This is a genomic window from Pseudomonas sp. NS1(2017) (assembly GCF_002269425.1).
Taxonomy (GTDB): Bacteria; Pseudomonadota; Gammaproteobacteria; order Pseudomonadales; family Pseudomonadaceae; genus Aquipseudomonas; species Aquipseudomonas reactans.
In genome coordinates, this window is record NZ_CP022960.1 from 3,467,221 (window position 1) to 3,521,775 (window position 54,555).

Genomic DNA, 54,555 nt, shown 5'->3' on the forward strand with positions numbered 1-54,555 from the left:
AACAACATGGCTGACACTGATATTGATTTTCCTGACGTAACAGCAGGCTAGGTTGTACTAATTAACGGTCGTCTGAAATTAACTATCGCTGAAGATGACTTCGATTTTTGTTCTCGATGGGACCTCATTACAGAGGTCCAATTTTGCTAGTTAAGGCGTTTTCGCGCCTCGTCTGTTGGCGCGGTCAAGCAGTTTAAAAGGCCTTTGTTCATCCGGTGAGCGCTTACCACGTAACGGGCATAATGATTTCGTACCTCTTGATCTGTGAGATCAACCTTATTAGATTTGATGGGTTATCGTTCTAATAGTCCCGATGTTATTGTTTGTCTCAAGCATTAATGAATTTATGATGAGATAACTATATGAAAAATGTTGGTTCTATTCGGGTGCGCACTAAAAAAATTCATGTGATCATATGCGGTCGAGAAAATGAACGCCATTACCAAAACTGATAGCCGAACCCACAAAAATACCTTGGTAAAATTAAGCAGTGACCCTGTGTCACGTAAAGCTGTAGTTGAATTGAAAGCTGAAGAAATTCATGACTTTTACAGAGTTGATGATATTGGACATGTTGTTCCAGATTTAAAAAATACCAAACGCAGTAACCTTAACTGGTGATTTATTATTATTTTTCCGAGAGATACCGTTAAGAAATCTAACAAGGATGCGCCTAAGTGAGAATCTTAGGAGTGTGTCTGGGCTTTTCATATGCATCCACTAATTAGGAGCAAGAAAGTGACACTTGATCATCCTATTTTCGCACGCTGGCCGGCGCGGCATCCCGATCGGTTGCAGCTCTTTTCCCTACCGACACCCAATGGGGTGAAGATCGGCATCATGCTTGAGGAAACCGGCCTCACCTACGAAGCACATCGAATCGACATCATGGCAGACGAAAGTCGCGAGCCAGCCTTTCTCGCGCTCAACCCCAACGGCAAGATTCCCGCAATCTACGACCCTGATGGGCCGAGCGGTGCGCCGCTTGCGCTGTTCGAGTCGGGTGCAATCCTCCTCTATCTTGCCGACAAGACAGGACGATTTATCTCGTCCGATCCGAACACCCGCTACGAAACGATCCAGTGGGTGATGTGGCAGATGGGCGGAGTCGGGCCGATGTTCGGCCAAGTCGGCTTCTTTAATAAGTTCGCCGGCAAAGACTATAAGGACAAGCGCCCGCGCGACCGCTACGCAACCGAATCGGTGCGGCTGCTTGGCGTCCTTGACAACCGGCTCGCAGGTCGTGACTGGGTGATGGGAGCTGATTACAGTATTGCCGATATTTCGCTGCTCGGCTGGGTGCGCAACCTGATCGGCTTTTACGAAGCACGCGAGCTCGTCGGCTTCGACCGCTTTCTTCATGTTCAAGCATGGTTCAACCGTGGCCTTGCGCGTCCGGCGGTGCAGCGCGGGCTAGAAGTGACGGCAACTAACCGAGGAGAATAAATGATGAAGATCGTCGTAATTGGCTTCGTAAAATCATCGGGATTGTTCGCATGAACATCCTCCATATTGATTGCAGTTCACGCCCTGAATCGCACAGCCGCCGGCTTTCAGCGGCTATCGTCAAAAAGCTCCTTGAGGTTGCGCCCGGTGCGAGCATCAGCCGGCGAGACTTTGCCTCTGCCCCCCTGCCACACGCTTCGCCTGACTACGAAACTGCACTGTCGTCGCCGGCGACTTTGGCGGCCCCGCCGAGGGGCGCGTTGGAGCTTTCCGAGGTGCTTATTCAGGAAGTCGAAGCGGCAGATGTAATTGTCATCGGAACGCCCATGAATAACTTAACCGTTCCGTCGGTCCTCAAGGCGTGGATCGACCAAATCCTTCGCGCTGGTCGCACGTTCATGTCGACGCCGTCCGGGAAGGTGGGAATGTTCCGGGATCGTCCCGTGTTTATCGGCATCGCTTCCGGTGGCGTCTTTACCGGGGACCGAGCCAACCAGCCCGATTTTCTCACACCGTATCTGTCGGTGGTGCTGGGCAGCATTGGGCTGAAAACCCTGCAATTCCTCTCCGTGCAGGCCACTGCATTTCTCGACCGGGACCAGGCCACATTAGCGAGGGACAAAGCACTTGCGACGACCGACTTCATGGTCATGGGAGAGGGGCATCTCTATGATTGAAATCACTGCTGACATGGAGGCGATTATCAAGCAGGCGATACTGTCGTTCGTCGCGACAGTCAACGAAGACGGAACGCCTAATCTGTCACCGAAGGCGTCTTTGACGGTCACGAATGGCGTTCTCTACTTTGCCGATATTGCATCGCCCCAGACGATACTGAATCTGAAGCGCAATCCTGCTGTAGAAATTAACGTAGTCGACATCTTCCAGAGGCGTGGTTATCGATTTAAGGGCCGTGCGTTGATACTTCCGGCAAATGCTGACGAGTCCTTGGCGATCGCCAACTGGGTTCGAACGGCGAATGGTCCAGAGTACCCTGTCGATCACATTGTCAAAATCGAAACCATCTCGATCTCTCCGTTGCTGTCTCCTGCCCATGTCCTGGCCGACCCCCCTCGAAGTCAGGACGAAATCACCAGCACCTACTATCAAAAGTACGGTGTGAAACCCATCGGGGCATAGGTGCAGGGTCCGCCAAGAGCCGAAGACCAACCAGCCACGTCTGCGCCTCCGTCGCATGCAGCAGCGAAGCGGCCATTCGTATTTCAGGAAGGCTCTATGCAATCAGTCGAGATCCAAACCATTGAAGACAAGGATTTTGATAGTTGGCTTTTGGCTTCCGCTGTGGCAGGTTGTTCTTCTACGTTGTCGTCAAGCAAGCCCGAGTTCGCGAATTGCGTATTCGCGTAGCTGATTTTTTTTGATTTGCCCGGATACGCTCTGGCATTGCACCAAGCTGCCGCGGTGTTCAGATTGCCAGCTGGTCGTTAGAAGTACACAATCGAGTCCATCAACGACACGCTAGGCTATGGAAACCTCGGCCTTTCAATGATTTAGAGGATGAGTCATGATCCCGTCCGCTGCGCCATATTCGGTCACCTGGAACACTGAACGCCAGGTCACCACAAGAAGCCCGCTCATTGAGCGGGCTTTTTTTCGTCTGCGATTTCTTCTTCTAATGCCCTGCCAGTGTGCACTGCCTATTCGTCCTGAACTGTACGGGTGCGTCATGACGTGGGGGAATACCCCCATGCACATTGGTTGATTGCGCCCTCGGTCGCTCAAGCGTTTATCTATAGCCACGCGAAGACTTCCAGGCGGGTTACCGGCAGCAGGATGCTGCGGGGACTCGCTCTCCAACATAAAAATAGTCTGCAAGGGGAATGGCTCTCTATGAAATATCCACTGCGTCCGTTGGTGTTCTGGCCAACGTTCCTGATTCTGCTGGCGGCGGTGATCGCCAGCTACGTCGACCTGAATGCGTTCCTTGCGGTCAGCAAACAGCTCAACAACCTGATCCTGAAGAACTTCTCATGGCTGTTCAGTGCCGGCTCGTTTGCCATGGTAGTGCTGACCGCGATCGTCTACTTTTCCGCGCTGGGCAAGGTGCGTATCGGCGGTGAAGATGCCCAGCCGTTGCTGAGCAAATGGCGCTGGTTCATGGTGGCGCTGTGCACCACCCTGGCGGTGGGCGTGCTGTTCTGGACCACCGCCGAACCGCTTTATCACCTGTACGGCCCGCCCACCAGCCTGCCGATCGAGGCGGGCAGTTCAGCGGCGAAGAGCTTTGCGATGTCGACGATGTTCCTGCACTGGACCATCACGCCCTACGCCATCTACCTGGTGCCCTCGCTGGTGTTTGCGTTGGTGTTCTACAACCGTCGCAGCAACTTTTCCATCGGCGCCATGCTTGAACCGTTGCTGGGCGAAGCGCGGGTCCGGCGCTATGCCGGGCTGATCGACACCCTGGCGATGTTCGCCCTGGTGGCCGGCATGGCCTCGTCCCTCGGTACCGGCGCGTTGACCCTGGCCGGCGGCCTGGCCCAGTACATCGGCGGTGAAACCACGCCGTTCCGCCTGGCCATCATCATTGCGATCATCGTCATCAGCTTTGTCGCCTCGGCCGCCAGCGGCCTGCAGAAAGGCATTGTGATGCTGTCTTCGTTCAACACCTGGATCATGCTGGCCCTGGGGCTGTTCGTGCTGTTGTGCGGGCCGACCCTGTACATGTTCAGTCTCGGCGTCGAGTCGCTGGGCGTGTACCTCGACACCTTCTTCAGCCGCAGCCTGTTCACCGGCGCCGCCAGTGGCGACACCTGGCCGCACAGTTGGACAGTGTTCTACTGGTCGGTGTGGTTTGCCTGGGCGCCGGTCAGCGCGTTGTTCCTCGGCAAGATCGGCCGCGGCTACACGGTGCGTGAATTCATCCATATCAACATGCTCTACCCGGCGTTGTTCACGGCGGTGTGGATCTGCATCTTCTCCGGCACCAGCCTGTACTTCGATGCGCTGGGCGACGGCAGCCTCAACCGGGTGCTGAACGAGCAGGGCGTGGAACATGTGCTGTACCAAATGTTCCAGCAACTGCCGGCCAGCGGCCTGATGATCGCGTTCCTGCTGTTCGTGGCGTTCATCTCCTTTGTCACTGCCGCCGACTCCAGCACCGACGTGATCGCCAACCTGTGCAGCAAAGGCGTGACCGCCGATTCCGATCTGGACGGCAATCCGATGTTGAAGATCGTCTGGGGCGTGATCATCGGCTCGGTGTCGTGGGTGATGGTCGCGTTTGTCGGCATCGACGGCGTGAAGATGCTCTCCAACCTCGGCGGCCTGCCGGGCATGATTCTGGTGTTGCTCGCCAGTACGTCGCTGATCTTCTGGTTGAAAAACCCCGCATTGCTGGATGTGAAGCGCCTTCAGCGGACCCCCGAAACGCAATTGCGCGGCGCCAGCCCGGTGCCGGACTTCGCCCGCTGATCGATTGAATCGCTGTAGGAGTTACTGATGGAAATCGTCACTGAATTTGCTTACACCGTGCGCGAAATCGAGCACTGCCTGATCCCTTTGAAGGACGGCACGCAACTGGCCGCGCGCATCTGGTTGCCGGAAGTCGCCGGTTTGCAGGCCTTCCCGGCAATCCTCGAATACCTGCCGTACCGCAAACGCGATGGCACCGCCGTACGCGATGCGCTGACCCACCCGTGGATGGCAGGGCAGGGCTATGTGTGTGTACGCGTCGATATGCGCGGCAACGGTGAATCCCAGGGCCTGATGGCCGATGAATACCTGCTGCAGGAACAGGAAGACGCCCTCGAAGTGATCGACTGGCTGTGCCGGCAACCCTGGTGCGACGGCAATGTCGGCATGATGGGCATCTCCTGGGGCGGTTTCAACGGCCTGCAAGTCGCGGCGCGCCAGCCCGAGGCATTGAAGGCGATCATTACCCTGTGCTCCACCGATGACCGTTTCGCCGACGACATCCATTACAAGGGCGGCAACCTGCTGATGGAGAACTTTGGCTGGGCCGCCACCATGCTCAACTTCAGCGCGGCGGTGCCGGATCCTGCGCTGGTGGGCGACGACTGGAAAGACCTCTGGCACCAACGCCTGGACGCCATGCCGTTGCTGGCGGAAACTTGGCTGCAACACCAGACCCGCGATGACTATTGGCGCCATGGCTCGGTGTGCGAGGACTATTCAAAGATCAAGGCGGCCGTGTATGCCGTCGGCGGCTGGGGCGATGCCTACCGCAACACCGTTTCGCGCCTGATGCAAAACCTGCCGGGCCCGAAGAAAGCCATGATCGGGCCGTGGATCCACAAGTACCCGCATTTTGCCGTGCCGAACCCAGCCATCGGCTTCCTGCAAGAGGCTAAACGCTGGTGGGATCACTGGCTCAAGGGCATCGATAACGGGGTAATGGATGACGCAGCCTGCACCTTCTACCTACAGGATATTCTGCCGCCGAAAGGCAGTTATGCCGAGCGGTCGGGGATCTGGGTGCAGACCTCCGGTTGGCCGGATCCGCAGGTGCAATGGACTGATTTCAGCCTCGGTGAACAGGGCCTGAGAGCAGGATCAGAGCCTTTGGCGGCGCCGCGCAGTCTCTGCTCGCCGTTGACCACCGGCCTGCATCAGGGCGAATACTGTGCCATCTGGTTTGGTCCCGATGGCCCGACGGATCAACGCCGCGATGATGCCAACTCGCTGTGTTTCGACTCCCCGCCGCTGACCGAGCCGCTGGCGTTGCTCGGCGATGCACGTCTCACGCTGCGCCTGGCCAGTGACACCACATGTGGCCAATTGGTCGCCCGGCTGAATGCGATAGCTCCGGACGGGCAAGTCACCCAGATCAGCTACGGCGTGCTTAATCTCACACTACGTGAGGATTTTTCCCAGGTAACGCCGGTAGTCCCCGGTGAACCCATGGACGTGCAGTTAAACCTCGACCACATCGGCATGCGCCTGCCCGCCGGCTACCGTTTGCGTCTGGCGCTTAGCACGGCGAGTTTCCCGTTACTGTGGCCGAGCCGCGAGCTGACCACCCTGACGTTGGTACCGAGCCTGCAAAGCCTGCAACTGCCGATATTCAACGGCGCGGCGGTAGACTGCCCGTTCGAAGCGCCGCAGTCGGCGACGCCGGTGGCGATGGAGGTCCTGCGCGCCGCCGCGCCGAAACGCACGCTGATCGAAGACGTGGGCAGTGGCGAAGTCTGCGTGAAAATCGAAGACGACCTGGGTTCGGTGCGTTTTACCGACCACGGCCTGTCGGTGGACCAGCGTTGCACCGAGCAATACCGCACTTTGCCCTGGGATCCGTTGTCGACGCGCGCCGACATCGAATGGCGCTACCGTGTCGGCCGCGACCAGTGGGCCGTGGAGGTGGAAAGCCACTTGAGCGTGCACGCCGACGCCGAGTGGTTCTACATCGAAGCGGAGCAGACCGCCTGGGAAAACGGCCAGTTGGAACACCGTCGGCAATGGAGTAAACGCGTGGCCAGGGTCGCGCTCTGAGCAGGCAACTGGCAGGATGCACGCCAACGTGATCTCTGCGGGCCTGGGGTAACCTGGGCCCGTCATTGCCAATGGACTTGCTCATGTCGCGCCGAAACGTCGATCTTCCTCCCCTCAATTGCTTGCAGGCCTTCGAAGCGGCGGCCCGCCATTTGAGCTTTACCCAGGCGGCCCATGAACTGAATTTGACCCAAAGCGCGGTCAGCCGCCAGGTCAAACGCCTCGAAGAAGATCTTGCCCGCCCGCTGTTTTATCGGCTGGCCCAGGGCCTGAGCCTGACCCCCGCCGGGGTACGTTATTTCCGTACCGTCCAACGCCTGTTGCGCGAGCTTGACCGCGAGTCCGCTGAATTACGCAGGCGCGGTGCCGATCGCCAGTTGACCCTGGCCAGCACGCCCACCATCAGCTCGATCTGGCTGGCGGGTCTGTTGCCGCAGTTCCAGCGCGACCACCCGGACTTGGATATCCGCATCCTGTGCAGCGAAAGCCCGAGCCATCTGGACGTCAGCGAATATGACCTTGGCTTGTTCTACCATTTGGATGAATTGGCCGCGCCCCACGGCCTTGAGCTGTCGCCGGTGTTTGACAGCGAACAGGTCATCACCGTGTGCAGCCCGGGCTATCTTGAACGCCATGGACCGATTCGCGACCTGCATCACTTGTTGCACGCTCATACCCTGCTGATCGTCGAGGACCACCATCACGATTGGCTGACCTGGGCCGACTGGTTTGCCGATGCGGGCGCCGATTACTACTCGCCGCGTCATGCCTTACGCACCAACAGCTACCAACTGTTGATGCAATCGGCGGTGATGGGGCACGGCGTCGCCCTGGGCTGGAAGCGCTTGCTGGACAGCGACCTCGATTCCGGGCGCCTGCAAATGGCCTTGCCCCACAGCATGCACAGTCGTGGCCGCCTGCACCTGATGCAGCCGCACCACCGCAACCCGCCGGCGGCGGTGCGCAGTTTTCGTCAATGGTTGCAGGCACGAACGGCGCAGGCAGAACAGGCTGGCTGAGGGTCAGTGCTGGCCGGTTTTTTTCTTTTTGGTCTGGCGTGTCGCCAGGTGTTCGAAGCAAAAAGACGCGGTGCCGAACACGGCGATCAGGGTCAGTACGATCATGCCGAGGGTTGAGCTTTCCACGGTGATTTCCTACGGGTGATGGGGTAGGTGCTCACGGTAGAGGCGGGGTGAAAACGGCTCAATAGACCCGACGCAATCCTTACGCCGTCGGGTCCATTGTTACGCACTCTTTACGGGGCGTTGCGGCTGTGGCGGTAATCGCTGACCGCTTCGTACACCGCCTTGCGCAAGCGGTTGATACCGCCAATAGGGCGATGTTCCGCTACACCAAACCAAGGGTTGAACGACTGGTTGTCGCACGCCAGGTTCTGCTCGGGGGTGTCGAAATCCTGCGCCGGGATGCGTACCTTGGCCACGGTTTCATAGGGCGCATCGCTCTCCTTCCATTCGATGCTGGTGTCTTCGATCGGCATGAATTTCTGCGGGTTCTGCCGCTGGATCTGCAGCACGAAACACGCAGGCTTGCGGTCGGTTGATAACTGCTGGCTCAAGGCGCTGCGCAGGAAGTTCGGCAGGTCCTGGTTTTGCTTGGGCAACACGTACTCCGGGCAGCTCTGCGGGTCGGGCGCGACGCGGAACTTGGCGTTGGCCGCGCCGAACTTGTAGGGCGACACCGAAAAGTAGGTGGTCTGCGTCGGGCTGGCCGGTGCGGGCGCCAGGGTCGCCAGGGCGATAAACAGATGGCGCACCTGCCAGGTCCGTGGGTCGGCCTTGGGGAAGAACGCCAAGACCTTTTTGCCATCTGCTTGCGCGCCGATGTTCTGCGCGTACTCCGCCACATCGCTGACAAAGAAGTTCGGGTGGCTGAACATCACGAAGTCCTGTTCCGTGCGCGCCTGCTGGTCGGCCAGCAGTTGCTTGCCCGGCACGTCCAGCAGCTTGAGCGCCATGCCCCGCGCATCACGGATGCTGTCGAACTGGGGGTAGGCGTTGCCGTTGGACAGTCGCATCATTGCCTGCCAGGTCTTGCCCGGCTCGGCAAACACACCCTGGTGCAGTGCCGGGTCGAGATCGGCCAGCACGCTGACCTCGGCCTTCACACAACCATGGGCCTTGGCATGGGCATCGCGCAGGTAGCGCGTGCCTTCGCGGTGCTGGTCAACGATGCGCACCGCCGTCTGGATAATGCCTTGGGTCACCGCCGCTTCGCCGGGCGGAATCTGCTCATTCGGCGACACCGGGCCACTGTGTTGCCAGGCGTACCAGGCGCTGGCGCCCAGCCAGCCGAGCAGGCCGAGGCCCACCAGCCACAGCAGGGTCTTGCCCAGAAACGCGCCAATGCGCAGCCACAGGCGGGCGAGCAGGGAAGGTCGGTCGTAGGGGGATCGAATCATCATGGCAGTTGTTGCTCCAGCGGGCCGCCCAGCACTTTGAGGTATTCCAGCAGCGCCCAGCGTTCCTGCGGCAGCAAGCCGCGGCCGATTACGCCGTTGCCACGACTGCCAGCACGGAATTCGTGGCCGCTGTTGTGGTTGCCGGTGATTTTGGTATCGAACAGGAAGGCATTCTTGAACGCACCGGTTTCGAAGCCGAGGTGGCGCGGGTCGTAGTTGAAAGTGCCTTTATAGAAGGTGGTGCTGCGCTCGTCCTGGGGTGAGAGCAACTGGTAGATCGTCGGCACCGAACCGTTATGCAGGAACGGCGGCGTCGCCCACACGCCGGCCAATGGCCGCGCTTTATAAGCACGCAGCTCACGCACGCCGATGGGCAGGCCGTAACCGTCCAGGCGCGGACGCTCGGCCGGGGTCACGCCGGCGGCGCGGTAGGCATGTTCTTCGACGAACGCGGTGACGTAGGCGAGGCCCTTGGCCACGGACATCTTTTTCAAGTCCAGCGGCTCGGTCGGCGTGGGGTGCAGTTCGACGTTGAGTTTGGCCAATTCCGCCAGGTCCCATTGCAACGCGCTGAGGTCGTAGCGCTGATCGGCGATGTTGCTGGCGGTACCAGGGTCGGTGCCGATGTAGTCCACCGCCAGCATTTTCAGCTGTTGCACCGGGCGGCCGCCTTCCTGGCTGACGCTGGGCACATGGCAGCCGGCGCAGTTTTCGGCGAAGAGTGCACGGCCTTGGGCGGCGAGCGGCTTGTCGACGGTGCCGAACAGGTCCTCGGGCCAGGTCGGTGGCTTGAGGCGTTGCAGGGTTTCTTCGATCAGGTTGAGGTCGCGTACCCGCACGCTGGACGGGTAGCGCGCATCGCCTTGGAGTGGCTGGCCAGCGTCGTCGAAAAACGCCAGGGTCGCGCCGACCCCCAGGGCTTCGCCGATGTTGCGCGCCATGGGCTGCTGGGCCGAGCCGTTCCACTGCACCCAGTCGAAGGTCCAGATGTCCCACAGTTGCGGGTAGTCCACCGGCGCGTTGGCGACGCGATAGTTATCCGAGGAAATGGCATCGCCAAAGCTGGCGTTGGCGATACGGCCAAAGGCATCCGTACGGCCAGGGCCTTCTTCAGTAGGGTAGAGGCCACGGTGAGTGTCGTTCCAGGCCACTTTGAGAAACTGGTTCAGCGACTGCTTGAAGTCCTGGCGCAGTTGCTTGTGCTCGGCGTCGTAGCGATCCCCCAGCACCTGGCGGGCAAAACGTTCGAACTTCCACGGGTTGTAATAGGTGGACGCCAGGCTCGCGACCAGGGCTTGGCCGAAACTGCCGCCGCGCAAGGTTGGCACGCTGGAGGGCAGCACGTGCTGGGCGGAACCGCCGTCGATACGCAGGGCCTGGTTTTTGTAATGCAATTCGCCGGTGTGGCAGGCGGCGCAGGTGATATCCAGGTATTCAACGTTGCTGCCGGCGTTTTTATGCCGGGCGAAACCCACGGGCAGGTTGCCGGGGTTTTGCGCGGTGGGCACCTGCTTGGGGTCCACCAGGAAGCCGAAGCGTGCCAGATACTCGGGCATGGCAAAACGCCGCTCGGAAAACGGCAGCTCCAGGGCGGTGAACCAGTCGTAATGCAGGCCTTTTACCTGGGTGCCCTGGGGCGTGAAGTAATAGGTCTGGCGGTCGGCGGCACTCCATTGGTCCTGGTAGTGCACCTGCTCCACGGGCACGTAGTCCGGCAGCTTGGGGTTGACGGTGTAATAGAGCACCACGGCCAGGGCGATGCCCAACAGGGTGAAGATCAGGAGTAAAACACGGGAAAAAATGCGCAAGATAACTATCCTTGTCGAGTTGTCGCGATGTTATGCCACTACGCCACAGGTGCGGCAAGTGGCCATGAGCCCGGTAGTGGGCGGTCCCGCGATCCTTCGCGGGCCTCCATCATGAATGAAAATGCTTTTAAACACGTGAACTTATCAGAAGTTTCCTGCTCACATGCCGGTAGCCATTGGTCGTGGCCGCCTGATAAGCTCGCGACTTTATTCGAATGCCCTATTGGCGCATGAACAAGGAAATAGCATGAAACAGCATCGGTTGGCGGCGGCGGTGGCCCTGGTTAGCCTGGTACTTGCGGGTTGTGATTCGCAGACCAGCGTAGAGCTGAAAACCCCGGCGCAGAAAGCTTCCTATGGTATCGGCCTGAACATGGGCAAGAGCCTTGCCCAAGAAGGCATGGATGACCTGGATTCCAAAGCAGTAGCCCAAGGCATTGAAGATGCCGTTGGCAAAAAAGAGCAGAAGCTCAAAGACGACGAACTGGTTGAAGCGTTTGCCGCACTGCAGAAGCGTGCTGAAGAACGCATGACCAAGATGAGCGAAGAGTCGGCAGCCGCCGGCAAGAAATTCCTCGAAGACAACGCCAAGAAAGACGGCGTCGTCACCACCGCTTCCGGTCTGCAGTACAAGATCACCAAGAAAGCCGACGGCGCCCAGCCTAAGCCGACTGACGTGGTGACTGTGCACTACACCGGCAAACTCACCAACGGCACCACCTTTGACAGCTCCGTGGATCGCGGTAGCCCGATCGACCTGCCTGTCAGCGGCGTGATCCCAGGTTGGGTCGAAGGCCTGCAACTGATGCACGTTGGCGAGAAGGTCGAGCTGTACATTCCTTCCGACCTGGCCTACGGCGCACAAAGCCCAAGCCCAGCGATCCCAGCCAACTCCGTGCTGGTGTTCGACCTGGAACTGCTGGCCATCAAGGACCCAGCCAAGGCTGACGCTCCTGCTGCACCGGCTGCCAAGAAGTAACAGGCGCCTGAACATACAACGCCCCGTCTCGACGGGGCGTTGTTGTTTCTGGGCGTTGCAAGATCCGAGCCCGTGAACATCCGATCGAACGCCTGCAACCTGCAACAGTCTGATATAAGACTCGAGTACGGGTAGCCGCACATCAACGCCAAGTCAATGAAATCTTGGGTTTTTTTTCAGTGCGCAAAAAACGCCCGATCTGACTGCAAGCCTTGTAATACGTGGCTTTCAGCGCAGAAAATAGGCTCTGTTCACAAGGTTATCCACAATTTGTGTGGATAACCTTTTATGTCGCCTGGAACTGGAGTGACCGATGAAACCACCCTTCAATTTCACCCGTTTCCTGCCCATGGCCGCACGTCTCCTGGGCCGTGGCCGCTTGCCGACGCTGCTGTTCGCCGTCGCCGCCAAGGGCTCGAGCCAGGGTAATCGCCTGGGCAAACTCAAGGATGATTTCAAGCTGCTTCAGGCGCTGTGCCTGGCCTACTGGCGTGGCGAATACCGGGCGATCAGCCCCAAGGCGCTGATCTCGGTGGTGGCGGGGCTGATGTACTTCCTGAGCCCGATCGATGCGATCCCGGACTTTATCCCCATGTTCGGCATGCTCGACGACATTGCCGTGCTGGCATGGGTCATGAAGACCCTCGACGGCGAACTGAGCGCCTTTCGCGCCTGGCGTGAGGCCCAGCGTCCGGAAAAGCTTGCCGTGGTTGAGCGCCTGCCTGCGACCCCCGCTCTGCTGGCCAAGGAAAACCCGCAAAAAAACGCATGACGTGACTATCCCCCTGCGACCTTTATGGCTGTTAGGATTACACTCCTAAGGAAAGAGCTTACTAAGTAAGTGCAGTTATCCTACGGGGCGGTCATGGATATTCAGATAATTTCACGCGATGGCGAACCCGAGTACGCGGTGTTGCCATGGGACCAGTACCAGGCGCTGCTAAAAGCTGCCGGTCAGCAACAACCAACGCTACCTCCTCTCTCATCGACTGCCCAAGCTGCCCCTGATCAGGACCTGCGCCCGCTCGCAGCCCTGCGCGGCTTGCGCGAAGCCAAAGGCCTGGCTATCGAGACCCTGGCCCGCACCGTGGGCATCAGCCCCTCATATCTTGGATTGATTGAAAGTGGTGAACGCCAGCCGGATGCCGCGATCCGCCGCAGCCTGGCCTGGGAATTGGGCGTTGCAGGTTGGAGGGATGAATCTTGAGCCTACGTATCAGCCGTCAACACTGGGATGGGTTACTCAACGAACTGGACCAGGCGCGCCGCCAGCGCCATTTACTGACTTACCGCGCGCTGCTGGAGCGCCTGCAATTTCCGACGCCCGCCATGCAAACCCTGGCCGCCGCCCTGGAACACCTGGCGGCGCTGGACGCCAAGGCGGAGCAGCCGTTGCGCAGCTCGCTGGTGATCAGCCAGGGCGCCAGCCGTTTGCCGCGTACCGGTTTCTTTGAATGTGTGGAGCGTTTGGGGCGCTTCAGCGGGCCATCCGATGGGGTGGCCGCGGCCTCCTGGCACGCATCGGAAGTGGTGCGGGTGTTCGAATACGAGTACCCGGAGTCCGCCGAGGCCTAAAGCGCCTGGGGCAGCGCGTCCATGCTGTCGATCACATGGATGCTATAGCCGGCCATGTCCTTGGCATGGTGCTTGGCCTGCGAGGCCAGCTCCGCCAACTGGCTGGCATCGAGTTGTCCACAGGCCTGTGGATACAAATGCACCACGCCGATGGACAGTGACAGCAGCGCAAACTCCTGGCGCACGCCCTGGCGGTTGAGCGCCACGAAGCAGCCTGCTTCAAGGTGTTCGGCGCGGTAGAAGCGCCGGCACTGGGTGTGGAAGTCATCCAGCAACTGATTGAGGCGCTTGCGCCAATCCTGCGGGCCCAGTACCAGCAAAAAGTCATCGCCACCGATATGCCCGACAAAATCGCGGCTGGGGTCGACGCGGTCGTTCAGGCACTGCGCCAGGCACAACAACACCTCATCCCCACGCCCGTAGCCGTAGATATCGTTGAACGGCTTGAAGCTGTCGATATCCACGTAGCAGATCACCGATTCGCGCTGTTGTTGCAGCAGGCGCGTCAGGCATTGCTGGATCGGTACATTGCCCGGTAGCAGGGTCAGCGGGTTGGCATAGCGCGCCTGTTGGATCTTCAATTCGGTGATCAGCTTGAGCACATCGATCACCCGGCCCAGGCCCAGATAATCGCCGTTGAGCGTGATGATGAAGTCTTCTTCGATGCGTTGTCGCGCGCGGCTGGTGAGCAAGCGGCTGACCTGTTGCAGGGACTGGCTCAGTTCTACCGCCAGGAAGTCGGTGCTCATCAAGCGACTGATGGGCTTGCGCGCAAACAGGTCGGTGGCGAAGGGTTTCAGCAGCGCATCCGACAGTGAGTGCCGGTGGACGATACCGATCGGGTGCCCGCGCCCGTCCAGCACCGCCAGGGAGTTGAGGTTGGCCTGGCGCCGAAACGCTTCCAGCACCTGGGCGGTGGCGGTGTCCTGGTCCACCGCCGGTTGTTCGTTGAGCAGGGCGCTGAGGTCGCTGCCTTCGTCGTTCAGCGCCACGTTGGCGCTGTCGGGCTTGGGCAGCATCAGGCGGGCTTCCTGCGGTGGCTGCTCCTGCGGACGGCAGAGCAGGTAGCCTTGGACCAGGTCCACGCCCATCTCCGTCAGTACTGCCAACTCTTCAGGCAGCTCGATCCCTTCGGCAATCACTTGGGCACGCGACGCCTTGGCGATTTGCAGGATGGAGCCGACAAATTCCCGTTTGAGCGCGTCCTGATGGATGCCGTCGATGAAGTGTCGGTCGATCTTCACATAATCCGGGCGCAGCTCCGACCATAGACGCAGGCTGGAATAACCGGCGCCCAAGTCATCCAGGGCAATTGAGAACCCCATGTTGCGGTAGTGGTGCAGGGCGGTTTGCAGCAGGTCGATATCGTTGGTGGGGGTTTGCTCGGTGAGTTCGATCACCACCTGGCTGGGTGGAATGCCGAAGTCATGCAGCAGTTGCAGCGTGCGCCCTGGCTGGTGCGCGGTTTCCATCAGAGACTGCGGCGAAACGTTGAGGAACAGCTTGCCCGGCAACTTCTGTTCACTGAAGCGTCGACAGGCGCTTTCTCGGCAAACCATTTCCAATTCGCTCAGTCGCCCGGCCTGGCCGGCCACCGAGAACAGGGCTACGGGGGAGTGCAGCGGGCTGTTGGACGGCCCGCGACTGAGGGCTTCATAACCGAGAATGCGCCGTTCAGACAGGCTGATGATCGGTTGGAACAGGCTGTGCAAACTGCCTTGAGCCAGGATAACGCCCAATGCATTCAGCTGTTCGGTCATGGTCATGGCGATCTCGATCGAAAAAAAAGGACCGCAGGCTGGAAACCTGCGGTCCTTCATTTCACGACAGAATGATGTCTATATGATGACACTCCGGGGAGCGTTCACATTAAATCGCCATCATTTACTGCTTGGCCACCTGTTTGCTGATCTTGAGGTAGTCCAGCAGGATCCGGCCCGTTTCGGCCAGGTAGGCGTCGTCTTCCGGCTTGGTTTTATCCGCTTCGGTCGGCAACGCATCTTCGTCTTCTTTCTTCAGCTCCTTGAGTGGATCTTCACCCTTGGCCTTGCGGCGGATGTTTTCCAGTGCAAGTTGCTTGTTTTCGATGTCGGTGTGCTGCGCGCGGCGGTCCACTTCGTTGAGGCTGACGGTTTTTTCTTCCATCAGCTTCTTGGCCAAGGCCAGCTTGTCGCGGATGAACACGAACTCGGCATCCTTGGCGGAGCGGGTGTCGTGGTCAGCCTTCAACTGCGCCAGGAATGGCTTGAACGGGTCCGAAGCGGGCTTGATCGCCGGGCGGATGGTGTCCCACGGCATGGCTTCCGGCAGGGCGCTTTCGCCGATTTCCTTGGTGTCGATGATCGACGGGAAATCGATGTCCGGCAGTACGCCCTGGTGCTGGGTGCTCTGCCCGGAAACCCGGTAGAACTTGGCCAACGTCAGCTTAAGCTCGCCATGGTTCAGCGGCTGGATGGTCTGCACGGTGCCTTTGCCGAAGGTCTGGCCGCCGATGATCAGGGCGCGGTGATAGTCCTGCATGGCACCGGCAAAAATCTCCGAAGCCGAGGCCGAGAGGCGGTTGACCAGCAACGCCATCGGGCCTTTGTAGAAGGCGCCCGGGTTCTCGTCTTCCAGCACATCGACACGGCCGTCAGCGTTGCGCACCAACACGGTCGGGCCTTTGTCGATAAACAGGCTGGTCAGCTCGGTGGCTTCCTGCAGGGAGCCGCCGCCGTTGTTGCGCAGGTCGATGACCACGCCGTCGACTTTTTCCTTCTGCAACTCGGTCAGGATTTTCTTCACGTCGCGAGTGGTGGACTTGTAGTCCGGATCGCCAGCACGGAACGCCTTGAAGTCCAGGTAGAAGGCCGGGATTTCAATCACGCCCAGCTTGTAGTCCTTGCCATCCTGCTTGAGGTTGAGGACTTTCTTCTGCACAGCCTGGTCTTCGAGCTTCACCGCTTCGCGGGTGATGGACACGATCTTGCTGGTCTGGTCGTTCGGTGCATTGGTGTGCGGAATCACTTCCAGGCGCACCACGCTGCCTTTCGGCCCACGGATCAGCTTGACCACTTCGTCCAGGCGCCAGCCGACCACGTCGACCATTTCTTTGTCGGCCTGGGCCACACCGATGATCTTGTCGGCCGGAGCCACTTGCTTGGTCTTGTCTGCCGGACCTGCCGGCACCAGGCGCACGATCTTGACCTGGTCATTGTCGCTTTGCAGGACGGCACCGATGCCCTCCAGCGACAGACTCATGTTGATATCAAAGTTTTCCGCGTTATCTGGCGACAGATAATTGGTGTGCGGATCGTAGGACATCGCGAAGGTGTTGATGTAGGCCTGGAAGATATCTTCGGCACGGGTCTGGTCCAGACGTGCCAGCTGATTCTTGTAGCGCTTGGTCAACAGCTCCTGGATGGCCTTAGGCTCTTTGCCGGCGATCTTCAGGCGCAGCACCTCGTCCTTGACGCGTTTGCGCCACAGGTCATCGAGGGCAGCGGTGCTGGTCAGCCAAGGCGCGTCCTTACGGTCGACCAGCAGGCTTTCCTTCTGGGTGAAGTCGAGCTTGTCGACGCCTTTGCCCAGCTCACCCAGGGCGAAGTCCAGACGCGCTTTGACGCGGTCAAGGTAGCGCTTGTAGATGGTGAAGCCGGGTTGCAGGTCGCCGCTCTTGAGGAAGTCGTCGAACTGCGTCTTCCACTTGTCGAACTCGGCGATATCACTGGCCAGGAAGTAGCTGCGCGACGGGTCCAGCAGCTTGAGGTAGCTGTCATAGATGATCACCGAGCGCGCGTCGTCCAGCGGCGGCTTGCTGTAGTGATGGCGCTTGAGCAGTTCGACGACGTTAAGGCTGGCAATCACCTCATCGCGATCCGGCTGAAGGTTGTCCCAGCTGTTGGCTGCGAACGTATTGGTCGACATCGACGCGAAGCCGAGACCAATGAAAAGAGCGAGGGCGGTGCTGGGGAACAAATGCTTCATGCTGATTCGACGCGGGGGCAATTGATAACGCATATTAGGCCGTCTTTGAGGGAGCCGGTTCCATATGGTCCGGTCGCATAATGCAAAAAGCCCGGCGATACAGCTACGGGCTCAGTCCAGACTCACTATGGAGGCACTGTGAAAGCATTGCAAGGCGTTGACGGTCATGCGGAGTGGTTGGAAGAACCCAGTCCTACTTGCGATGTAGGCCAAGTTCGCATTCGCGTAGCGGCAGCGGGCCTCAATCGCGCCGATTTATTACAGCGTGCCGGGCTTTATCCGCCGCCGCCGGGCGCGAGCCAGGTGCTTGGCCTGGAGTGTTCCGGGGTGATCAGCGAAGTGGGGTCGGGCTCATCCTGGCAGGTTGGCGACCGTGTCTGCGCGCTGTTGGCCGGCGGTGGCATGGCTGAAGAAGTGGTGGTGGATGCGCGTCATGTGTTGCCGGTGCCAGAAGGTTTGTCGCTGGTCGAAGCGGCGGCATTGCCTGAGGTGTACAGCACCGCGTGGCTCAATCTGTTCCAACTGGCCGGTCTCAGGCCTGGCGAAAAGGTGTTGCTGCATGCCGGCGCCAGTGGTGTGGGCTCGGCGGCGATCCAGCTGTGCAAGGCGTTCGGCAGCCCGTGCTGGGTCAGCGTCGGCTCGGCGGAGCGCCTGGCCTATTGCGAAGGACTCGGCGCCCAGGGCGGCGTGGTGCGCACCGATGGTATTGAAGGGCTGCGGGATTTCGGGCCGTTCGATGTGATTCTCGACCCGGTGGGCGGCAGCTATGCAGCGCTGGACCTGAAGCTGCTGGCCCTGGATGGTCGCTGGGTGTTGATCGGCTTGATGGGTGGCCGTGAGGCGCAATTGGACTTGGCGCAGGTACTGGGCAAGCGTATTCAGCTACTGGGCTCGACCCTGCGCAGCCGCAGTGATCAGTTCAAGGCCGACCTGTTCAGTGACTTGAGCCAGCATGTGTGGCCGTTGTTTGTTGAAGGGCGGCTGAGCCCGCAACTGGCCAAGACCTTTGCGATACAGGATGCCGAGGCGGCGTTTGCCGAGCTGGCGAGTAACCAGATTTCCGGGAAGTTGGTGTTGGTGATCGACGAATCCTTGGCCTGAATTGCAACGCGATCAAAACTGTAGGAGCCGGCTTGCCGGCGATGGCGGTGTATCGATGAAGAATGTTTCATCTGACACACCGCCATCGCCGGCAAGCCGGCTCCTACAGGGAGTGGTGTGTCAGGTCCAATCGTGGATAGGCCAGCCAGCTTTTTCGGCGTGCTCGCGCAATACCGGGTCCGGGTTCACCACCTGCGGATGATCCACCTTCAACAGCAACGGCAAATCATTGCGCGAATCCGAATAGAAATACGCGCCTTCCAGCGTTTCACCTTCCTTTTCCAACCATTCCAGCAACCGAGTGATCTTGCCCTCACGGTAAGTCAGCACACCTACGGTATGCCCGCTGTACACGCCATGGCTGACTTCAAGGTCGATCCCCAACACCTCATCAATGCCGATCCGCGCCGCAATTGGCGTGACCAGGTGCGAGCCCGACGCCGAGATCACCAGAATCCGATCGCCATTCGCGCGATGGCGGGCGATGGTCTTGGTGGCGTCGCTGTAGATCAGCGGCTCGATCACGTCCTCGACCCACGGCTCCACCAAGTGCTCGATTTCTTCCGGCGTACGGCCGATCATCGGCTCCAGGCTGAAGTCCATGAAATCTTCCATCTTCAGTTTGCCCTGGCTGTAGGCGTCCATCAGTTCGTGGTTCTTGCGCATGAACGATTCAGGGTCGACCCAGCCCAGGCGGCCCATCTGCTCGCTCCACAGGGTGGCGCAGTCGCCGTGGATGAGGGTGTCGTCCAGATCAAAAATTACCAATGCCATCGGTCACGCTCTCTCAATCAATCGTTGCATCAGGCTACTTCACACAGGGCGCTGGGGTCGATGGAAAGTGCCAGGCGTTGTCCGTCTGGGTGCAGGTCGTCGGCCGAGCGGTTGAGCACATCCACCACCAGCTCCACGCCGCGTGCTTCGATGCGATAGCGAATCACGTTGCCCAGCAGGCTGTGGCTGCGCACCAAGGCGTCCAGTTCGCCGTCGCGGCTCAGTTCGATGGCCTCCGGGCGAATGGCGATGCGGCTGTTGATCGGGCGTTGCAGCAACTGGGTGGCCTTGTCGGCGTCCAGCAGGTTGTAGTTGCCGATAAAACCGGCGGCGAACACATCGACAGGCGCGGTATAGAGGGTCTCGGCATCGCCGCTCTGCACGATCTTGCCCTGGTTCATCAGGAAGATCCGGTCGGACATGGTCAGGGCTTCTTCCTGGTCATGGGTCACGAAGATGGTGGTCAGCCCCAGTTCACGCTGGATCTGGCGGATCTGTTCGCGCAGGTGCTTGCGAATGCGTGCATCCAGCGCCGACAGCGGCTCATCCAGCAACAACAGACGCGGGCGGGTGACCAGGGAGCGGGCGAGGGCCACGCGCTGGCACTGGCCGCCGGACATCTGGTGCGGGTAACGACCGGCCAGGTCCTTGAGTTCCACCAGTTGCAGCACTTCCTGCACGCGCTTGTAGCTGTCGTCGGCATTGACCTTCTGCATGCGCAGGCCGAAGGCGACGTTCTGCTCCACGGTCATGTTGGGGAACAGTGCATAGCTCTGGAACACCATGCCGATGTGACGTTTCTGCGGGCTCAATGGGACGATGTCCTGCCCATCCAGCAGGATTTTCCCACTGTCCACCGAGGTCAGCCCGGCGATGCAGCGCAGCAGTGTGGATTTGCCGCAACCGGACGGGCCGAGCAGGGTGACGAACTCACCCTTGGCGATCTCGCAGTTGATATCACTGAACACCGGAGTGCCGGCGTAGCCTTTTTGCAGGTGTTGGACGCTGACGAAGCTCATTGGCTTTTGTCCTTGTTCAAGATGTTGGCGGCCCAGGTCAGCACCAGCACAAAGAAGAAATAGGAAATCACGACGGCACTGGTGAAATGGCCGCTGCTGTTGCGCATGTTGTTCAGGTACACCTGCAATGTTTCGTAGCGGGTGCCCACCAGGATATTGGCGAACACGAACTCACCGAACAGGAACGAGAACGACAGCAGCAACGCCACCATCAGGCCTTTGCGCAGGTTCGGCAGCACCACCAGGATCGCCGCCTGCCAGGTGCTGGCGCCGAGCAGTTGTGACGCGTCCATCAGGTCGCGCAGGTTGATCGCCTGCAGGTTGTTGGTGATCGCCCGGTACATGAACGGCAGTGCCACGGTGAAGTAGCAACCGATCAGAATCCACGGCGTGCCCACCATCGCCATCGGCCCGGAGCCATACAGTTGCAGCAGGCCCACCGACGACACCACCGGTGGTACCGCGAAGGGCAGCAGAATCAGGATGTTCATCAGCGCATCGAGCTTGGGGAAGTGGTAATGCACCACAAACAGCAGCGGCAAAATCAGTACCACCGACAGGATCAGCGCGCCGACACACACCAGCAACGATTGCCCGAAGGCCATCAGGAAGCGCGGGTCGCTCCACAGTTGCACGTACCATTTCACCGTGAAGCCAGCGGGCAGGATGGTTGCTGACCAACTGCTGGAAATGGAGTAGACGAAGGTGCCCACCAACGGCAGCACCAGGATGGCAAACAACAGCCACACCACCACCCGATGGTAGAGGGAGGCCGGGCCGGCTTCAGCGCGAGACATGGTAGCTCCTCTTGAGCAGCAGTTGATGGACCACGGTGACCACGGTCATCAGCGCCACCAGCACCACGGCCAGGGCGCTGGCCATGTTCGGGTCGAGGGACACATCACCGGAAACCAGCCCGGCGATACGGATCGGCAGCACGTTGAAGTTACCGGTGGTCAGGGCGTACACCGTGGCATAGGCGCCCAAGGCGTTGGCCAGCAGAATCACGAACGTACCGAGCAGGGCCGGGGTGAGCACGGGCAGGCCGATATGCCGCCAGAACTGCCAGCCATTCGCGCCGAGCAGTGCAGCCGACTCACGCCAGTCTTCGCGCAACGCATCGAAGGCCGGGTACAGCAGCAACACACCCAGGGGAATCTGGAAGTAGGTATAGAGGATGATCAAGCCGGTCTTCGAATACAGGTTGAAGTCCTGAATGATCCCCGCCTGCTTGAGCATGATCGTGATGCTGCCGTTGAAGCCCAGCAAAATGATGAACGCGAAGGCCAAGGGCACACCGGAAAAGTTGCTGGTCATGTTGGCGAAGGCGGTGACGAAATTGCGCAGCGGCGAATCCACCCGGCGCAACGAGTAGCTGCCCAGCGTGGCGATGATGATGCCGAAAATGCTGGAGTAGAAGCTGATTTCCAAACTGAACTGGATGGCTTGCAGGTAGAACTTCGAGCTGAAGATACGTACGAAGTTTTCCACGCCCCAACCGGCCTCTTCGGTTTGCAGGCTGTTGATCAGCACCCATACCAGCGGGGCGATTTCGAACACGGTAAAGAACAGCGCGAAGGGCACCAGGCACAGCAGCGCCAACCATTTGCCACGGATCATTTCAACAGCTCCCGGCAGACAGGTTTGTCGTGGGGCACGCCGAGCAACTCGCAGACGGTGCCGCAGAGGTCGGTCTGTTTCGGTGTAGCGTTGGGGTCCAGGCTGAATGCATCGCCAAGGACAAACAGCGGCACTTCGCGCTCTTCCGGCAGCAGGCCGTTGTGGGAACGGTCGTTGTTCATGCCGTGGTCGGCGGTCACCAGCACTTGGTAACCGGCGTCGAGCCAGGCTTGCAGGTAGTCGGCCAGGATAATGTCGGCCGAGCGTGCGCTGTTGCGGTATTGCGGGGTGTCGAGGCCGTGCTTGTGGCCGGCGTCGTCGATGTTCATAGGGTGCACCACCAGGAAGTCCGGCGCGTGTTTGAGGCGCAGGCTCTCGGCGTCGGCAAACAGGTGGGAATCCGGGTAATGGTCATTCCAGTAGAAATGCCCGTGCTGGATCGCCAGAGACTTGTCGTCGGTATGACGGTCGCGGGCGGCGAGGAAGGGCGTACGGTTGTATAACTCGCTGACCCAATGGTAAGCCGCCGCTGCCGTGGTCAGCCCGGCGTCGGTGGCGTAATGGAAAATGCTGCGCTGGTTGGACAGGCGCGCGACGTTGTTGTGCACGATGCCGCTCTGGATCGGAGGCACGCCGGTGAGGATGCATTCATACAGCGGGCGGGACAGGGCGGGCAGTTCACATTCCAGTTTGTAGAGGGCTGCGCGTCCTGCGCTGACATAGGCCTGCAAGTGCCCCATGGCGTGCCTCGCAACCTCGAAGTTCAGGCCGTCGAGCACGACAAGGATGACAGTGTGCTTCATGGGGGCTCCGCAACAGATGGGTTTGGGTCAGGTTGAAACCGGACCTGTAGGAGCCGGCTTGCCGGCGATAGCGGGCGAACATTCAACATTGATGTTGGTTGATATGCCGCCATCGCCGGCAAGCCGGCTCCTACAGAGGTTTGCTTCGATTACTTCATCTCTACGATGACCTGCTCATTCCACAACTGAGGCAGTTTCTTGGAAGTCGCTTCCCAGGCATCCGCATCCTTGATCGGCTGCGGGTTGGCCTTGGTGTACTGCTCGCCCGGGATCAGGTTCTTGGCGATATCGGCCGGCAGTTTCAGGTCGGTTTCAGCGCGGATCGGACGCGCATTGCCTTTCGCCAGGTTGAGCTGGCCAGCGTCGCTGAAGATGTATTCGCGGGTCAGCTTGGCGGCGTTCGGGTGCTTGGCGTATTTGTTGATGATGGTGGTGTAGCCGGATTTCACCGAGCCGTCCGATGGGATCAGCACCACGTAGTCATCCGGGTTGGCCATCTTGGCCTTGTAGCTCAGGCCGTTGAAGTCCCAGACCACGCCCACTTCGACTTCACCTTTTTCCATGGTGGCGATGGTCGGGTTGGACAGCGAGAGGCGGCCTTGCTGGGCGATCTTGGTGAAAAATTGCAGGCCGGGGGCGATGTTCTTTTCGTCGCCTTTATTGGCGATGGCCGCTGCCAGTACACCGTTGGCCGCTTGCGCTGCAGTGCTCACGTCGCCGATGGAGACCTTGTACTTGCCGTTTTGCAGGTCAGCCCAGCTGGTTGGCACTTCAGAGCCGTGCAGCAGCTTCTTGTTGACGATAAACGCGATGGTGCCGGTGTAGGCCAAGGCCCAGTGACCGTCTTTGTCTTTAGCCCAATCCGGAACCTGGGCCCAGGTGGACGGTTTGTACGGCTGGGTGACTTCCTGCTTCACCGCGATCGGACCGAACGCTGCGCCCACGTCGCCGATGTCGGCGCTGGCGTTGTCTTTTTCAGCCTTGAACTTGGCGATTTCCTGGGCCGAGCTCATGTCGGTGTCGATGTGCTTGAGGCCGTAGGTCTTGGCCAGGTCTTCCCAGGTGCCTTTCCAGTTGGCCCAGTCATCGGGCATGCCGACGCTGTTGACGGCGCCTTCTGCCTTTGCGGCAGCTTCCAGGGTTTTTAGATCGGTATCAGCGGCCATGGCGGCGGTGCACATGGCAATGGTCGAGCCTAACAGTGATGCCAGGAAAAGCTGTTTCATCCGAAGCTCCTTTGGGCGTTTTCAACGCTGCGTTTTTATCGACGTTTGCGGTGGTGTTGGTCTAGGTCAGCAATACCTGAGCCAATCTAGGCTCGATGGATGACAGTTTCATGTCGATGTCGTTTTTAAATCGCGGATGTCGCTTGTCGCAGAGTTAGCGTAGACCATGCCCAAGTGCCCGCATTGATTGGACTTGGCCGATGTATTGCAGGGTGTGCTAAGGGCGATGGATACGGACTGTCATCTGTCGGTCATCTGTAATGCCTAGGCTGGCAAGCTTGAGTGCTGGCCGGTTTACGCAGCGGTTTGTGCACCGGATCGGTGCTGGTCTAGTCCAGATAGGTAACGTTGATGCGTGATGAGGCAATCAAGGCGGTGACATCCATTGGCCTGGCGCTGCAAGAGCAGATCGACCACGGCTTGTTGCCGCCTGCCAGCAAACTGCCCGCTGAGCGCAAGCTCAGCGAGTTGTTTGGTACCACCCGGATTACGGTGCGGGAAGCCTTGTTACAACTGGAAGCCCAAGGCCAGATCTATCGCGAGGAGCGGCGCGGCTGGTTTGTTTCGCCGCCACGGCTGGCGTACAACCTGATGCAGCGCAGCCATTTTCACGCCATGGTCAGCGACCAGGGGCGCGTGGCGTCCACCGAAGTGATTTCGGCGCGCTTGCAGCCGGCGTCGGCGGCGGTGTGCGCGTGGTTGCAGTTGCCCGCGCTGTCCAGTGTGATCCAGATCTGCCGGGGCCGGCGGATCGATGGGCGCTTGGTGCTGTATGTGGAGCACTACCTGAACCCGCAGTATTTTCCGGGGATCCTGGCGTGTGATTTGAATCAGTCGATGACTGAGCTGTATGCGCGCAAGTACGACCTGCACTACGGGCGCGTGCGCTTTGAAATCGTGCCGACCTCACTGCCGGTGGAAGCCGCCGCCGCGTTGCGCGTGTCGGTGGGCAGCCCGGGCTTGCGGATCGCCCGGGTCAATTATGACCAGCACCAGCGGTTGATCGATTGCGACCTGGAGTTCTGGCGGCATGATGCCATCCACGTGGGTGTGGATGTTACGGGGTCAGCGCCTTGATCACCTGATCCACATTGGTTTCCAGCTCTGTCACCGGCTCCGCACCGTCCACATTCAACACCAACAGCGTTGAATCACCGGCAGTGATAGCCGCCTTCACCGCGTCACTCGGCTGCCGATGATGCAGCACCACCGCCACCTCATTGTCCTTCAGCTCGGCACTCAGTTTCTGCAACGCCTCAGGCGTCCACTCCGCGTCGGGTCGCGCATCGGTGCTGAGCACTTCCAGGTTCAAACTGCTGACCAGGTAGGCGAAGTGATCACTCAGGCTGACCACACTCAAGTTGTCCGCCTTGGCCAGCCGCGCTTCGCTGTCGGCGGTGAGCTTGAGCAGGCGTTGTTTGAGGGCGGCGAGGTTGGCGTCGATCTTCGGCTTGGCGGTGGGCGCCAGGCGGCTCAGGTCGGCGGCCAGCACATCGGCCATGCGTCCCATGTTGTTGCTCGACTGCCACGGCTGGCTGTTCAGGCCATCGGTGACGCCCGGCTGCACCGCGATGCCCGGCAGACCACCGTCCACCGGACGTGCAGCGTCGACTTCGACGATGCGGATGTTGCTGCGCCGCGCCACCGGGTACAGCGGGTCATCGGCCCACAGTGAGCGCAGGCCGATGGCGGCGTCGGCATCCAGCGCCAACTTATTCAGGGCGGGGGCGCCACGGCCGGTGAAGTAGGACACTTGTCGCGAACCGGGCAGATTGGCCGGCGCGGCGCGTTCAAGCTGCACGTCGGTGCCTTTGAGCAGCACTTCAGCCAGGCCGTAGGTGATCGGCAACGAGGCCAGCACTTTGACCGGCTTTGCCGCGTGGGCAGCCGGTTTGGCCGCTTCAGCCGCCATCAACGGCGTGGTGAACAAACAAGCGATGGCCAGGGCCAGGGGAGAAAGAACGGAGCGCATTATCCAAGATTCCCTTTAAGGCTGGGCACCGTGCCGCGCGCGATGGCGGCCAGGGCGAAGGCGATACCGGCGACCAGGATGATCGCGGCGCCGGACGGCACGGGCAGGTCGAAGATGATCGGCAGCAGGATCCCGCACAGGGTGCTGATGGTGGCAATCGCGACGGAGATCCAGAAGAAGCCCTTGAGCGACTGGCTCAACAGGCGTGCCGCAGCGGCGGGAATCACCAGCAGCGCCCCCACCAGGATCGCGCCGATGACCTTGACCGCCGCGACGGTGATCAGCGTCACCAGGATCACGAACAGATAATCCAAGGTCTTCACCGCTACACCGCGCACCGCTGCCAATTGTGGATTGAAGCTGGCCAACATGATGCGGTTGTACAGCGGCAGTGCCAGGGCCATCACCAACGAGCCGACTACCGCCAGCACCAGCAGGTCGTTGCCGTTGACAGTCAAGACCGAGCCGAACAGTACGTTCTCGAGAATATGCACGTTGATCTTGCCGGCCAGGATCAGCAACAGGCTCGCACCCAGCGCCAGGGACACCGACAGGAACACGCCGATCAAGGTGTCCGGCGCCAGGCCGGTGCGGTTGCGCAGGTAGTTGAGCAAGATGCCGAACAGCAGGCAGTAGCCGAACAACGCGCCATATGGGCCGGTGTAGGGTTCACCGAGCAGGATGCCCACCGCCACGCCCGTCAGCGCTGCGTGGCCGACCGCTTCGGAGAAAAACGCGAAGCGCTTGACCACCACCAGCGTGCCCAGGCCGCCGAGTACCGGGCCGATCAGCAGGCCGGCGAGCAGGGCGTTGACCACAAAACCGTAGGCCAGCGCTTCCGGCAGATAACCGGCAGAGGCCCAGCCTTGGACCATCAAGCGAAAGGCTTCATAACTCATTGCGCCGGGCTCCGAGGGTGGGTGGAGAACAGGGTCAGCAGGCGATCCGGGGTCAACGCCTCTTTGGGCGTGGCGTCGAACAGCACGCGGCGGTTGAGGCCGGTGACGCGATCGGCCAGGCGGCCCACAGCTTCCAGGTCATGTTCGATCCATAGCACGGTGATTCCCGCCAGGCGCCAGTCATTCAGCAGGCGCTCAAACACCTGGATACCGGCTTCATCCAGCGCCGACATCGGTTCATCCAGCACCAGCAACTGCGGCGCCGGGATCAGTCCCTGGGCCAGCAACACGCGCTGGCGTTCACCGCCGGACAGCGCGCCCATGCGTCGCTTGCGTTTGTCTTGCATGCCGACGCGCTCCAGCGCATCGCCAATCGCGCCGGCGTAATGCTTGGACAGGCCGAGAAACGCCGGACGCCGTTGGCACATTGCCGCCATGAAATCATCCACGGTCATCGGCAAGCCCCGGTCGAACTCCAGGGCCTGGGGCACATAGCCAATGGTGCCGGGTGTGGCTGGCCAGTGCAGGCTCAAGCGTCCCTGGTGAGGAGTTTGCCCGAGCAGCGTCTTGATCAACGAGCTTTTGCCGCCGCCGTTGGGGCCGACCAGTGCATGGATACTGCCCGGCTGTACCTGGAAGCTCACGTCATCCAGGATCACCGTGCGTCCCAGCGTTAGCGCAACCTGATCGAACTCAAGCGTCGGGCCGACGCTGACGGCACTCAGCTGTTCCGCCGCCGTCATGATCCGGACTCCTGAATCGCCCGCACCACCGTATTGAGGTTGCCGGTCATCTCCACTTCGTACTTCTCGGCGCTGTATTCGCCGTAGGAAATATGCGACAGCGGGTACAGTTTTACGCCTGACTCACGCTGGATGGTGTCGACGTAGGTGGACGGGAAATCCATCTCCGAGAAGATCACCTTCACGTCCAGGGCGCGCAGTTCATCGATGGTTTTCTTCAACTGACTCGGGCTTGGCTCGATGCCGTGGGCCGGCTCGACCACGGCGGTGACTTCCAGGCCGAATTCGCGCAGCAGGTAGTCGTAGGCCGCGTGCACGGTGGCCACGCGCAGGTCCGGGTTGGGCGCGCTGGTCAACTTGGCGAGCGCATCGGCGCGCATCTGGCGCAGGCGCTTGCCGTAGGCACGGGCGTTCTGGGTGTAGGTCTTGGCGTTGTCCGGGTCGAGCTTGCCCAGTTCGCGGGCGATGTTGTTGACCTGGGCAATCGACGCACTGATCGACAGGAACGTATGCGGGTTGACCACCTTGCCCGCACCGCGCGCGGCGTTACCGGTGGCGGCCAGCAGCGGCACGTTGGCGTTGGCCTCGATCACCGGGATGTCCGGGCGTTCGCTGGTGGCGATCATGCGGTCGGCGAAATCATCGTGGCCGACGCCGTTGAGCACGATCACGTCCAGGGTGCCGATGCGCTTGATGTCTTCGGCGCGCGGTTCGTAGGCATGCGGGTTGAAACCGGCCGGAATCAGCGGCACCACTTCGGCCTTGTCGCCGACGATATTCGCCACATAGCTGTAATAAGGGTGCAGGGTGATACCGATACGCAGGCGTTTGGCAGCCTCGGCGTTAGCCAATGGAGCGAGCATCAGGCTGAACAGGCCAACCAGCAACAGGCGCAACAGGGGAGATGAAATAGACATGGGCAATCGGTCTTCTCGTTCAGTGACGGTGCTGGCGGGTGACGCCGGCATCGAATTGCGCGACCACTTGCTGCCAGCCGGCCGCGATCAGCGCCTGGTCAGTGAGGTCGGAAGGGGCGGCGAGGTTGGCCTGGCGATTGAGCCAGATATCCGGTTCGGCACCGTGCACACGCATCAGCAGTGAGCCGGCTGTGGCCGGTGCCTGGCTCAAGCCCAGGTAGGCCGAAGGCTCCAGCAATTGCCAGCGGTGATCGCCACGGCTGACCGAACTGGCGTCCTGGGCAAAGGGTGCGAAGCCTTCTTCGGCCAGTTGCGCCGGGCTGGGCAGCGCGCTTTGCTCCTGCTGCAACAGCTGGATTTCATCCAGGGTCACCCGCAGGTCGGCGTAGATACCTTGCTCGGCGGCACTCAGGTCGCGGCGCGCATCCAATTGGTGGCTGGGTACGGCCGCCACTTCCTGGGATTCACCGTGCAGCGCGATCACCGAGCCGGCCACCGCGAGGATGATCAGGCACAACAGCAGCACGTAGAGGGTTTCATGACCGGCGCCGGCGGGGCGTACAACCTGTGTGGTGGTCATTGCGGCTGGATATCCGCTTGGTCGATTTCCACCACGTGGCCGGGGCCTGCATCAAACAGCACGTAGAACTCGGCGGACGGTTTCTTGAAGGTCAGGGTCGAGTCCTCACCCAGCTTGCCAGGCACCAGGATGGTTTCGTCATAGCCGATCACATCGAGGGTCACGCCGGGTGCGCCGCTGCCGTCGGAGAAACCGCCTTTGCACTGGATCTGCTCGCCGGGGATTTCCTTGCACTCACACATCGGGTTGTGGGCCAGGGCGACGGTACTGAAACCGGCGCACATCAGCAGGACGCCACAGGCGCGGGTCATGCGCATCAAAGTCATGGTTTAACTCCTTGCTTGTTCAGCCAGGCAATAGTGGCAGGCGAAGCCTGGCTCAACGGGATGGAACCCTGGTGCATCGTGCCGTCCCAGCCTTCCATGGTGACCCACAGTTCGGCGTCGGCGGGCGTGCGTTCCGGGATCGGCAGGCCGGCGCCCATGCGGTACGGCGTGCCAAAGAAGATCACCCCGGCGGCGCGCAGGCTGCGCGGCTTGCCGATGCGCAGGTAGGTGGCCTTGACCTGTTCGGCACAGGTGTCGCACAGGGCGGCATTGAAGAACTTCATCGGCCCGGCTGGGTCTGGGCGCGGGCCTTCATTGCGGAACTCCGCGAGCGTCAGGCTCCAGGGCCCGACCTGCACCTCACCGGCCACGCGCTCGCCGATGCCGGTGTCGCCACGAAACAGCGCCGCGTCAGCGAAGTACTTGGGCATGAAGCCCAGGGGGATCAGCAACAGCAGCACATTGATGTGGAAGCGCCATTTCAGCCAGAAGGCCCGCAGCGCCGAAGGTTTAGCAGCAGCGACCTTGCTCATGGGGTGACCTCCGAGGTTTCAGCCTGCCTGGCGGGGGCGGCCGCCGGCTTATGTTGGGTCTTGGCTTCACGCTTGAGGGCATTGAGGGTGGCCAGGGCGGTGCGCTTGGTCCAGATCAGCAGGCCGCTCAACACCATCATGCTCATGATCAGGCCAAAGAATGCCCAGATCAGCTTGATCCAGATCCCACCAAAGTCGCCGGTGTGCAGCGGGCGCATGGATTCGGTGACGAACTCCAGCTTCGAACGGTCGGACAGCAAGTGCGCCGCCGCGACTTCGCCGTCATAGGGGTTGATCTGCGCGGTCTGGAACATCAGCGGATACCAGCCGCGCCCGCCGATCTGCAGGTGGCTGTAGGCATTGAGCGGCAGGCTGATGAAGCTCGCCTCCAGGCCAGGAATGCGCTGTGTAGCGATCTTGATCGCCTCGTCCACAGGAATCATGGGAGCCGGCACGCCGGGTGCCGACATCGGCACTTTTTCCCGTGCAATCACCGGGATGACCGGCTCGGTGGAAATCGAGATCTGGTTATCCCCCAGGATCGCCCGGATCAGGAACCAAATGCCGGTGACGGAGATCACCGCGATGAACCAGATCGACCAGATACCGCTCAAGCGGTGGAAGTCACCCCAGAAGATCCGCGCACCGTGGCGGATACGCAGTGTAGGGCGCAGGAAGCCTTTCCAGAAACGCTTGTACACCACCAGCCCGGTGACCAGCGACGCCAGCAACGGAATACCCAGTGCCGAGACCAGGTACCAGCCCCAGCTGTAGCCATTGGTGAACGGCACCAGCCACCAGCCGTGCAGGGCGCGGGTAAAGGCCTGGAAGTTGAACGACGGGCTGATGCCCTGGATCGCGCCGGTGTAGGGGTTGACGTAGACCTCGACGGAGCGCCCGTCGGGGTAGCTGAGGTCGACGCTGAGGGCGAAGTGGGATTCGTCGGGGCGGCTGATCGACTGGACGAACACCTGGGGTTCTTCGCGCTTGATCGCGGCGATCACCTGGTCATAGCTCAGCGGTTCGGCGTCGTCCGTCGGCTTGCTCGCGCGGATATCCGGGTTGGCCAGCCAGACGATCTCCTGGCTGACCACCGCCAGGGTGCCGGTGACGCAGACGATCAGTACAAAGAACCAGATGGGCAAGGCCAACCAGCTATGCACGAGAAACCAGAGTTTGGAGCGTGACTTCTTCGACATGTGAATGAGGGTCTTGATCGGAGGGGGGCAGTGAAGGCCCGGAAAAGGCCAGTCGTAGCTTTTGCTGACGCGACAGGCTGTATCTAAGTTAAGACGGATGAGAATGAGAAATCCCTAACCCGGATATGAAAGAAAATGTTTCAGGTTCACATTCAGGCCGCTTAAACGCCTCGATCGAACACGAAACATGTTCCAAGCCATCACCCAAGCGGCATTGATGGGGCCCGGGCGCTGCGTAGGATGGGCGCATACCGTTGAGTGAGCCTAAGAAATGACTGCCAGAACCCTCTACGACAAACACATCGACTCCCACACGGTGTGCCCCCTGGATGACCAGGGCCATGTCCTGCTCTATATAGACCGCCAGGTGATCAACGAATACACCAGTCCCCAGGCCTTCAGCGGCTTGCGCGAGGCTGGGCGCACGGTGTGGCGTCCGGGCACGGCGTTGGCCGTGGTCGACCATGTGAACCCCACCACGCCCCAGCGTATCGCGGCGATGCCGGATGCAGGCGGCGCGCGCCAAGTGTCGTACCTGGCGGAGAACTGCCGGGACTTCGGTATCGAGCTGCTGGACATCCTCGACAAGCGCCAAGGCATCGAACACGTAATCGCTCCGGAACAGGGTTTTATCCTGCCCGGCATGGTGATTGCCGCCGGAGACAGTCACACCACCACCTACGGCGCCCTCGGGGCCTTTGGTTTTGGCATCGGCACCTCGGAAATCGAACACCTGCTGGCGTCCCAGACGTTGGTCTACAAACGTCTGAAGACTATGCGGGTGACCGTAGACGGTGACCTGGCGCCGGGTTTGACTTCAAAAGACGTGATCATGGCGCTGATCGGCAAGATCGGCGCGTCCGGCGCAACGGGCTATGCCATCGAATTTCGCGGCTCCACCATCGACGCGCTGAGCGTCGAGGCGCGCATGACCATCTGCAACATGGCGGTGGAAGCGGGCGCTCGTGGCGCCTTCATGGCGCCGGACGAGAAAGTGTTCGGCTACCTCAAGGGCAAACCACGCGCACCGCAAGGCGAGCTGTGGGAAAAAGCACTGTTGGAGTGGCGAAAACTCCACACCGATGACGACGCGGTGTTCGACCGGGAGGTGCAACTCGACGCCACCACCCTGGAACCCATGGTCACCTGGGGCACCAGCCCCGACCAGGCTGCACCCATCGGCGCCCGCGTGCCCGACCCGCAGGATGTCAGCGACCTGATCCTGCGCCAGGACATGCGCCGTGCCCTCAACTACATGGGCCTGGAAGCCGGCATGCCGCTGAGCGAGATCGTCATCAGCCACGCCTTCATCGGCTCCTGCACCAATGCGCGCATCGAAGATCTGCGCGACGCCGCCAGCGTGGTGCGCGGTAAACACGTGGCCGACCACGTCCGCGCGATGATTGTGCCCGGCTCCACCGAAGTCCGTGACCAGGCCGAGGCCGAAGGGCTGGCGGCGATTTTTATCGAGGCTGGCTTTGAATGGCGCCAGTCGGGCTGTTCGATGTGCCTGGCCATGAACGACGACGTGCTGGCCCCCGGCGACCGCTGCGCCTCCAGCACCAACCGCAACTTCGAAGGTCGCCAGGGCGCGGGCGCACGCACGCACCTGATGAGCCCGGCGATGGTCGCCGCCGCTGCCATAACCGGTCGCCTTACTGATATCCGCCACTTTGGAGCGCGCCCATGAGCCTGCAACCCTTCACCCTGGTCACCGGCAAGGCCGCGCCGATGCTGGCGGCCAACATCGACACCGACGTGATCATGCCCAAGCAGTTCCTCAAGGGCATCGACCGCAGCGGCCTGGACCGTGGGTTGTTCTTCGACTTGCGCTTCTTGCCGTCCGGCGAGCCCAACCCCGACTTCGTGCTGAACCAGCCGGCCTGGCAGGGCGCGAGTTTCATGGTGGTAGGGCCGAATTTCGGCTGCGGTTCCAGCCGTGAACATGCGGTGTGGGGCTTGAAGCAAATGGGCATCCGCGCCCTGATCGGCAGCAGCTTTGCCGGGATTTTCTATGACAACTGCCAGCGCAACGGGGTGTTGTTGATCACCTTGGACGAGGCGGTGTTGCAGCGGTTGGGTAAGACGGTCAGCCAGGCGGACCAGGCGCAGATCAGCGTGGACCTTGAAGCCCAGGCGATTCGCTTGGCGGACGGCGAGGTGCTCCCGTTCCAGATCGATACCCTGCGTAAAACTGCGTTGCTATTGGGGCTGGACGCCATTGGCAGCACCTTGCAACGCCGTGAAGAGATCAAGGCCTTCGAGTGCCGGCACCTGGCAGCCAATCCCTGGCTGAGTTAAATCGACAACCCTTTGAAATGCTCCTGCAAAAACTCCACGCAGGCGCGCAGTTTCCCGGAATACGCCAACCGTGTCGGGTACACCGCCCACACGTTGGCGCTCTGGGTATACCCGTGCAGCACCTGCACCAGCTTGCCTTGTTCCAGCAGCGGCTTTACATCCCACATTGAGCGCAGCAACACCCCGCGCCCATCCAACGCCCACTGCAATACAATCTCGCCATTGTTCGACGACAACGGCCCGCGCACGCGCACGCTTTCCTGGGTGCCGTCGTGTTCCAGGTTCCAGATGCCAAACGCGTTATCGCGCTCCTTGAGCACCAGGCAGTCGTGTTGCTCCAGGTCACTCAACTGTTGCGGTGTGCCGCGACGCTGCAGATAGGCCGGTGCCGCGCACAGCACGCGGCGGTTGCTCACCAGTCGGCGGCCGATGTGCTGGCCGGGGATATCGTCGCCCACGCGGATCTCCAAATCGAAGCCTTCGCTGACGATGTCCACCACGCGGTCGAACAGGTCCAGGCGGATTTCCAGGTCCGGATACTGTTCCGCCAGCAACGACAGGGCCGGCGCCACATGGTTGCGGCCGAAACCAAAGCTGCTGCACAAATGCAGGCGGCCACGGGGGCTGTCGTGGGCGTCGGAGAGCTCATCGGAGAGTTGTTGGAAGTCTTCCAGGATACGCACGGCCCAGCGCTGCACCCGTTCGCCGTCTTCGGTCAGGGCAATGCGCCGGCTGGTGCGGTGCAACAGCCGGGTGGCCAGGGTGGTTTCGAGGATCTGGATGCGCTTGCTGACATACGCCGGCGACAACCCGAGTTCGTCGGCGGCCGCTGCGAAGCCGGCCTTGCGGATCACGGTCAGGAACACCCGCAGGTCTTCGGGTAGGGGCACGGTATCTTTCTTATTAGTCATCAGAAGCAGGGCTGGCGGCATGAGCCGCCAGAATAGCACCGGATCGGGGTGCCTTCCGGCACACCCGGCCTTCTTCGGTTACTCGGCAGCGATCTTCGCTTGAGCGGCTGCCCGCGCATGTCGGCCGTGCTTGAGCGCGATAGGCGCCATTTTTTCGCGGTCCAGTTCACCTTCCCAGGCGGCCACCACCAAGGCGGCCACGGCGTTGCCGATGATATTGGTCAGTGAGCGGCATTCAGCCATGAAGCGGTCAACGCCGAGGATCAACACCATCGCCGCCACCGGCACCGTCGGCACCACCGCCAAACTTGCCGCCAATGCGACAAACCCCGCGCCGACCACCGCCCCGGCGCCCTTGGACGTCAGCATGGCCACCGCCAGCAGCGTCAACTGCTGTTCCAGCGGCAAGTGGATATTGGTGGCCTGGGCCAGGAACAACACCGCCAGGGTCATATAGATGTTGGTGCCGTCCAGGTTGAAGGTGTAGCCGGTCGGCACCACGATGCCCACCACGCCTTTGGAGGCGCCCAGGCTTTCAAGTTTCTGGATCAATTGCGGCAGCGCCGATTCCGACGAGCTGGTGCCCAGCACGATCAGCAGCTCCGACTTGATGTAACCCATCAACTTGAAAATGCTGAAGCCGGCGTAGCGGGCGATGCTGCCCAGCACCACGGCAATGAAGAAAAACGCGGTGATATAGAAGGTGCCCACCAGTTTCAACAGCGGCAGCAATGAACCGACGCCGTATTTACCGATAGTGAACGCAATCGCGCCAAAGGCCCCGATCGGCGCGACCCGGCTGATGATGCCGACGATGCGGAAGAACACTTCGCTGGCCTGGTTGATGACACCCACCAACGGTCGGCCCTTTTCACCGACCATCACCAGGCCGACGCCAAACAGCACGGAAACGAACAACACCGGCAGGATTTCACCCTTGGAGAACGCATCGAAAAACGTTGCGGGGATTACGTGCAACAGGAACCCGACGATGCCTTCTCCATGTTCGGCCTGGCCGACAAAACCGGCGATGGCCGAGCTGTCGAGGGTCTTCACGTCGATATTGAAGCCGACGCCCGGATGCAGCAGGTGCGCGGCGAGAATGCCGATCAACAGGGCAATGGTCGAGACGACTTCGAAGTACAGCAGCGCCTTGCCGCCGACGCGGCCGACCTGTTTTACGTCGTGCATGCTGGTGATGCCGGACACCACCGTGCAGAAGATGATCGGGCCGATGATCATCTTGATCAGCTTGATAAAGCCATCGCCGAGTGGCTTGAGGTCGATGCCGATCTGCGGGCATTGATGGCCGATCAACACGCCCAGCGCAATCGCGATGAGCACCTGGATATACAGGGTTCCCAGCAGTTTTCTGATTGTCATTGTTATTATCTCGCAGTCTTTTTTGGGCAAGCAGACCCCGTCGCAGGCGTTGGCGCGCCTGCGTGGGGGAGTGAATCAGGGGGTCAGCGAAGGAAGGTCAGGACTTCGCCCAGCAACAACTCGGGAGCCTCTTCGGCAATGTAATGGCCGGCCGGCAGGGCCTTGCCGCGCACGTCGGTGGCGACTTTCTGCCATTCCTTGAGCGGCTCGAAACAGCGGCCGACGGTGCCTTCGGCGCCCCACATCACCAGCAACGGCAGGTTCAGGTGATGGCCAGCGTCGATATCCGCCCGGTCGTGCTCAAGGTCGATACCGGCGGCAGCCCGGTAGTCTTCGCAGATGCCAGTGGCGGCGCCCGGCAGTTTCAGGCAGCGCAGGTATTCGGCGAAGGCCTCATCGGTAAATGGCTTGAGCCCGGCGCTGCGGCTGCCCATCACGCTGCGCAGGTACAACTCCGGGTTGCTCTCGATCAAGGCTTCCGGCAACGGCGCCGGACGGATCAGGAAGAACCAGTGCCAGTAGGCGCGGGCGAAGGCTTCGTCGGTTTGCGCATACATTGACAGGGTGGGGGCGATGTCCAGCAGCACCATGCGTTGCACGGCGGTCGGGTGGTCCAGGGCCAGGCGATGGGCCACGCGGGCACCACGGTCATGGGCCAGCACCGAGAACTGCTCAAAGCCCAGGGCTTTCATGAGTTCAACGCCGTCCCGGGCCATTTCCCGTTTTGAATAATTCGTGTGGTGGTCATTGGCCGGCGGCTTGCTGCTGTCGCCATAACCGCGCAGGTCGGCCGCCACCACGGTGAAGTGCTCGGCCAATTGCTCGGCGACTTTGTGCCAGATGACGTGGGTTTGCGGGTGCCCGTGCAGCAGGAGCAGACCGGGACCTGTACCGCCTTTGCGGTAGCTGATGTCCACGCCGTTGACGTGGCAGCTGTCTTTTTGGAATCCGGCGAACATGGAATGACTCCTTGTGATGAGTGCCTGCATCCTGGAATCACGCGGCGTTCGGGGCAAGGGCGAAAACGTGGAGGGGTTGTTCATGAAGTGTGATGTAGGAGCGAGCTTGCTCGCGAAGAAGGTCAACGATAACGCCGGCCTCCCGAATGCAGGCGTTGTCATGGCGTTTTTCGCGAGCAAGCTCGCTCCTACAAAGGCTCAGGCTTGCTTGAACATCTCCATTGCGCGCTGGCGAATCTGCGCTTCGGTCAGGTCTTCCTTGTGGGTGGCCAGGAACCACACATGGCCGAATGGATCCTTCAGCGTGCCGGAGCGATCGCCGTAGAACTGGTCCTTGGGTTCGGAGATCGGTGTGCCACCGGCTGCGATGGCTTGTTTGTATTGCGCGTCGACGTCATTGACATACACATGTAAACCGACGCTGGTGTGGCCATCACGCGGGCTGCCAAACGCACTTTCATCGCAGGGTGAGCCCAGCATGATCGGCGAGTCACCGATACGCAGCTCGGCGTGGCCGACTCTGCCGTCGGGCATGTCCAGGCGCATGGCTTCGATGGCGCCAAAGGCTTTCTTGTAGAACTCGATGGCTTCGGCAGCTTTTTCGACACCCAGATAGGGCGTGACGCTGTGGAAACCCTCGGGAATGGGTTTAACGCTCATTTCGTTCTCCTTGGGTTGTTGTGGTTGTGGAGGCACGGCCTTTTCACTATAGGCCACGTATGGCGGGGCCTACGGGCAACCGACGAGGTGTCTGTCAGGCAACAGTGAACGGGCAGATTGCTGCGCCATAAGCGGGCCGGGGCGTGTTTTTACCGGCAAACTGCCGGTTTCCGGGCCCGGCACAGAAGCTGCAATACCTCTGGCAAACCATTCGCCCGAGAGCGTTGTATGTCTGTACTGCCTGTATCTGCCGATTACCCGATCCACACGCCCCATGCCGCATTGATCCGCGATGCAGCCGAGGCGATTGCCGTCGCCCATCGCGTCGCCGCCGTCCTCCTGGAACAGGACGCCGAGCGCGACCGTACTCGCCAGGTGCCCGCCGAGGTGGTGGACCTGTATTCCAACAGCGGCCTGTGGGGCATCAGTGTGCCGCGCGCGTTCGGCGGGGCGCAGGTGTCTTACGCGGTGCTGGCCCAGGTGATCGCGATTATTTCGGCGGCCGACCCGTCATTAGGGCAGATCCCGCAGAACCACTACTGCCTGCTGGAAGATATCCGCTTGCAGGGCACGCCCGAGCAACAGGCGCATTTCTTCGGCTTGGCCTTGCAGGGCCATCGCTTTGCCAATGCGCTGTCGGAAACCGGCGGCAAGCACGTGCAGGACATCCAGGCCACTATTCGCCGTGAAGGCGACGGTTATGTGATCAACGGGCGCAAGGGCTATTGCACCGGTTCGCTGTACGCCCATTGGCTGGCAGTGCTGGCGCTGGATGAACAGCAAAACGCCCAGTTGGCCTTTGTACCGCGTGGCACTGAAGGGCTGGTGGTGGTCGACGATTGGGACAGCATGGGCCAGCGCACCACTTCCAGTGGGACGGTGCTGGCGCAGGATTTGCGGGTGCCGGCGTTCAATCTGTTTCCCACGCATAAATCCTACGACTCCCCAACCTTGGCCGGACCTTTCGCACAATTGACCACTGCCGCCATTGATGCGGGCATTGCCCGCGCCGCGCTGCGTGACACGGTGCAGTTCGTCCAGCAATTCGCCCGGCCATGGATCGACGCCGGGGTGGAGAAAGCCAGCGAGGATCCTCTGACCATCATCCAGGTCGGTGCCCTGGATATTCGCCTGGAAGCCGCCGAAGCCTTGCTCGACCGCGCCGGTTTTGCCCTGGACGCCGCGCGCCCGGCCCCAGATGAAGACAACGTCGCCCACGCGTCTCTGGCCGTTGCCCGCGCCAAAGTGCTGACCACTGAAATCGCCATCGAAGCCAGTAACAAGCTGTTCGAACTGGGGGGCACCCGTTCCACCTTGAAGAAGCACAACTTCGACCGCCACTGGCGCAACGCGCGGGTGCACACCCTGCACGACCCGGTGCGCTGGAAGTACCACGTGGTGGGCAATTGGCTGCTCAACGGTGCCAAGCCTCCGCGCCATGACTGGTCGTGATCCATGGCCGAACTGTTCAAGAACATCTATTGGGCCGATATCGGCCAGGCCTGCCTGGAAACCCTGAGCATGCTTGCCGCTGCGCTGGGTTTTACCGTGCTGCTGGGGCTGCCCCTGGGCGTGCTGCTGTTTCTCACCGGCAAGCGTCAGTTGCACGAGGCGCTGGTGGTGTATCGGTTGCTGTCGGTGGTGGTCAATGTGCTGCGTTCGCTGCCGTTCATCATCCTGCTGATCGTGTTGATCCCGCTGACCACCTTGCTGGTGGGCACCTCCCTCGGTGTACCGGGCACCATCCCGCCGCTGGTGGTGGGCTGTACGCCGTTCTTTGCGCGGCTGGTGGAAACCGCGCTGCGTGAGGTGGATCGCGGCGTAGTCGAGGCCACCCAGTCCATGGGCGCCAGCACCTGGCAGGTCATCCGCCACACCCTGTTGCCGGAGGCTCGAGGCGGGCTGCTGGCGGCCGTGACCGTGACCGCGATTGTGCTGGTGGACTACACCGCCATGGCCGGCGTGATCGGTGGTGGTGGCCTGGGTGACCTGGCGATTCGCTATGGCTACCAGCGTTTTCAGACCGACGTAATGGTGGTCACCGTGGTGCTGCTGTTGGTGCTGGTGCAGGCCCTGCAGATGACCGGTGACCGTTTGGTGGCGCGTTACAGCCGCCGTTGATTCCTATAACAACTGCTTTCGGAGCCTGTATGAAAAAGTCCCTGGCCATTTTGGCTGCTGTCCTGTCGTTGAATGCCGTTGCCAATGAAAAGCTGGTGGTCGGTGCGACCCCAGTGCCCCATGCGGAAATCCTCGAGTTCGTCAAACCGGTGCTGGCCAAGGAGGGCGTGGACTTACAGATCAAAGTCTTCACCGACTTCATCCAGCCCAATCAACAACTGTCGTTGAAGAACATCGACGCCAACTATTACCAGTACCGCCCGTTCCTCGACGACTACAACAAGACCCGTCACACCGATCTGGTACCGGTGGTGGGCGTGCATATCGAACCCTTTGGTGCTTATTCGACCAAGATCAAAAACATCGCGGAGCTCAAGGACGGCGCCACGGTGTCGATCCCCAACGACCCGGTCAACACGGGCCGTGCCCTGGTGCTGCTGGATGAGGCGGGCCTGATCAAACTCAAGGACCCGAGCAACACCCTGAGTACGCCGCGCGATATCGCGGAAAACCCCAAGCACTTGAAGATTCGCGAACTGGAAGGCGCCTTGCTGGCCCGTTCGGTGAGCCAGGTGGATTTGGCGTTTGTGTTTGCCAACTACGCGCTGGAAGCGGGGATCGATACCAACAGCGCGTTGATCGTGGAGAAGGGCAAGTCGCTGTACGTCGAGTACCTGGTGGCGCGGCCGGATAACATCAACGACCCCCGTATCCAGAAACTGGCCAAGGCGTTGAATTCCGATGAAGTGCGTCAGTTCATCCTGACCCGTTACAAGGGCCAGATTGCCCCCGGTTTCTAAGAATTAAACACACATTCCTGTAGGAGCCCGGCTTGCCGGCGATAGCGTCCTCATGACCGCCATCGCCGGCAAGCCGGGCTCCTACAATGATTGGGTTTGCAGGTCATGCGGTTGGGGTGGGTTCCAGCAATTGAGCCCCCGGCCCACGCTCACCCAACTGATCATCCTGATTACGCAACGGGCACGCCTCCATAGACAAGCACCCGCAACCGATACAGCCATTGAGCTTGTCCCGCAGCAGCATCAGCTTATTGATGCGCTCATCCAGGTCTTCCCGCCACAGCGCCGACAAGCGCTCCCAATCCTGCGCCGTGGGCGTGCGCCCATCCGGCAATGCCTGCAACGCCTGGCCGATCGTTGCCAGTGGTATGCCCAAACGCTGGGCGATCTTGATCACCACCACGCGCCGCAACACATCCCGTGGATAACGCCGCTGGTTGCCGGCATTGCGATTGCTCTTGATCAAGCCCTTGGTTTCATAGAAATGCAGGGCCGTGACCGCTACACCGCTGCGGGCGGCCAGTTGGCCGACCGTGAGTTCCTTGTTGAGCATGAAAAAACTCCCAGACAACGCTTGACCTTGACTTAACTAGAGGTTTTACCCTGCGTGGCATCGAATCGCAAGATTCTGCCTACAGAGGAAGGGGAGTGTTCATGCAGGTATCAGAGAAAAATCGCAGCTTCACTCAATTGATCGAATTTCAGATCGAGCCCCAGCAGCAAGTCGCCCTGGTGGCGGCCTTGACCACCCAAAGCGAACGCCTGGCCCAGGGCCACGGCGGCTTTATCAATGCCAGTGTGCAGGTCAGCGATGATGGACGGCGGGTGCTCAACTACCTGCAATGGCGCTCGCGTGAAGACGGCGAGGCGGCGTTCCAGTGCTTTGAGCATGGCGAGGAAGATTTCTGGACGCTGATCCGCGCCCACCAGGCCACGGCGGTGACCTTCGGCTCGTTCCAGGTGCTGCGTAGTTTCGAGCGCTATGACAACGCGTTGCACTGCCGCCTAAATGGATAAATGCAGCATGCGCTCGCCTTGCACGTTTTCACCAGGGCGGCGCTTGTTCACCGCCAGCTCGCCGATCTTGATCAGGCGCGTGCGCGTGACGTTGCGGCTCAAGCCCAGCAGGTTGGCGGTGTGCACCTGGTTGTAATGGCTGAAACGATAGGCGGCGCGTAGCAGGGCATCTTCGACCTTTTCATGCAGGGCGCCGGCCTGTTCTTCGAAGAGCTTTTGGAAGGCGCGCGCGAGCAAGGCTTCGGCGCTGTTGTCGGTGCCGTGCGGGCTGTCGTCCTGGCGTTCGATGCGCATGTTCGACAGGCGCAAATCGTCGCGTTCGATCACGCCGTTACGGCAGATCAACAGCGTGTGGTGAATCACGTTTTCCAGCTCGCGGATATTGCCCGGCCAGCTATAGCTTTTGAGTTTGTATTCGGCCTCGCGGCTGATGGTGATCGGGCCGTAGCCCAGGCGCTGGCTGTAGGCTTCGATGAAATGCCGAGTCAACGGCAGGATATCGCCAGGGCGGTCACGCAGCGGGCTGAGTTCCAGGCTGACCACGTCGAGACGGTAGTAGAGGTCTTCGCGGAAATGCCCGGCGTTGATGGCCTTTTCCAGTTGCACATTGGTCGCGGCCAATACGCGCACATCAATCGGAATGCTCTTACGCGAACCTAGGCGCACGACTTCACGCTCCTGTAGTACACGCAGCAGCTTGACCTGGATTGCCATCGGCAAATCGCCGATTTCATCCAGAAACAAAGTGCCGCCGTCGGCCTCTTCGAACCAGCCGGCCTTGGCGCTGAGGGCGCCGGTAAAGGCGCCTTTTTCATGGCCGAATAGCTCGGCTTCCACCAGGGATTCGGAGAACGCCCCGCAATTCACCGCCACGAAAGGTCGGTTGCGCCGCGCGCTGAGGTTATGGATATGCCGCGCCACCAGCTCTTTACCGGTGCCGGTCTCACCGATGATCAGCACGCTGGCTTCGCTCGGCGCCACTTGCTGGATATGGTCGAGCAACGCCTGGGATTTCGGGTCTTCAAAGACCTGGGCCGTGGCGCGGATCGACGTCGCGAGGGCGGGCGAGGGCGGTAGGGTCAACAGCTGCATGGGCACCTCTCTTAGGAATAGAACGTAGGAATCGGCAGGGATTGGTTCAATGCCCAATCCCCCAGTTCGTGGAGTTTGTAGTCCACCGGATCGTGCAGGGTCTGTGTGCGCAGGTTGCGCCAGTGACGGTCCAGACGCAGCGAGGCGTGAGTGGAGCGCGCGCCGGTCACTTCGAACAACCGGCTGCATAGGTCCAGGCCCTGGCGGGTGGCGGCGACTTTGGCGGTGGCGATGGCGATAGCCAGTTGGCCGCGCTCGGTTTCGCTGAGGTTCGGGCCCTTGGCCCAGGCTTGGTCGAGTAGCTCGGCGGCGCGTTCCACCAGCAGGCGAATACCTTCCAGGGCGACCCAGAACTCACCGTAGTGATGCAGCACGTAAGGGTCTTGGCGCACGTCTTCAGCCGAGGACTTATGCCAGGCGCGCGTTTCGGTCAGGGTGTAATTGCGGGCTTCTTCGAAGGCGCCTTCGGCAATCCCGAGAAACATATGCGTGAAGGTCAACTGGGCAATCAGCGGGCGCAGGCAGGCAAAGGGCGTGCTCAGTGGGCCGGGATCGAGCAGCAATTCGGACTCTTCGACGCGTACGCGTTCGAAGCTGGCGCTGCCGCTGTCGGTCTGACGCTGGCCGATATTGTTCCAGTCATTGTGCAAAGTGATGCCGCTGCGCCCGCTGGGGATTGCGGCGATCAGCAGCTTGCCGCCAGCGGTTTCGTCCACCGCCGAGGCGATCAGCATTTCCGAGTCGCTGGCGCCGGAGCAGAAGCTCTTTTTGCCGGAGAACTCGCGCCAGCCGCCGAAATCCTTGACCACGGTGCGGGTGTCCAGCGGGTTGAGGGCGTTGCCCCAGAACCAGTTTTTGCGTGCGGTCTGTTCAAACCAGGGTTGCCATTGGTCCGGGCGCGCAAACAGGCGCACGGTGGCGAGCATCAGGTGGTGAAAACCGAAGACGTGGGCGATGGAACTGTCGACCTTGGCGAATTCGCGCACGATGCCCAGGGTTTCGCTCCAGCGTGCGCCGAGGCCGCCGTATTGGGTGGGGATGCTCAGGGCCAGCAGGCCGCTGTGGCGCAGGGCGTCACGTTCGGCTTTGGGCGTGCCGCCGCGCTCGTCACGCTCGACGGCGGTGAGGGCGAATTCGGCGGCCAGCAGTTTGGCGGTCTGCAAGGGGGAGGGCAGGACACTGTGGGGTTTGGCTGTCACGGGGTTTCCTCTATTTTCCTTGTAGGAGCTGGCTTGCCAGCGATGCGGGCGACTCGGTTCTGATTGGTATCGAGTTGAAGCTATCGCCGGCAAGCCGGCTCCTACAGAAGAGCAGCGGTTCAGGCCTTTGTCGTTGGCAGTACATCGTTGGCAATCATTTCGCCGAACGGGCCAGTGAGGTTGGTGACGCCACGTCCGGCCAGGCTGGCGTAGGGTTCCGGCAGCAGCGGGAACACCAGCTCGGCGAAGCGATACGCCTCTTCCAGGTGCGGATAGCCGGAGAAGATGAAACTCTCGATCCCCAAGTCCGCGTATTCCTTGATGCGCTCGGCGACTTGTTGCGGGTTGCCCACCAACGCCGTCCCCGCACCGCCGCGCACCAGGCCGACGCCCGCCCACAGGTTGGGGGCGATTTCCAGGTTGTCGCGGCGCCCGTCGTGCAGGGCGGCCATGCGACGCTGACCTTCGGAGTCAAAACGCGAGAAGGATTTTTGCGCGGCAGCGATGGTTTCGTCGCTGATGTGTTCGATCAGTTTGTCGGCGGCTTTCCAGGCGTCCTCTTCGGTTTCACGCACGATCACATGCAGGCGAATGCCGAACTTCACGGTGCGCCCGTGACGTGCGGCACGTTCACGTACGTCCGCGAGTTTTTCTGCGACGGCGGCCGGCGGTTCGCCCCAGGTCAGGTAGACGTCGACCTGCTCGGCGGCAAGGTCGTGGGCGGCGTCGGAGGATCCGCCAAAATACAGCGGTGGATAAGGCTTCTGCACCGGTGGGTAAAGCGCCTTGGCGTTCTGCACGCGCAGGTGTTTGCCTTCGAAATCTACCGATTCGCCCTGCAACACACGACGCCAGATCTGTAGGAATTCATCGGAGACTTCGTAACGTTCACTGTGGTCGAGGAAACTGCCGTCGCCACGGTTTTCATCCGGGTCGCCGCCGGTCACCACGTTGATCAGCAAGCGGCCGTTGGACAGGCGATCCAAGGTTGCCGCCATGCGTGCAGAAACAGTCGGCGAGATGATGCCCGGACGAATCGCCACCAGGTAACGCAGGCGTTCGGTCAGCGGCACCAGCGCCGACGCGATGACCCAGGAGTCTTCGCACGAGCGTCCGGTAGGAATCAGCACGCCGTAGTAGCCGAGATTGTCAGCCGCTTGGGCGACTTGTTTCAGATAATTGAGGGTGACCGGCCGCGCACCTTGGGTGGTGCCCAGGTAATGCCCGTCGCCGTGTGTGGGTAGAAACCAGAAAACATCCATGGCCAATCCTTAAGCGATTTTCAGCAGAGAGGGGGAGTGCGCTGCAAACAAAGGCGCAGCGCGTTCTGCCGCCAGTTGAATACGAGCTTTTAGTAGTTCACTGGTGATTTGGTAGTCGGTGAAGTCGGCTTCGGTGGCGTACACACCGATCGGCAAGGTCAATGCCTGGAAAAAGCTGAACAGCGGACGCAGTTGGTGATCGAGCACCAGCGCATGACGTTCGCTGCCGCCAGTGGCGGCGAGCAGTACCGGCGTATTGATCAAGGCGTTGAGGCCGACCAGGTCGAACAGATGCTTGAGCAGGCCGGGGTAGGAGCCACGATAGACCGGCGCGGCGACGATCAGCAGGTCGGCCTGTTCGATGGCCAACAGTTGGGATTCGACGTCTGCCGGCAGTTCGTCACGGGACAGCGCCGCCCCCAGCGGTCGGGCAATGTCGCCCAGTTCGATGAGGGTGGTCTGGATCGGCAGCAACGTGGCCAGTTCGGCCAGCACCGCTTGGGTCAGCACCAGGGTGCGTGACGGGCGCCAGGTTCCGCCGGAGAGGGCAACGACATTCAGGGGACGGGTCATGAACAGTTCCTTTTTCAACAGTGGAGTGCAACCTGGTGAGCAAGAGCTATACCAACGGGCGCAGGCCTTGATTGGCGTGGGTTGCAAGCTCACTGCCGAAGAGTGTCGCTGTTGTCTGGCTGGTGATTTGTTGATTGGCTGTTGCGCTGGCAACAGTTGCGTGGGCAACAGTTCCGATGCGGCGTAGCACCCGTTATAGAGGGTTGTATTTATTCCGTAAATGAACGTATTTCCATATTTATAGATCATAAAGGAATATTAGGGTCTTGCTATTGGAGGTGTCTTGGCGGTTGATAGCGACTATCAAGGCAGGTGATTTTTCACCGTGCGGGGCCGGGAGTAGCCTGTGTTCATTGACTCGAAACCTCCTTTGCAGGGCCGCCGCCATGAACCGATTCCTCGCTGTTTCCTTATTGATTGTCAGCTCAGTCCTCGCCGGATGTGCGACCCATCCTTCGCCAGAATTGCGCCCCTACACGGCTGAAGAAACCAAACAGTTGGCCCTAGAAGCATTGAGCCGTCGTGGTTTGTCGTTTGATGAATACCAACAGCAGCGCGCCGCGCTGACCGGCCAGCCACAAAAGCCTTTCGGCTTTGATCGCCAGGGCGAAATGAATGCCGAACGCAGCGTGACCCTGCATGGTCGTCCCAGTTGATCCCGCGCCTGACGGCAAAAAGCCCGAGGACTCCCCTAAGGAACCTCGGGCTTTTTGTTTGCCATGGTGCGACTTCAGCCTGTTAAGCTGAATTTCAGGAGCGTTCCTACGCACATTTACATAAAGTGGTCCTTCTTTAATGGCATTCGATCGGTTAAACCTGACGACCTCTGTTCCGGTCCGTGCCCCTGAGACGCTGCTCTCGGGAACCTGCTCTGCGAGTTTTTAACGTCATGAATAAACGTCCGCTGTATTTCGACTACGCCGCCACCACCCCGGTGGATGAGCGGGTCATCCAGGTAATGGTCGAGTGTCTGGGCTTCAATGCCAATTTCGGTAACCCCGCGTCCAGTTCCCATGCGTTCGGCCAGGCGGCCCGGCATACGGTCGAGCAGGCGCGTCGCCAAGTGGCCGAATTGGTCGGTGCCAACCCCGAGCAAATCGTCTGGACCTCCGGCGCCACCGAATCCAACAACCTTGCAATCAAGGGCGTGGCCCAGGCACGAGGCGTGGCGGGTGGGCATATCATCACCAGCCAGATCGAACACAAGGCCACGTTGGATACCGCCCGGCAACTGCAGGAAGCCGGCGTGGCCGTCACCTACCTGGTGCCAGATGCCGATGGGCTGATCAGCGCCGATGCCGTCAGCGAAGCCTTGCGCGAAGACACGTTCCTGGTTTCGCTGATGCTGGTGAACAACGAACTGGGCACCCTCAACGACATCCCCGCCATCGGCGCGCGAGTGCGTGATCACGGCGCGTTGTTGCATGTGGATGCGGCGCAGGGCGCGGGTAAGGTGACGATCGACCTGGCGCAGTGGCCCGTCGACTTGATGTCGTTTTCGGCCCACAAACTGTATGGCCCCAAAGGGATCGGCGCGTTGTACGTCGGCCCACGGGCGCAGCAGAAGGTGTTGGCGCAGATCCACGGCGGTGGTCACGAAGGCGGCCTGCGCTCCGGCACCCTGGCGACCCATCAGATTGCCGGCATGGGCACCGCGTTTGCCTTGGCGGCGGCGTCTTTTGCTGAAGAAAAGGCGGTGATCGTCGCCTTGCGTCAGCGCTTGCTGGACCAGTTGGAATCGGTGGCCGGCGTGCGTCTCAATGGCAGCGCGACACAACGTATTCCACACACCCTGAGCCTCACGTTTGGCGAAGGCGAATTCAACGCCGCTGCGTTAAGTGCGGGGATCGCGTTTTCCGCGACCTCGGCCTGCAATTCGGCAAGCAATGCGCCGTCCCACGTGCTCCTGGCGTTGGGCCATGATGCACGCAGCGCCGGCCGTACCATTCGCTTGAGCCTCGGCCGGTTTACCACCGAGCAGGATATCGACCAGGCAGTGCAATTGATCAAGGCAGCCCTGGCCAGCGCACCGGCGTTCTGGGCGGTCTGATTCACATAATAATTATTCGTGGTTAGCAGGAGACACAATGAGTACGCAGCCTTTGACCCAAGGAACGGTTCCCCAGCGCCTGGCGCACACCCGTGAACTGATGAGCCGCGAGGGCATTCACGCCCTGCTGGTGCCGTCGGCCGACCCGCACTTGTCCGAGTACCTGCCGGGTTACTGGCAGGGGCGGCAATGGTTGTCGGGGTTTCATGGTTCGGTGGGGACGCTGATAGTCACGGCGGATTTCGCCGGTGTGTGGGCCGATAGCCGTTACTGGGAACAAGCGACCAAGGAACTCAAGGGCAGCGGCATCGAATTGGTGAAGGTGCAGCCGGGCCAGCCCGGACCGCTGGAGTGGCTGGCCGAGCAAACGCCGGAAGGTGGCGTTGTCGCGGTGGACGGTGCGGTAATGGCCGTGGCCTCGGCGCGTACCCTGGGCGGCAAGTTGGCAGAGCGCGGTGCACAACTGCGTACTGATATCGACCTGTTGGATGAAGTCTGGAAAGACCGCCCGACACTGCCGAACCAGCCGATCTATCAACACCTGCCGCCTCAGGCCACCGTCAGCCGTGTTGAGAAACTCGCCTCGCTGCGTGCGGCCTTGAAAGAGAAGGGCGCCGACTGGCACTTCATCGCGACCCTGGACGACATCGCCTGGCTGTTCAACCTGCGTGGAGGGGATGTTTCGTTCAACCCAGTGTTTGTGTCCTTTGCGCTGATCAATCAACAGCAGGCCACGTTGTTCGTGGCGCTGAGCAAGGTCGATGCCGAGCTGCGGGCGGTGCTGGAACAGGATGGCGTGACGCTGCGCGACTACAGCGAAGTGGCGGATGCCTTGCGTACGGTGCCGGCGGGCGCCAGTTTGCAGGTCGACCCGGCTCGCGTTACCGCTGGCTTGCTGGAAAACCTCGATGCCGGCGTCAAGCTGGTCGAAGGACTCAACCCGACCACCTTGGCCAAGTCGCGCAAGAGCCTGGCCGACGCGGAACACATCCGCCAAGCCATGGAGCAGGATGGTGCGGCCTTGTGCGAATTTTTCGCCTGGCTGGACAGTGCGCTGGGTCGCGAACGTATCACCGAGCTGACCATCGACGAACACCTGACCGCTGCGCGCACCCGTCGCCCCGGTTATGTGTCGCTGAGCTTCAACACCATCGCCGCCTATAACACCAACGGTGCGATGCCGCATTACCACGCCACTGAAGAAGAGCACGCGCTGATTGAAGGTGATGGCCTGCTGCTGATCGATTCGGGCGGCCAGTACCTCGGCGGCACAACGGATATCACGCGGATGGTGCCGATCGGTACGCCGAGTGAAGAGCAAAAACGCGACTGCACCCGTGTGCTCAAGGGCGTGATTGCTTTGTCCCGTGCGCATTTCCCGAAAGGCATCCTGTCCCCGCTGCTGGATGCCATTGCTCGCGCGCCGATCTGGGCTGAGGGCGTGGACTACGGCCACGGTACCGGGCACGGCGTAGGCTATTTCCTCAATGTGCATGAAGGCCCGCAAGTGATTGCCTATCAAGCGGCCACTGCGCCGCAAACGGCGATGCAGCCGGGGATGATCACCTCCATCGAACCGGGCACTTACCGTCCGGGACGCTGGGGCGTGCGTATCGAGAACCTGGTGCTGAACCGCGAAGCCGGCAAGACTGAGTTCGGCGAGTTCCTCAAGTTTGAAACCTTGACTCTGTGCCCGATCGACACGCGCTGCCTGGAGCCGTCGCTGCTCACGGTAGACGAGCGTGAGTGGTTCAACGCTTACCACGCCGAGGTGCGTGAGCGTCTGAGTCCGTTGCTCGACGGTGCCGCACTTGAATGGTTGCAGGTGCGCACTGCGGCTATTTGATCGCCTGCAATTCGGGCGCCTGGGCCAGGGCGTCGGTCATATAGTCGACGAATGCCTTGACCCGGGCCGATTGGCGGCGATTGGGTGCTGACACCGCATGGATCGGCAGTGGTTGCGGGGTGTAGTCCTGCAATAACGCAATCACGCGGCCGGTGTTCAAATCGTCATGGAACAACCACAGGGGCGACAGCGCAATGCCGAGCCCCGTCAACACCATCTCCCGCACCGCTTCGGAGTTGTTGCTCTGGGCGTTGCCGGTGATGCGCACGCTGTGTCGCGTGCCATCCTTTTCGTAAACCCACTGGTTCTGGCTGCTGAGCAGGTTGAACAGCAGGCAGTTGTGCTGGCTGAGATCCTGCGGGGTTTTCGGTGCGGGATGGTTGGCCAGGTAGACGGGACTGGCTAGGGTGACGCGGTGCGTGGTGCCGATCTGCTTGGCGATCAAGCCGCTGTCGCGCAGTTCACCGATTCGCAAGGTTACATCCAAGCCTTCGCTGACCATGTCCTGCAGGTGGTCGTTGAGTTGCAGGTCTACTTGTACATCAGGGTATTTCTGCAGGAAATCGCTCAAGCGTGAAGCAATCTGCAGGCGGCCGAAACTTACCGACGAACCCACGCGTAATGGGCCGGCGATCGCCTCTTTGCCGGTCTGGAAACTGTGTTCGGCAGCGTCCACGGCGGCGAGGATTTCGCGACAGTGGCTGTAGTAGCGCTGACCTTCGTCGGTCAGGGACAGTTGGCGCGTACTGCGGGCAATCAGCTTGCCGCCCAGTTCGGTTTCCAGGGCGCGCAGGACTTTGCTGATGGTGGGTTGGGTAGTCTGCATTTCCCGGGCGACGGCGGAGAAGCTGCCGCGTTCGATCACGCGAACGAAAATCGCCATTGCGTTGAGTTTGTCCACGGGTTTTCCCATTCATTCCTATCGAGCATAAGCACTATAGTCGTTTGGTGTCTTATCGGCATGAGTCGGCTGGCGGATCATTGACTTCATTCTTCGATGACGCGAGACCGCCAACATGACTGATATGCACGCTTTGATAGTGGATGCCGTGGATGCGCCGTTCCGGCTGACGACAATTCCTAAACCGGTAGCCGGCGTTGGCCAAGTCCTGGTCAGAATTCGCGCCAGTGGCCTAAACCCTTTGGACGGGAAAATCCGCGCAGGCCAGGCTGCCCACGCCCGGCAGCCATTACCGGCAGTGCTCGGCATGGATTTGGCAGGCACCGTGGAAGCGGTAGGTCCTGACGTCGGTGATTGGCATGTGGGCGATGATGTCTATGGGTTGGCGACCGGCATTGGTGGCGTACAGGGCTCGTTGGCCGAGTACGCGGCCGTCGATGTCCGCTTGCTGGCGAAGAAACCTGAGGTGTTGAGCATGCGAGAAGCGGCGGTATTGCCGCTGGTGCTGATCACTGCGTGGGAGGGCTTGGTGGACCGGGCACGTGTAGGCTCCGGACACAAAGTGCTGATCCAAGGCGGCGCGGGCGGTGTAGGGCATGTCGCAGTGCAATTGGCGATTGCCCACGGAGCGCAGGTGTATGCCACGGGATCCGCCAAGCATCGCTTAGTAATCGAGGGGCTGGGTGCGACGTTTATCGACTATCAGCAGCAGACGGTCGAAGAGTACGTCGCGCAGCATACCGCGGGCGAAGGCTTCGACATTGTGTATGACACCGTCGGCGGCGAAACGCTGGATGCATCCTTTCGAGCCGCCAAGACCTATCACGGTCATGTCGTGAGTTGCCTGGGCTGGGGGCAACACAGCCTGGCACCGTTGTCGTTTCGTGGGGCGAGCTACTCGGGCGTGTTTACCCTATTACCGTTGCTGACCGGCAAGGGGCGCGAGCATCACGGGCAGATTCTTGCCGAGGCGGCGCGGTTGATCGATGCTGGCAAGCTCAAGCCGATCTTGGATGGGCGTTCATTCGATTTGCACCGTGCGAACGCCGCCTACGATCTGCTCGCAAGCGGCGCGCAAGGGCGCTTGGCGATCGAGATTTAACTCAGGGCTTCGCGCACAAAATCCAGGCGGTCCTGACCGAAGAACAGCTGGTTGCCTACAAATAGGCTGGGCGCACCGAACACGCCACGTTGAACGGCCTGTTCGGTGTTGTCCTTGAGGGCGGTCTTTACCGTCTCGTCATTGGCCAAGGCCAGAACCTCTTCGGGATTAAAACCGTGTTCGGTCAGCACGGCAGCAACAACGGCAGGGTCTCCCAAGTGACGGCCATCCACCCAGAGGGCGCGGAACAGGCAATCGACAAAGTCATCGAAGCGCTCGGGGTGGCACAATTGAATGCCGGTGACCGCTCGCATCAACAGCAGGGTGTTGATGGGAAAGTGCGGGTTGAACTTGAGCGGTACGTTGTAGCGGCGGGCATAGCGCTCCAGGTCATCAAACATGTAGCGACCTTTGGCGGGCACGGTGATGGGAGAGGCGTTGCCCGTGGCCTTGAACACGCCGCCCAATAACATGGGTTTATAAATCAGCTGCGTACCGGTTGACGCGCACAGTGCGGGGAGCTGGGTGTAGGCCAGGTAGGTGGCGGGGCTGCCGAGGTCAAAGAAGAATTCCAGGGTTTTACTCATGGTCGATGCTCGCTGCTTATTATTGTGGGGGCGTGCTTACCAGGGTTCATTCCAGGGGCGCAGGTCCAGTTCAAACGTCCAGGCGTCGCGTGGCTGGCTGTGCAGGTACCAATAGTTATCGGCGATATGCTCGGGGTTGAGGATGCCGTCCTGGTCCTTGAGCGCGTATTTCTGCGGGAAATTGTCGCGAATGAAGTCGGTGTCGATGGCGCCGTCGACCACCACATGGGCGACGTGGATGTTTCTGGGCCCGAGTTCCCTGGCCATGCTTTGCGCGAGCGCCCGGATACCGTGTTTGGCGCCGGCGAAGGCGGCAAACCCTGCCGCGCCGCGCAATCCTGCGGTGGCACCCGTGAACAAAATGGTGCCTCGATTGCGCGTGACCATGCGTTTGGCCACTTCGCGGGCATTCAGGAAACCGGAGAAGCAAGCCATCTCCCAGATCTTGAAATACTTGCGCGCGGTTTCTTCCAGGATGCTGCACGGCACGTTGGCGCCGATGTTGAACACGAAGGCTTCAATCGGACCCAGCTCGGTTTCGATCTGTTCGATCAGCGCAATGACGTCTTCTTCTTTACGTGCATCGCAGGCAAAGCCATGAGCTTCACCGCCTGTCGCGTGGATGCTGTCTACCAGCGGCTGCAATTTATCGGCGCTGCGGCGGGTGACACACGCCACGTAGCCTTCGCGGGCAAAACGTTTGGCAATGGCGCCACCCGTTGCGTCTCCGGCGCCCACTACCAATACGATTTTCTTGTTGTGCGTCATGGGAACTCCCTTGGCTCGATGGTCGAGCAGGAGTGTAGACGCAGCGCCGCGAAGGGCTGGATGTGTAGCTGGAATTTAATGAGAGCAGTCAGGGGGTGACTGCTCAAGCGACTACTTGCAGATGACGATCATGCTGCGGCTGGTGTAGCCAGCAGGGTTGAGGCCGAAGGGGTAGTCCCCAGGTTCCTCGGAATTGTCACCGGACTTTGCGATAACCCGATAGCCCTTGGCGCCGCAAGAGTTGGTTGCACTGGTGTAGCACTGGTCCCAAGAAGAAGACAGGCCGGAACAGTTGATATGCAGCCCTTTTTTGCCACGTTTTACTTCTGTCTTGGTGGTCGCGGCACAACCGGCAATCGCCATGACCATTAACAGTATCAAAATTCGCTTCATTCCTATCCTTAATAGCCGCCCTGTCATGCTGCAGGCTGGCTCTACTCGCTCTCGGGTGTAGCGTTAGCGCTGTCCTTGTCGAAATTCTCCATGAATGACATTCGTTTACGGCTTAAACATGGCCTAAATGAGCGCCAAATGCCAGAGCTACATTCAAACAGCCTTCAATCCGCTGGAACCAGCGGCTTTGACTCACTGCGCATTGTCACGGTGGCGCCTACGGAGGCCAGGATGATGCAGGTGATTGCCAGCCACTGCGCGAGTGACAGGTGTTCGTGCAGGAACAGCAGGCCGGAGAGTGCGCCGAAAGCCGGTTCGATGCTCATGAGCGTGCCGAAGGTGCGGGCAGGGAGGCGCGTCAGCGCGACCATTTCCAGGGTGTAGGGCAGGGCGGTGGACAGAATGGCGACACCGATGGCGACCGGGATCAGGGCGGGCGTCAGCAAGGCGCTGCCTGCGTGGACGATGCCGATAGGGGCAACAAACAAGGCAGCGATCATTACGCCGAGGGCGGCGGTCTGTACCCCGTTGTCATTACCGGCTTTCTGACCATACAGAATGTAGAGCGCCCAGCAGACACCGGCGCCCAGAGCGTAGCCCGCTCCCAGCAGGTCGATGCCGCTGCTCGCTTCACCCATGGGGATTAGCAAGAGCAGGCCAATGATCGCCAGGGCAATCCACAGGAAGTCGACCGCGCGCCGAGAGGCATAGATCGCGACGGCAAGCGGGCCGGTGAATTCCAGGGCGACCGCAATCCCCAGAGGCACGCTGCGCAAGGACATATAGAAGAGGAAGTTCATGCCGCCCAGCGCCATCCCATAGACGATGACGGTGCGCAGGGATTTGGCCGTCAACTTGGCGCGCCATGGACGTAATAGAAGCAGCATGATCACGCTAGCAAAAATCAGGCGTAGGGCCGTGGTGCCTTGTGCGCCGACGATAGGGAACATGCTCTTGGCCAGTGAGGCGCCGGACTGGATGGAGGCCATGGCGATCAGCAGCAGGCCGACTGGGAACAATGTCGAGGCCAGGCTGCGGGGGGAGGTGGTCATTTGGGAGTGTTCGTCCGAAGTCATATTAAGAGAAACGTCGGCGCTATGATGCTTAACTGTTTGAGGTTGGGCAATATATTGCTCAACTTTCCCTGTCGAGAGGCTGTGAAACAAGGATGTGGAGGTTTTCAGCTCCTTTGATAGAAAAATCAAATTAAGAGTTGACGTCAGATTCCAGATGTCTATAATTCGCCCCACTTC

General features: G+C 60.6%; 56 protein-coding genes. 23 read left to right on the forward strand and 33 right to left on the reverse strand.

Going from position 1 to position 54,555, the window contains the following annotated elements; genetic code table 11:
- Positions 1-429: 429 nt before the first annotated feature.
- From CI807_RS31310 to CI807_RS16540, 7 genes are all read left to right on the forward strand, one after another.
- Positions 430-621, forward strand: a complete 192-nt coding sequence (locus tag CI807_RS31310; protein WP_152514710.1) for a hypothetical protein — start codon at positions 430-432, stop codon at positions 619-621.
- A gap of 90 nt (positions 622-711) precedes the next feature.
- Positions 712-1,446, forward strand: a complete 735-nt coding sequence (locus CI807_RS16515; RefSeq protein ID WP_020372652.1) for a glutathione S-transferase N-terminal domain-containing protein — start codon at positions 712-714, stop codon at positions 1,444-1,446.
- A 50-nt stretch (positions 1,447-1,496) separates the two neighbouring features.
- Positions 1,497-2,123: an FMN-dependent NADH-azoreductase gene (locus tag CI807_RS16520; protein ID WP_016978177.1), complete on the forward strand. Its 627-nt coding sequence runs from the start codon at positions 1,497-1,499 to the stop codon at positions 2,121-2,123.
- The gene (locus CI807_RS16525; RefSeq protein WP_016978176.1) at positions 2,116-2,586 is read left to right on the forward strand and encodes a pyridoxamine 5'-phosphate oxidase family protein; all 471 of its coding nucleotides are present in this window, start codon (positions 2,116-2,118) and stop codon (positions 2,584-2,586) included. The genes CI807_RS16520 and CI807_RS16525 overlap by 8 nt, the downstream gene beginning before the upstream one ends.
- A 711-nt stretch (positions 2,587-3,297) precedes the next feature.
- Complete coding sequence (locus CI807_RS16530; protein WP_095015365.1) at positions 3,298-4,881, forward strand: BCCT family transporter; 1,584 nt, start codon at positions 3,298-3,300, stop codon at positions 4,879-4,881.
- Between the two features lie 27 nt (positions 4,882-4,908).
- On the forward strand, positions 4,909-6,918 hold the full coding sequence (locus tag CI807_RS16535; protein WP_095015366.1) for a CocE/NonD family hydrolase: 2,010 nt from the start codon (positions 4,909-4,911) through the stop codon (positions 6,916-6,918).
- Positions 6,919-7,001: 83 nt separating this feature from the next.
- Positions 7,002-7,937: a LysR substrate-binding domain-containing protein gene (locus tag CI807_RS16540; protein WP_095015367.1), complete on the forward strand. Its 936-nt coding sequence runs from the start codon at positions 7,002-7,004 to the stop codon at positions 7,935-7,937.
- 3 nt (positions 7,938-7,940) lie between these two features.
- Here the strand turns inward: CI807_RS16540 and CI807_RS31825 are convergent, their stop codons facing one another.
- The 3 genes from CI807_RS31825 to CI807_RS16550 form a co-directional block, all read right to left on the reverse strand.
- Positions 7,941-8,063 carry a hypothetical protein gene (locus CI807_RS31825; protein ID WP_256348291.1) on the reverse strand — a complete coding sequence of 41 codons (123 nt, stop codon included), beginning with the start codon at positions 8,061-8,063 and terminating at the stop codon, positions 7,941-7,943.
- Positions 8,064-8,173: 110 nt separating this feature from the next.
- A complete protein-coding gene (locus CI807_RS16545; RefSeq protein WP_095015368.1) occupies positions 8,174-9,340 on the reverse strand; it encodes a catalase family protein in 1,167 nt (388 codons plus the stop codon).
- Positions 9,337-11,145, reverse strand: a complete 1,809-nt coding sequence (locus CI807_RS16550; RefSeq protein WP_095015369.1) for a di-heme-cytochrome C peroxidase — start codon at positions 11,143-11,145, stop codon at positions 9,337-9,339. The genes CI807_RS16545 and CI807_RS16550 overlap by 4 nt, the downstream gene beginning before the upstream one ends.
- A 247-nt stretch (positions 11,146-11,392) precedes the next feature.
- Between CI807_RS16550 and CI807_RS16555 the strand changes: the two genes are divergently transcribed.
- From CI807_RS16555 to CI807_RS16570, 4 genes are all read left to right on the forward strand, one after another.
- Positions 11,393-12,124 carry an FKBP-type peptidyl-prolyl cis-trans isomerase gene (locus CI807_RS16555; protein ID WP_033897692.1) on the forward strand — a complete coding sequence of 244 codons (732 nt, stop codon included), beginning with the start codon at positions 11,393-11,395 and terminating at the stop codon, positions 12,122-12,124.
- 313 nt (positions 12,125-12,437) lie between these two features.
- Positions 12,438-12,896 carry a YkvA family protein gene (locus CI807_RS16560; protein WP_095015370.1) on the forward strand — a complete coding sequence of 153 codons (459 nt, stop codon included), beginning with the start codon at positions 12,438-12,440 and terminating at the stop codon, positions 12,894-12,896.
- A gap of 93 nt (positions 12,897-12,989) precedes the next feature.
- A complete protein-coding gene (locus CI807_RS16565; RefSeq protein ID WP_095015371.1) occupies positions 12,990-13,331 on the forward strand; it encodes a helix-turn-helix transcriptional regulator in 342 nt (113 codons plus the stop codon).
- Positions 13,328-13,699: a hypothetical protein gene (locus CI807_RS16570; protein WP_005786715.1), complete on the forward strand. Its 372-nt coding sequence runs from the start codon at positions 13,328-13,330 to the stop codon at positions 13,697-13,699. Before CI807_RS16565 ends, CI807_RS16570 begins: the two co-directional genes overlap by 4 nt.
- Here CI807_RS16570 and CI807_RS16575 read toward each other — a convergent pair.
- Positions 13,696-15,465, reverse strand: a complete 1,770-nt coding sequence (locus CI807_RS16575; RefSeq protein WP_095017567.1) for a bifunctional diguanylate cyclase/phosphodiesterase — start codon at positions 15,463-15,465, stop codon at positions 13,696-13,698. The two genes, CI807_RS16570 and CI807_RS16575, sit on opposite strands and share 4 nt — an antisense overlap.
- Positions 15,466-15,583: 118 nt before the next feature.
- Positions 15,584-17,665, reverse strand: a complete 2,082-nt coding sequence (locus CI807_RS16580; RefSeq protein WP_177409583.1) for a carboxy terminal-processing peptidase — start codon at positions 17,663-17,665, stop codon at positions 15,584-15,586.
- A 138-nt stretch (positions 17,666-17,803) separates the two neighbouring features.
- Between CI807_RS16580 and CI807_RS16585 the strand changes: the two genes are divergently transcribed.
- Complete coding sequence (locus CI807_RS16585) at positions 17,804-18,766, forward strand: zinc-binding dehydrogenase (protein ID WP_095015373.1); 963 nt, start codon at positions 17,804-17,806, stop codon at positions 18,764-18,766.
- Positions 18,767-18,886: 120 nt separating this feature from the next.
- Here the strand turns inward: CI807_RS16585 and CI807_RS16590 are convergent, their stop codons facing one another.
- The 6 genes from CI807_RS16590 to CI807_RS16615 all read right to left on the reverse strand — a co-directional run bounded on the left by CI807_RS16590 (position 18,887) and on the right by CI807_RS16615 (position 24,208).
- Positions 18,887-19,540, reverse strand: a complete 654-nt coding sequence (locus tag CI807_RS16590) for an HAD family phosphatase (RefSeq protein ID WP_095015374.1) — start codon at positions 19,538-19,540, stop codon at positions 18,887-18,889.
- 29 nt (positions 19,541-19,569) lie between these two features.
- Entirely contained in the window at positions 19,570-20,559 is a 990-nt protein-coding gene (locus CI807_RS16595; protein ID WP_095015375.1) for an ABC transporter ATP-binding protein, read from the reverse strand.
- The gene (locus CI807_RS16600) at positions 20,556-21,356 is read right to left on the reverse strand and encodes an ABC transporter permease (RefSeq protein WP_095015376.1); all 801 of its coding nucleotides are present in this window, start codon (positions 21,354-21,356) and stop codon (positions 20,556-20,558) included. The genes CI807_RS16595 and CI807_RS16600 overlap by 4 nt, the downstream gene beginning before the upstream one ends.
- Positions 21,343-22,179, reverse strand: a complete 837-nt coding sequence (locus CI807_RS16605; RefSeq protein ID WP_095015377.1) for an ABC transporter permease subunit — start codon at positions 22,177-22,179, stop codon at positions 21,343-21,345. Before CI807_RS16605 ends, CI807_RS16600 begins: the two co-directional genes overlap by 14 nt.
- The gene (locus tag CI807_RS16610; protein WP_095015378.1) at positions 22,176-22,982 is read right to left on the reverse strand and encodes an alkaline phosphatase family protein; all 807 of its coding nucleotides are present in this window, start codon (positions 22,980-22,982) and stop codon (positions 22,176-22,178) included. Before CI807_RS16610 ends, CI807_RS16605 begins: the two co-directional genes overlap by 4 nt.
- Before the next feature lie 149 nt (positions 22,983-23,131).
- The gene (locus tag CI807_RS16615; RefSeq protein WP_038844846.1) at positions 23,132-24,208 is read right to left on the reverse strand and encodes an ABC transporter substrate-binding protein; all 1,077 of its coding nucleotides are present in this window, start codon (positions 24,206-24,208) and stop codon (positions 23,132-23,134) included.
- A gap of 351 nt (positions 24,209-24,559) precedes the next feature.
- On the opposite strand from CI807_RS16615, the gene CI807_RS16620 reads away from it, so the two are divergent.
- Complete coding sequence (locus CI807_RS16620; protein ID WP_038844847.1) at positions 24,560-25,285, forward strand: UTRA domain-containing protein; 726 nt, start codon at positions 24,560-24,562, stop codon at positions 25,283-25,285.
- Here CI807_RS16620 and CI807_RS16625 read toward each other — a convergent pair.
- Genes CI807_RS16625 through CI807_RS16660 form a run of 8 tightly spaced genes read right to left on the reverse strand, consistent with a single transcriptional unit; the run spans position 25,266 to position 31,377 of the window.
- Entirely contained in the window at positions 25,266-26,180 is a 915-nt protein-coding gene (locus tag CI807_RS16625; protein WP_095015379.1) for a metal ABC transporter solute-binding protein, Zn/Mn family, read from the reverse strand. The two genes, CI807_RS16620 and CI807_RS16625, sit on opposite strands and share 20 nt — an antisense overlap.
- Positions 26,180-27,079, reverse strand: a complete 900-nt coding sequence (locus CI807_RS16630; protein WP_028615795.1) for a metal ABC transporter permease — start codon at positions 27,077-27,079, stop codon at positions 26,180-26,182. Before CI807_RS16630 ends, CI807_RS16625 begins: the two co-directional genes overlap by 1 nt.
- Positions 27,076-27,822: a metal ABC transporter ATP-binding protein gene (locus CI807_RS16635; RefSeq protein WP_061435968.1), complete on the reverse strand. Its 747-nt coding sequence runs from the start codon at positions 27,820-27,822 to the stop codon at positions 27,076-27,078. The genes CI807_RS16630 and CI807_RS16635 overlap by 4 nt, the downstream gene beginning before the upstream one ends.
- On the reverse strand, positions 27,819-28,739 hold the full coding sequence (locus CI807_RS16640) for a metal ABC transporter substrate-binding protein (RefSeq protein ID WP_016980243.1): 921 nt from the start codon (positions 28,737-28,739) through the stop codon (positions 27,819-27,821). Before CI807_RS16640 ends, CI807_RS16635 begins: the two co-directional genes overlap by 4 nt.
- Positions 28,740-28,758: 19 nt before the next feature.
- Positions 28,759-29,319, reverse strand: coding sequence for a DUF6162 family protein (locus CI807_RS16645; RefSeq protein WP_016980242.1), 561 nt, complete (start codon positions 29,317-29,319; stop codon positions 28,759-28,761).
- Entirely contained in the window at positions 29,316-29,645 is a 330-nt protein-coding gene (locus tag CI807_RS16650; RefSeq protein WP_016980241.1) for a hypothetical protein, read from the reverse strand. The genes CI807_RS16645 and CI807_RS16650 overlap by 4 nt, the downstream gene beginning before the upstream one ends.
- On the reverse strand, positions 29,642-30,178 hold the full coding sequence (locus CI807_RS16655; RefSeq protein WP_025859107.1) for a hypothetical protein: 537 nt from the start codon (positions 30,176-30,178) through the stop codon (positions 29,642-29,644). The genes CI807_RS16650 and CI807_RS16655 overlap by 4 nt, the downstream gene beginning before the upstream one ends.
- Positions 30,175-31,377 (reverse strand): PepSY domain-containing protein, encoded by a 1,203-nt coding sequence (locus CI807_RS16660; RefSeq protein ID WP_016980239.1) that lies wholly within the window; start codon positions 31,375-31,377, stop codon positions 30,175-30,177. The genes CI807_RS16655 and CI807_RS16660 overlap by 4 nt, the downstream gene beginning before the upstream one ends.
- Before the next feature lie 271 nt (positions 31,378-31,648).
- Between CI807_RS16660 and leuC the strand changes: the two genes are divergently transcribed.
- Together leuC and leuD are read left to right on the forward strand one after the other, a co-directional pair.
- Positions 31,649-33,067 carry a 3-isopropylmalate dehydratase large subunit gene (gene leuC, locus CI807_RS16665; protein WP_095015380.1) on the forward strand — a complete coding sequence of 473 codons (1,419 nt, stop codon included), beginning with the start codon at positions 31,649-31,651 and terminating at the stop codon, positions 33,065-33,067.
- Complete coding sequence (gene leuD, locus CI807_RS16670) at positions 33,064-33,678, forward strand: 3-isopropylmalate dehydratase small subunit (protein WP_095015381.1); 615 nt, start codon at positions 33,064-33,066, stop codon at positions 33,676-33,678. The genes leuC and leuD overlap by 4 nt, the downstream gene beginning before the upstream one ends.
- Here leuD and CI807_RS16675 read toward each other — a convergent pair.
- The 4 genes from CI807_RS16675 to CI807_RS16690 form a co-directional block, all read right to left on the reverse strand.
- Positions 33,675-34,589: a LysR substrate-binding domain-containing protein gene (locus tag CI807_RS16675; RefSeq protein ID WP_218239522.1), complete on the reverse strand. Its 915-nt coding sequence runs from the start codon at positions 34,587-34,589 to the stop codon at positions 33,675-33,677. The genes leuD and CI807_RS16675 overlap by 4 nt on opposite strands.
- 78 nt (positions 34,590-34,667) lie before the next feature.
- Positions 34,668-35,972 carry a dicarboxylate/amino acid:cation symporter gene (locus CI807_RS16680; RefSeq protein ID WP_095015383.1) on the reverse strand — a complete coding sequence of 435 codons (1,305 nt, stop codon included), beginning with the start codon at positions 35,970-35,972 and terminating at the stop codon, positions 34,668-34,670.
- Positions 35,973-36,055: 83 nt separating this feature from the next.
- The gene (locus tag CI807_RS16685) at positions 36,056-36,931 is read right to left on the reverse strand and encodes an alpha/beta fold hydrolase (protein WP_095015384.1); all 876 of its coding nucleotides are present in this window, start codon (positions 36,929-36,931) and stop codon (positions 36,056-36,058) included.
- 198 nt (positions 36,932-37,129) lie between these two features.
- Positions 37,130-37,591: a VOC family protein gene (locus CI807_RS16690; RefSeq protein ID WP_016980233.1), complete on the reverse strand. Its 462-nt coding sequence runs from the start codon at positions 37,589-37,591 to the stop codon at positions 37,130-37,132.
- 228 nt (positions 37,592-37,819) lie between these two features.
- Between CI807_RS16690 and CI807_RS16695 the strand changes: the two genes are divergently transcribed.
- Genes CI807_RS16695 through CI807_RS16705 form a run of 3 tightly spaced genes read left to right on the forward strand, consistent with a single transcriptional unit; the run spans position 37,820 to position 40,512 of the window.
- Entirely contained in the window at positions 37,820-39,043 is a 1,224-nt protein-coding gene (locus tag CI807_RS16695; protein ID WP_095015385.1) for an SfnB family sulfur acquisition oxidoreductase, read from the forward strand.
- 3 nt (positions 39,044-39,046) lie between these two features.
- Entirely contained in the window at positions 39,047-39,712 is a 666-nt protein-coding gene (locus tag CI807_RS16700; protein WP_016980232.1) for a methionine ABC transporter permease, read from the forward strand.
- A gap of 29 nt (positions 39,713-39,741) precedes the next feature.
- Positions 39,742-40,512, forward strand: coding sequence for a MetQ/NlpA family ABC transporter substrate-binding protein (locus tag CI807_RS16705; protein WP_095015386.1), 771 nt, complete (start codon positions 39,742-39,744; stop codon positions 40,510-40,512).
- 103 nt (positions 40,513-40,615) lie between these two features.
- Here the strand turns inward: CI807_RS16705 and soxR are convergent, their stop codons facing one another.
- Positions 40,616-41,065, reverse strand: coding sequence for a redox-sensitive transcriptional activator SoxR (gene soxR / locus CI807_RS16710; protein WP_095015387.1), 450 nt, complete (start codon positions 41,063-41,065; stop codon positions 40,616-40,618).
- A 101-nt stretch (positions 41,066-41,166) separates the two neighbouring features.
- On the opposite strand from soxR, the gene CI807_RS16715 reads away from it, so the two are divergent.
- A complete protein-coding gene (locus tag CI807_RS16715; protein ID WP_095015388.1) occupies positions 41,167-41,529 on the forward strand; it encodes an antibiotic biosynthesis monooxygenase in 363 nt (120 codons plus the stop codon).
- Here the strand turns inward: CI807_RS16715 and CI807_RS16720 are convergent.
- The 4 genes from CI807_RS16720 to msuE form a co-directional block, all read right to left on the reverse strand.
- The gene (locus tag CI807_RS16720; protein ID WP_095015389.1) at positions 41,518-42,621 is read right to left on the reverse strand and encodes a sigma-54-dependent Fis family transcriptional regulator; all 1,104 of its coding nucleotides are present in this window, start codon (positions 42,619-42,621) and stop codon (positions 41,518-41,520) included. The genes CI807_RS16715 and CI807_RS16720 overlap by 12 nt on opposite strands.
- Positions 42,622-42,632: 11 nt before the next feature.
- Positions 42,633-43,820: an acyl-CoA dehydrogenase family protein gene (locus CI807_RS16725; RefSeq protein ID WP_095015390.1), complete on the reverse strand. Its 1,188-nt coding sequence runs from the start codon at positions 43,818-43,820 to the stop codon at positions 42,633-42,635.
- Between the two features lie 119 nt (positions 43,821-43,939).
- Entirely contained in the window at positions 43,940-45,082 is a 1,143-nt protein-coding gene (ssuD, locus tag CI807_RS16730) for an FMNH2-dependent alkanesulfonate monooxygenase (RefSeq protein WP_068932464.1), read from the reverse strand.
- 9 nt (positions 45,083-45,091) lie between these two features.
- Positions 45,092-45,655, reverse strand: a complete 564-nt coding sequence (gene msuE, locus CI807_RS16735) for an FMN reductase (protein WP_095015391.1) — start codon at positions 45,653-45,655, stop codon at positions 45,092-45,094.
- Between the two features lie 386 nt (positions 45,656-46,041).
- On the opposite strand from msuE, the gene CI807_RS16745 reads away from it, so the two are divergent.
- From CI807_RS16745 to CI807_RS16755, 3 genes are all read left to right on the forward strand, one after another.
- Positions 46,042-46,311 (forward strand): hypothetical protein, encoded by a 270-nt coding sequence (locus CI807_RS16745; RefSeq protein WP_028615811.1) that lies wholly within the window; start codon positions 46,042-46,044, stop codon positions 46,309-46,311.
- Between the two features lie 233 nt (positions 46,312-46,544).
- On the forward strand, positions 46,545-47,705 hold the full coding sequence (locus CI807_RS16750; RefSeq protein ID WP_095015393.1) for a cysteine desulfurase family protein: 1,161 nt from the start codon (positions 46,545-46,547) through the stop codon (positions 47,703-47,705).
- Between the two features lie 37 nt (positions 47,706-47,742).
- Positions 47,743-49,551 carry an aminopeptidase P family protein gene (locus tag CI807_RS16755; protein ID WP_095015394.1) on the forward strand — a complete coding sequence of 603 codons (1,809 nt, stop codon included), beginning with the start codon at positions 47,743-47,745 and terminating at the stop codon, positions 49,549-49,551.
- Here the strand turns inward: CI807_RS16755 and CI807_RS16760 are convergent.
- Complete coding sequence (locus tag CI807_RS16760; RefSeq protein ID WP_095015395.1) at positions 49,544-50,452, reverse strand: LysR family transcriptional regulator; 909 nt, start codon at positions 50,450-50,452, stop codon at positions 49,544-49,546. The genes CI807_RS16755 and CI807_RS16760 overlap by 8 nt on opposite strands.
- Positions 50,453-50,567: 115 nt before the next feature.
- On the opposite strand from CI807_RS16760, the gene CI807_RS16765 reads away from it, so the two are divergent.
- Positions 50,568-51,554, forward strand: coding sequence for a zinc-dependent alcohol dehydrogenase family protein (locus CI807_RS16765; protein WP_095015396.1), 987 nt, complete (start codon positions 50,568-50,570; stop codon positions 51,552-51,554).
- Here the strand turns inward: CI807_RS16765 and CI807_RS16770 are convergent.
- The 4 genes from CI807_RS16770 to rhtA form a co-directional block, all read right to left on the reverse strand.
- Positions 51,551-52,141 (reverse strand): 2-hydroxychromene-2-carboxylate isomerase, encoded by a 591-nt coding sequence (locus tag CI807_RS16770; protein ID WP_095015397.1) that lies wholly within the window; start codon positions 52,139-52,141, stop codon positions 51,551-51,553. The two genes, CI807_RS16765 and CI807_RS16770, sit on opposite strands and share 4 nt — an antisense overlap.
- A 36-nt stretch (positions 52,142-52,177) precedes the next feature.
- Entirely contained in the window at positions 52,178-52,909 is a 732-nt protein-coding gene (locus CI807_RS16775) for an SDR family oxidoreductase (protein WP_095015398.1), read from the reverse strand.
- Between the two features lie 111 nt (positions 52,910-53,020).
- A complete protein-coding gene (locus tag CI807_RS16780; protein WP_016980214.1) occupies positions 53,021-53,302 on the reverse strand; it encodes a hypothetical protein in 282 nt (93 codons plus the stop codon).
- Positions 53,303-53,466: 164 nt separating this feature from the next.
- Positions 53,467-54,354 (reverse strand): threonine/homoserine exporter RhtA, encoded by an 888-nt coding sequence (gene rhtA, locus CI807_RS16785; protein ID WP_033900260.1) that lies wholly within the window; start codon positions 54,352-54,354, stop codon positions 53,467-53,469.
- Positions 54,355-54,555 lie beyond the last annotated feature (201 nt).

Coding starts and splice junctions, on each gene's coding strand:
- CI807_RS16780 (WP_016980214.1), bottom strand. CDS start 53,302: ATGAAGCGAATTTTGATACTGTTAATGGTCATGGCGATTGCCGGTTGT.
- CI807_RS16620 (WP_038844847.1), top strand. CDS start 24,560: ATGCGTGATGAGGCAATCAAGGCGGTGACATCCATTGGCCTGGCGCTG.
- CI807_RS16545 (WP_095015368.1), bottom strand. CDS start 9,340: ATGATGATTCGATCCCCCTACGACCGACCTTCCCTGCTCGCCCGCCTG.
- CI807_RS16525 (WP_016978176.1), top strand. CDS start 2,116: ATGATTGAAATCACTGCTGACATGGAGGCGATTATCAAGCAGGCGATA.
- CI807_RS16690 (WP_016980233.1), bottom strand. CDS start 37,591: ATGAGCGTTAAACCCATTCCCGAGGGTTTCCACAGCGTCACGCCCTAT.
- CI807_RS16605 (WP_095015377.1), bottom strand. CDS start 22,179: ATGATCCGTGGCAAATGGTTGGCGCTGCTGTGCCTGGTGCCCTTCGCG.
- CI807_RS16755 (WP_095015394.1), top strand. CDS start 47,743: ATGAGTACGCAGCCTTTGACCCAAGGAACGGTTCCCCAGCGCCTGGCG.
- ssuD (WP_068932464.1), bottom strand. CDS start 45,082: ATGGATGTTTTCTGGTTTCTACCCACACACGGCGACGGGCATTACCTG.
- CI807_RS16705 (WP_095015386.1), top strand. CDS start 39,742: ATGAAAAAGTCCCTGGCCATTTTGGCTGCTGTCCTGTCGTTGAATGCC.
- CI807_RS16695 (WP_095015385.1), top strand. CDS start 37,820: ATGTCTGTACTGCCTGTATCTGCCGATTACCCGATCCACACGCCCCAT.
- CI807_RS16530 (WP_095015365.1), top strand. CDS start 3,298: ATGAAATATCCACTGCGTCCGTTGGTGTTCTGGCCAACGTTCCTGATT.
- CI807_RS16625 (WP_095015379.1), bottom strand. CDS start 26,180: ATGCGCTCCGTTCTTTCTCCCCTGGCCCTGGCCATCGCTTGTTTGTTC.
- CI807_RS16765 (WP_095015396.1), top strand. CDS start 50,568: ATGACTGATATGCACGCTTTGATAGTGGATGCCGTGGATGCGCCGTTC.
- CI807_RS16715 (WP_095015388.1), top strand. CDS start 41,167: ATGCAGGTATCAGAGAAAAATCGCAGCTTCACTCAATTGATCGAATTT.
- CI807_RS16580 (WP_177409583.1), bottom strand. CDS start 17,665: ATGAAGCATTTGTTCCCCAGCACCGCCCTCGCTCTTTTCATTGGTCTC.
- CI807_RS16675 (WP_218239522.1), bottom strand. CDS start 34,589: ATGACTAATAAGAAAGATACCGTGCCCCTACCCGAAGACCTGCGGGTG.
- CI807_RS16515 (WP_020372652.1), top strand. CDS start 712: ATGCATCCACTAATTAGGAGCAAGAAAGTGACACTTGATCATCCTATT.
- CI807_RS16560 (WP_095015370.1), top strand. CDS start 12,438: ATGAAACCACCCTTCAATTTCACCCGTTTCCTGCCCATGGCCGCACGT.
- CI807_RS16660 (WP_016980239.1), bottom strand. CDS start 31,377: ATGTCGAAGAAGTCACGCTCCAAACTCTGGTTTCTCGTGCATAGCTGG.
- CI807_RS16595 (WP_095015375.1), bottom strand. CDS start 20,559: ATGAGCTTCGTCAGCGTCCAACACCTGCAAAAAGGCTACGCCGGCACT.
- CI807_RS16615 (WP_038844846.1), bottom strand. CDS start 24,208: ATGAAACAGCTTTTCCTGGCATCACTGTTAGGCTCGACCATTGCCATG.
- CI807_RS16770 (WP_095015397.1), bottom strand. CDS start 52,141: ATGAGTAAAACCCTGGAATTCTTCTTTGACCTCGGCAGCCCCGCCACC.
- CI807_RS16575 (WP_095017567.1), bottom strand. CDS start 15,465: ATGACCATGACCGAACAGCTGAATGCATTGGGCGTTATCCTGGCTCAA.
- CI807_RS16750 (WP_095015393.1), top strand. CDS start 46,545: ATGAATAAACGTCCGCTGTATTTCGACTACGCCGCCACCACCCCGGTG.
- CI807_RS16700 (WP_016980232.1), top strand. CDS start 39,047: ATGGCCGAACTGTTCAAGAACATCTATTGGGCCGATATCGGCCAGGCC.
- CI807_RS16635 (WP_061435968.1), bottom strand. CDS start 27,822: ATGACGGCGGCGGAACAGCTGAGTGCCGTCAGCGTCGGCCCGACGCTT.
- msuE (WP_095015391.1), bottom strand. CDS start 45,655: ATGACCCGTCCCCTGAATGTCGTTGCCCTCTCCGGCGGAACCTGGCGC.
- CI807_RS16650 (WP_016980241.1), bottom strand. CDS start 29,645: ATGACTTTGATGCGCATGACCCGCGCCTGTGGCGTCCTGCTGATGTGC.
- CI807_RS16685 (WP_095015384.1), bottom strand. CDS start 36,931: ATGTTCGCCGGATTCCAAAAAGACAGCTGCCACGTCAACGGCGTGGAC.
- CI807_RS16600 (WP_095015376.1), bottom strand. CDS start 21,356: ATGTCTCGCGCTGAAGCCGGCCCGGCCTCCCTCTACCATCGGGTGGTG.
- leuD (WP_095015381.1), top strand. CDS start 33,064: ATGAGCCTGCAACCCTTCACCCTGGTCACCGGCAAGGCCGCGCCGATG.
- CI807_RS31310 (WP_152514710.1), top strand. CDS start 430: ATGAACGCCATTACCAAAACTGATAGCCGAACCCACAAAAATACCTTG.
- CI807_RS16540 (WP_095015367.1), top strand. CDS start 7,002: ATGTCGCGCCGAAACGTCGATCTTCCTCCCCTCAATTGCTTGCAGGCC.
- leuC (WP_095015380.1), top strand. CDS start 31,649: ATGACTGCCAGAACCCTCTACGACAAACACATCGACTCCCACACGGTG.
- CI807_RS16655 (WP_025859107.1), bottom strand. CDS start 30,178: ATGAGCAAGGTCGCTGCTGCTAAACCTTCGGCGCTGCGGGCCTTCTGG.
- CI807_RS16745 (WP_028615811.1), top strand. CDS start 46,042: ATGAACCGATTCCTCGCTGTTTCCTTATTGATTGTCAGCTCAGTCCTC.
- CI807_RS16680 (WP_095015383.1), bottom strand. CDS start 35,972: ATGACAATCAGAAAACTGCTGGGAACCCTGTATATCCAGGTGCTCATC.
- CI807_RS16590 (WP_095015374.1), bottom strand. CDS start 19,540: ATGGCATTGGTAATTTTTGATCTGGACGACACCCTCATCCACGGCGAC.
- CI807_RS16640 (WP_016980243.1), bottom strand. CDS start 28,739: ATGTCTATTTCATCTCCCCTGTTGCGCCTGTTGCTGGTTGGCCTGTTC.
- CI807_RS16555 (WP_033897692.1), top strand. CDS start 11,393: ATGAAACAGCATCGGTTGGCGGCGGCGGTGGCCCTGGTTAGCCTGGTA.
- CI807_RS16520 (WP_016978177.1), top strand. CDS start 1,497: ATGAACATCCTCCATATTGATTGCAGTTCACGCCCTGAATCGCACAGC.
- CI807_RS16535 (WP_095015366.1), top strand. CDS start 4,909: ATGGAAATCGTCACTGAATTTGCTTACACCGTGCGCGAAATCGAGCAC.
- CI807_RS16720 (WP_095015389.1), bottom strand. CDS start 42,621: ATGCAGCTGTTGACCCTACCGCCCTCGCCCGCCCTCGCGACGTCGATC.
- CI807_RS16630 (WP_028615795.1), bottom strand. CDS start 27,079: ATGAGTTATGAAGCCTTTCGCTTGATGGTCCAAGGCTGGGCCTCTGCC.
- CI807_RS16610 (WP_095015378.1), bottom strand. CDS start 22,982: ATGAAGCACACTGTCATCCTTGTCGTGCTCGACGGCCTGAACTTCGAG.
- CI807_RS16565 (WP_095015371.1), top strand. CDS start 12,990: ATGGATATTCAGATAATTTCACGCGATGGCGAACCCGAGTACGCGGTG.
- CI807_RS16775 (WP_095015398.1), bottom strand. CDS start 52,909: ATGACGCACAACAAGAAAATCGTATTGGTAGTGGGCGCCGGAGACGCA.
- soxR (WP_095015387.1), bottom strand. CDS start 41,065: ATGCTCAACAAGGAACTCACGGTCGGCCAACTGGCCGCCCGCAGCGGT.
- rhtA (WP_033900260.1), bottom strand. CDS start 54,354: ATGACCACCTCCCCCCGCAGCCTGGCCTCGACATTGTTCCCAGTCGGC.
- CI807_RS16645 (WP_016980242.1), bottom strand. CDS start 29,319: ATGACCACCACACAGGTTGTACGCCCCGCCGGCGCCGGTCATGAAACC.